Here is a 54754-nt window from a genome sequence, read left to right as displayed (position 1 = left end):
ACGAGCGAATAGATCATCGCCGCGATGCTCGCGATCATGAACGCGGTCGTCCCCGCGATCAGTTTGACCATGTCGATCCCGGGCGTCAGGAAATTGACGAGGAAGAAGATCGCGATCGGGCCGATGTCGATCGCCAGGCGCTGCCCGGCGCCGAGCGGCTTCTTGGGGGAGGTAGGGGTCATTTGCGGACCCCTTCCACGCCCGCGATGATCCGCGCAACCTCGTTCGCGTCGAACGGGCGCAGATCGCCCATGCCTTCGCCGACGCCGATCGCGTGGATCGGCAGGCCGTATTGCTCGGCCGCGGCGACGAGCACGCCGCCGCGTGCGGTGCCATCGAGCTTGGTCATCACGAGCCCGGTGACGCCGGCATCCTTCTTGAACACCTCGATCTGGCTGAGCGCGTTCTGGCCGGTGGTCGCATCGAGCACGAGCAGGACGTCGTGGGGGGAATCGACGTTGAGCCGGCCGAGCACGCGGCGGATCTTCGACAGTTCGTCCATCAGCTCGCGCTTGTTCTGGAGGCGCCCGGCGGTGTCGACGATCAGCACGTCGATGCCCGTAGCGGTCGCCTGCTTGACCGCCTCATAGACGATCCCGGCCGCGTCGCCGCCTTCCTTGCCGCTGATGATCGGCACGCCGGCGCGCTCGGCCCAGGTGGCGAGCTGGCCGATCGCGGCGGCGCGGAAGGTGTCGCCGGCGGCGAGCATCACGCCGTAATCCTGTTCCTTGAGCAGATGCGCGAGCTTGGCAATCGTCGTGGTCTTGCCCGAGCCGTTGACGCCGATCACGAGGATGACGTGCGGGCGCGGGAAGCCGGTGATCTCGAGCGGCTTGGCGACGGTATCGAGCACCTTCTCGATTTCCTCGGCGACGACGAGGCGGATGCCGAGATCCTCCATGTCGCGCTCGAACACGCCGGTCGACAGGCGGTGGCGGATGCGCGCGGCGGTCTGCGGGCCGAGGTCGGAGGCGATCAGCGCTTCCTCGATCTCGTCGAGCGTCGCGCGGTCGAGCGGGCCGGTGCCGAGCCCGGCAAGATTGCCGAGCAGCCGGTCGGAGGTGCGCTTGAACCCGCCGAGGAGTTTGTCGTGCCAAGTGGGGGTCATGCGATGATCTCTTGCAACTGCAACGGATTTTCCTTCCCCGGCGAAGGCCGGGGCCCAGGAGAAATGGCGGATGTTGGTGAGGGCTGGACTTCCCCACGGCCGTTCCACGACTGGGCCTCGGCCTGCGCCGGGGAAGCGGGGAGGGGAATGGCGCGAAGCGTGCCGCCGTTGGTGTCGATGATGCGAACGGTCTGCACAACCCCGACTGTCCGCGTGTCGAAGCGCACCTCGGCGAAACCGGGCGTATGGCCGCGATCGCCCGGTCGCTCGACCAGCACGTCCTGCGTCGTGCCGATCAGCCCGCGCAGCCACACCGCCTTGCGCCGCGCGCCCGCTTCGCGGAGCAGCGCCGCGCGCGCCTTGCGGACGGGCACGGGCACCGCCGGCATCCGTGCGGCAGGCGTGCCGTCGCGCTCGGAATAGGGAAAGATGTGCGCGTGGACCACGTCGCACTCGTCGATCAGTGCGAGCGTGTCGGCGAACATCGCGTCGTCCTCGGTCGGGAAACCGGCGATCAAGTCGGCGCCGATCGTGATGTCGCCCCGCGCCGCCTTGAGGCGTTCGACCAGCGCGACGCTTTGGGCGCGCGCATGACGGCGCTTCATCCGCTTGAGAATCATGTCGTTGCCCGCCTGGAGCGAGAGGTGGACGTGCGGCATCAGGCGCGGCTCCTGCGTCAGCAGCGCGAACAGCCGATCGTCGATCTCAATCCCGTCAAGCGACGATAGCCGCAGCCGTTCGAGCGCGGGAACGTGGCGGAGGATCCGCTCGACCAGCTGCCCGAGGCTCGGCGCGCCGGGCAGATCGGGCCCGTAGCTGGTGAGATCGACACCGGTCAGCACGATCTCGCGGTGGCCCGCACCGACCAGCGCCGCGATCCGATCGATCACCGCGCCCGCCGGGACCGAGCGGCTGTTGCCGCGGCCGTAGGGAATCACGCAGAAGGTGCAGCGATGGTCGCAGCCGTTCTGCACCTCGACGAAGGCGCGGGCGTGCGCGGCGAAAGCGGGGGCCAGGTGCGGGGCGGTTTCGCGGACGCGGAGGATATCGCCGACGATCACCGGATCGGGGGCTGCCCACGCTTGCGCCGTCAGTTTCTCGGCGTTGCCGAGCACGCGGTCGACCTCGGGCATCGCAGCGAAGCTCGCCGGGTCGATCTGCGCGGCGCATCCCGTCACGACCAGTTGCGCCGATGGCCGCTCGGCACGCGCGCGGCGGATCGCCTTGCGCGTCTCGGCGACCGCGCCGTTGGTGACGGCGCAGCTGTTGACGACGACCAGATCCCGCCCGCCAACAAGCGCGCGGATCGCTTCGCTTTCGGCGATGTTGAGGCGACAGCCGAGGGAGATGATCTGCGGTTCGGGCATTGCGTCGCGATCTAGGGGGCGTGGGGCGGTAAGTCCATGGATCGCGCGTCGCGGCGGCGGAAGGGCGGGCGCGGGAGTGGGTCGGCCTAAGGCTGGCGTCGACCTCTCCACCGGCCGCCCCACCCCCAGCCCCTCCTTTTCAGGGAGGGCAGTAAGAGGTCAGCCCGCGCGGCGTTCGTCGGGCTCGCCCGCCTCGCTCGCCGCGTTCTGCAACAAGCGCCGCTCGGCGAGCAGTCGCCGCGTGTTGGCGATGCTCGTCGGGCGTCCGTAGAGATAGCCCTGGCCCTTCCCGCAGCCGAGGCCGCGCAGTCGCTCCTCGACCGCGAGATCCTCGATCCCCTCGGCGGTGATCGGCAAATTGAGGCTGTCGCCGAGCCGCGTGATCGCGGTGACGATCGCGGCGCTTTCGGTGTTCTCGGTCATCGACATGATGAAGCTCTTGTCGATCTTGATCCGATCGAACGGCAGCGCGCGCAAATGCGCGAGCGACGAATAGCCCGTCCCGAAATCGTCGAGCGCGAGCCGGATTCCCTGGTTCTTGAGGCTGCCGACGATCGATTGCGCGAGCGGGAGATTGTCGAACAACGCGGTCTCGGTGATCTCGATCTCGAGCCGACTGGCGGGGAAGCCCGTCTCGGTCAGCACCTTGATGATCTTCTGCGCGAGCCACGCATCGCGCAGCTGGCTCGGCGAGATGTTGACCGACAGCGACAGCGCCACGTCCCAGTCCTTCGCGGCGAGGAACGCCTGGCGCATCAGCGACAGCGAGAGATCGGCGATCATCCCGGTTTCCTCGGCGATCGGGATGAAGGTGTCGGGCACGATCAGCCCGCGCGTTGCATGTTCCCAGCGCGCCAGCACTTCGAACCCGCTCAGCCGGCCGGTTGTGAGATCGATCTGCTGCTCGAAATAGGGGACGATCTCCTGGCGCGGGATCGCGTTGCGCAAGCCCACTTCGAGCTCGTTGCGCGCTTGCAACTCGCGCTCCATCGACAGGTCGAACCAGGCGAAGCGGTTGCGGCCCGAATTCTTGGCGGCGTACATCGCGATGTCGGCCGAGCGCATCAGCGCGTCGATGCTCGCGCAATCGAAGTCCGAGCGGGAAATGCCGACCGAGACCGAAATATGCAGCTGCAATCCCTCGATCCGGAACGGCTGGGCGAGTTGGCTGACGAGCTTTTCGGCGATCCGCTCGACGGTCGCCGGGTGGGCCGCATCGAACAGGAAGGCGCACGCGAATTCGTCGCCGCCGAAGCGCGCGGTGAGCGCGACGCTCGGCATCGCCTCGGCGATCTGCAGCGCGACCTGCTGGAGCAGCGCGTCGCCGGTCGCATGGCCGTGCATGTCGTTGACCATCTTGAAATGGTCGAGATCGAGCATCAGCAGCGCCATCGCCTTGTTGCGCGCCTGCGCCCGCACGAACATCGCGGCGCCTTCCTCGGCCAGGCTGCGGCGGTTGAGGAAGCCCGTGAGCGGATCCTTGGCGGCGAGCATCTGCGCGCGCTCCTCCGCGGCGGTGCGGATCGTCACTTCATGCGCGAGCTCGCGGTGGCGGCGCCAGCCGAACAGGATCAGCGCGACGTTGAGCAGCAGCGCGATCACCAGCGTCTGGTCGGGCCCTTCGCCGCCGTAGAAATAGCGGCGGACGGTGGTCGACAGCACCGAGCTGCCAGTCCCGACGAACAGCAGGATCGAGGCGACCGTGATCGCGCCGTTGAGGATCTCGCGGCGTTTGGGCGGGGCAGAGCTGCCCGCGTCGCTTGGTTCGCCACGTATCTCGACCGTCATAGAAAGCTGTCCACCCCACACTGAACCTGTCTCTTCTCATGACAGCCGTGTAGATCGCGTTAAGCCCGACGGTTGCGCGGCGCATCGAAACAGCGTAGGGCACGCCGATCGTTCCTGCACTGGAGCGTAAGGGCTGCCCCATGGGGCTACGCCGGCCGACGAGGTTTCGTCCGCCGGCGTTCTTTGCGTTACGGTGCGGACGCGATGTTTTGGAAGGGTTTTTTCGGATGTTCGAGAGCCTGAGCGACCGTCTTGGCGGTGTGTTCGATCGGTTGCGGGGGCGCGGTGCGCTCACCGAGGCAGACGTGCGCGGCGCGATGCGCGAAGTGCGAGTCGCGTTGCTCGAGGCCGACGTCGCGCTGCCGGTGGCACGCGATTTCGTCGACAAGGTTACCGAAGCTGCGGTCGGCCAGAACGTCCTGCGCTCGGTCACGCCGGGGCAGCAAGTCGTCAAAATCGTCAGCGATGCGCTGACCGAGATGCTCGGCGCCGAGGCCGCCGAGCTCGAACTCGGCGTAACGCCGCCGGCGATCATCATGATGGTCGGCCTGCAGGGCTCGGGCAAGACGACCAGCACCGCGAAAATCGCGCTGCGGCTCGCCAAGCGGCAGGGCAAGAAGGTCTTGATGGCGTCGCTCGACGTCAATCGCCCGAACGCGCAGGAACAGCTCGCGGTGCTCGGCACGCAGGCCGAAGTCGCGACGCTGCCGATCGTCGCCGGCCAGCAGCCGGTCGATATCGCACGGCGCGCGGTCCAGGCGGCGAAGCTGCAGGGCTATGATGTCCTGATGCTCGACACCGCGGGTCGTCTCCACGTCGACCAGGCGCTGATGGACGAAATGCGCGCCGTCGCCGACGTCGCCAAGCCGAACGAAATCCTGCTCGTCGTCGACTCGCTGACCGGCCAGGACGCCGTCAACGTCGCGCAGAACTTCTCGGAGCAGGTGCCGCTCACCGGCATCGTGCTGACCCGCATGGACGGTGATGCGCGCGGTGGTGCGGCCTTGTCGATGCGCGCCGTCACCGGCAAGCCGATCAAGTTCGCCGGCATGGGCGAAAAGCTCGACGCGCTCGAGGCGTTCGATCCCAAGCGCGTTGCCGGCCGCATCCTCGGCATGGGCGACGTGGTCGGCCTCGTCGAGCGCGCGGCCGAAGCGATCCAGGTCGAAGACGCCGAGAAGATGGCTGCCAAGATGGCCAAGGGGCAGTTCGATCTCGACGACCTGCGCGCCCAGCTCAAGCAGATGCAGCGGATGGGCGGCATCGGCGCGCTGGCGGGCATGATCCCGGGCATGGGCAAGGCCAAGGGCATGGTCGATCAGGTGGGCGGCGAGAAGGTGCTCGTTCGGATGGACGCGATCATCACCTCGATGACCGCCAAGGAGCGGCGCAAGCCCGAGCTGCTCAACGCCAAGCGCAAGATCCGCGTCGCCAAGGGCTCGGGGACGACCGTGCAGGACGTCAACAAGCTCGTGAAGATGCATCAGGAAATGGCCAACGCCATGAAGAAGATCAAGAAGATGGGCGGCCTTGCCGGCATGGCCAAGATGTTCGGCGGTGGCGGCGGCATGGGTGGCCTCGGCGGTGCGCTCGGCGGAATGGGCGGGATCGACCCGGCCAAGATGCTGAGCGGCGGCGGGGGCGGTCTTCCCGGCCTCGGCGGCGGCCAGACCAAGCTTCCCCCCGGCTTCGAGAATTTGCTCAAGAAGAAATAAGTTCAACCCGATCAACAGATTAAAGCAAGAAGGTACTCTATCATGGCAGTCAGCATTCGTCTTTCGCGCGGCGGTTCCAAGAAGCGGCCGTATTACCGCATCGTCGTCGCCGATGCGCGCGCACCGCGCGATGGCCAGTTCATCGAGAAGATCGGCACCTACAACCCGCTGCTCGCCAAGGATGACGAGAAGCGCATCGTGCTCGACACCGAGCGTGCGACCTACTGGCTCGGCGTCGGCGCGCAGCCGACCGACCGCGTCGCCCGCTTCCTCGACGTGAAGGGTGTGCGCGAGCGCGCTGCCCGCAACAACCCGAACAAGGGCAAGCCCGGCGAGAAGGCCACCGAGCGCGTCGAAGAGCGCCAGAAGAAGCTCGACGATGCCGAGGCCGCCAAGGTCGCAGCAGCCGCCGCCGAGGAAGAAGCCAAGGTTGCAGCCGCTGCCGCTGCGGAAGAGGCCAAGGCCACTGCCGCTGCCGAGGCTGCTGAAGCCGCTGCCGCTGCCAGCCAGGCCGAGACCGAAGCTGTCGTCGCTACCGAAGTAGAAGCTGCGACCGAAACCCCGACCCCGGAAGCCGAAGCCGTTGCTGAAGCGACCTCGGAAGAAACCCCGGCGAACGGCTGATGCAACAGGACAACCCCGTCACGCTCGCCGTCATCATCGGCGCGCATGGCGTGACGGGGGAGGTCCGTCTCAAGGTCTTCACCGAGGACCTTGCCGCGTATACCGACTTCAACGGCGGCACGCTGTCGTTGAAGTCGGTGCGCCACGGCAGCAACGGCATGATCGCGCGGATCGCCGAAGTGACCGACCGCAACAAGGCCGAGGCCTTGCGCGGGACCGAGTTGACCGTACCGCGCTCGGCGCTGCCGCCGCTCGAGGACGGCGAATATTATCACACCGATTTGCTGGGCTTGCCTGCGGTTTCGACCACGGGCGAGGCGCTTGGCCATGTCGTCGCGATCGACGATTTCGGCGCGGGCGACGTGATCGAAATCGAACGGCCGTCCGAGGACGGCAAGCCGGGCAAACGCTTCATGATCCCGATGAACGCCGATGCCGTTCCCGAGTGGAATGCGGGAAAGCTTGTCGTCGAGGCCGGCTTTATCGTCTGAGCGGCTGTCGCTCATCGAGCAGGTTGCGGATCGTCGTCGCGGCGACGCCGGCTTCGCCCATGGCGTGGCTGATCTGGTCGAGCCCCTTCACGACATCGCCCGCCGCGAACAGGCCGGGGATCGAGGTGCGCTGGTGGTCGTCGACCTCTAGACAGCCCTCGTCGGTTGCGTTGGCGCCCGCCGCGACCGCCAGGTGCGAGCGGATCGTCGAGCCGAGCGCGGGATAGATGCTGTCGAAGCTGAGCGCGCCGTCGGGCGTGGTGACGACGATCTGGTCGCCCTCGACCTGGATCGGCGTGCAAGGCCCGTCGCGGTGGACGATGCCCGCTTCATCAAGCTTGGCGCGGCAGCTGTCGTCGAGCTCGTGCGCGCCGCCGGGGGCGATCAGCGTGACGTCGCGGGTATAGCCGCGCAGGAACAGCGCCTCCTTCATGCCGTGCGTGCCCGTGCCGACGATGCCGACGCGCTTGTCGGTGACCTCATAGCCATCGCAGATCGGGCAATAGCGGATCAGGCCGCGTTCGAGCGCTGCGTCGTGCACGGCGTCGTCCATCTTGGGGCGGAGGTTGACCACACCGGTTGCCAGCAGCACCGAGCGCGTAGGGAAGCTGCGGCCTTCGATCTCGACGGTGAAATCGTCGCCGCGGCGGACGATCGCGGTGACTTCTGCCTCCTCGCGCAGCGCGCCGAATTCGGCCGCCTGTTCGCGCATCAAGCGGAGCAGTTCGGTGCCCTTGATCCCGCCGGGATAGCCGGCATGGTTGTGCGTCCGCGGGATCAGCGCGGCGCGGCTGCTGCCGCAATCGAAGAGCCTGATCTTCAGATGAAATCGCGCGAGATAGATCGCGGCGGTAAGGCCGGCGGGACCGGCGCCGATGATGATGCAATCGTCCATGGCTGCGATACGCGCGAGAGAGCAGGGCGTTCCTTGACGGGTTTGCGGAATGTATATACGCCTTGTATATACGGAGTTTGAGATGGGCGACGAATACACTGCTAAAACCTTCAAGTCCGGCAACTCGGTCGCGCTGCGATTGCCGAAGGCGTTGGGCGTGAAGGAGGGCATGGAGATGAAAGTGCGTGAGGATCGCGGCAGCTTCATCGTCGAGCCGGTCAACATCCCCAAGCGTAAGTTCAATATCGATAAGGTCTGGGGTATCGGCCAACATCTCGACCTGAAGCCCATCGCGAGCGAAGATCGCGTTTTTGAGCATCGCACCTTGCTGTCGGACGATCCTGATTGGCTTGCGCCGGTCGAACCTGAAGCGTGAAGTATCTTCTCGACAGCAATATCATCATCGCAGCGATTTCGGCATCGAGTTCTCGGTTGCGGGAGCGGATGGCGATGTGCGACGAGGATGATATTGTTACGTCGGCGATTGCCTATGCCGAGGTCGCGCATGGCGCGATGAATGGCAAGCCGCCGCCGCTCGACATTATCGACGCGTTTCTGGAGAGCATCCCGGTACTGCCGTTCGATCAGGCATCGGCTCGGATTTATGCAGCGCTTCCCTTCGTTCGGGCAAGCTACGACAGGCTGATCGCGGCGCACGCTCTTGCTTGCAAGCTGACCATTGTCACCGGGAATGTCCGTGACTTTAAGGGTATTCCCGATCTTTGTGTCGAGGATTGGACGCTGGCATGACCTTCGCCGCGACTATCCTCACGCTCTACCCCGAGATGTTCCCCGGACCGCTTGGCCTGTCGCTCGCCGGCCGCGCGCTCGGTGAGGGCAAATGGAGCCTCGACGCGCGCAACATCCGCGATTTCGCGACCGACAAGCACAGCACGGTCGATGGCACGCCGGCGGGCGGCGGGGCAGGAATGGTGCTGCGCCCCGATATCCTCGCCGCAGCGATCGACAGCGTCCCCGCCGGACGCCCTCTGCTCGCGATGACGCCACGTGGGAGCCCGCTCACGCAGGCGCGCGTGCGCAGACTCGCCGAAGGTCCCGGCGTCACCATCCTCTGCGGCCGCTTCGAGGGCTTCGACGAACGCATCTTCGCCGCGCGCGAGATCGAGGAAGTGTCGATCGGCGACTATATCCTGTCGGGCGGCGAGATGGCCGCGCTCGTCCTGCTCGATGCTTGCATTCGGTTGCTCCCCGGCGTAATGGGCGCGGCTCACAGTGGCGTGGACGAGAGCTTCGAAACGGGGCTCCTCGAATACCCGCAGTACACCCGACCTTATGAATGGGAAGGGCGCACGATCCCCGAAGTGTTGCGATCGGGGGATCATGCGAGGATTTCGGCATGGCGTGAAGCCATGGCCGAGACCGAAACACGGCTAAGGCGGCCGGATCTATGGGAGCGCCATGAGGGTGCTCGGGTCCAGTCGCCCTCTGGCGCGCGACGAACGAAGAAGGACGCATGAGATGAATCTCATCCAGACGATCGAAGCCGAGAACATCGCCAAGTTTCTCGAGAACAAGAAGATCCCCGAATTCCGCCCCGGCGATACGCTGAAGGTCGGCGTGAAGGTGGTCGAAGGCGAGCGCACCCGCGTCCAGAACTACGAAGGCGTGTGCATCGCGCGTTCGAACAAGGGCATGGGTTCGAACTTCACCGTACGGAAGATTTCGTTCGGTGAAGGCGTCGAGCGCGTTTTCCCGCTGTATTCGCCGAACATCGACAGCATTGAAGTCGTCCGCAAGGGCGCGGTGCGTCGTGCCAAGCTGTATTACCTGCGTGGCCGCACCGGCAAGTCGGCGCGTATCGCCGAGCGTCGCGACACGCGTCCGGCCAAGACGGTCGCTGCCGCCGAGTAATCGGATCGCCAGCGCCGCAAGGCACAGGAAAGGGCGCGGGGATTTCGATCCCCGCGCCCTTTTTGTTTGGGCTTAGGCCTCGGCGCGGACCAGCGGCGCGTGGCGGTCGACCAGGATCGCGCTTGCCGCGTTCAGGCCGATCAGCTCGACGATCATCCCGTGGCGCCGCATCTTGGTGACCAGATCCTCGAGCGTGCCGACCGCGGTCACGTCCCACAGATGCGCATGCGTCAGGTCGATGCGCACGGTCCGCGCCGTATCGCGCAGGTCGAACTGATCGGCGAAGATCTCGGCGCTGGCGAAGAACACCTGCCCCGACACGGTGTAGCTGCGCGTATCGGTCGCTAGATCGAAGGTGGTCTCGACGCGGAGCAGCTTGGTCACCTTGAAGGCGAAGAATACGCCGCTGAGCAGAACGCCTACGCCGACGCCGGCGGAGAGATCGTGCGTCGCCACCGTCACCACGACGGTCGCGAGCATGACGACGCCCGAGACCTTGGGATGCCGCGCCAGATCGGCGAGCGAGCTCCAGGAGAAGGTGCTGATCGACACCATGATCATGATCGCGACCAGCGCCGCGACGGGCACCTGCGCGACCCAGGGCCGCAGCGGCACCATGATGACGAGCAGGAACACCCCCGCCGCGAGTGTCGACAGCCGCCCGCGGCCGCCATAGCGGACGTTGCCGACGGTCTGGCCGATCATCCCGCAGCCCGCGATCCCGCCGAACAGTCCCGCCGCGACATTTGCGAGCCCGAGCCCGCTGCACTCGCGCGCCTTGGAGCTGGCGGTGTCGGTGAGATCATCGACGACGCTCGCCGTCATCATCGATTCGAGCAGGCCGACCGTGGCCATCGCGAAGGCGTAGGGCGCGACGATCCGCAGCGTCGCCCAGTCGAGCGGCACGTTCGGCAAGGCGAACGCGGGCAAGGATGTGGGGAGCCGACCGAGATCGGCGACGGTGTGGATCGGCATCGGGAAGGCGATGCTGATCGCGGTCAGCACGACGATGCAGATCAGCGGCGAGGGGATTGCGGTCGTGATGCGCGGGAGGAGGTAGATGATCGCCAGGCCACCCGCGATCATCGCATAGGTGTGCCAGGTGACGCCGAGCATCTGCGGCACCTGCGCCGAGAAGATCAGGATCGCGAGCGCGTTGACGAAGCCCGTCCGCACCGAGCGCGAGACGAAGCGCAGCAGCACATCGAGCTTGAGCAGCCCGAACGCGATCTGGAGCAGGCCGGCGAGCACCGTCGCGTAGAGCAGGAATTGCAGGCCGTGGCCGTGCACCAGCGCCGCCGCGACGAGAGCGACCGATCCGGCGGCGCCCGAGATCATCGCTGGGCGCCCGCCGACAAAGGCGAGGACGATGCCGATCACGAACGAGGCGAACAGGCCGACTTCGGGGTCGATCCCGGCGACGAACGAAAAGGCGATGACTTCGGGGATCAAGGCAAAGGTGCCGACCAGGCCGGCGAGCAGATCGCGGCGGGCGCCACCGATGCCGCTGAACCATTCGGCGCGATACCGGGAAAGGGGAGTGCTGTTCATAAAAAAGTGTCCGCAGAAATCGCAGCTGCGCCGTCTCTCTGGAGCGGCGTCGAAATTTGGAGTGCGATGTGCGTTGTCCGGCGGATCGGCGGCCGGAATAGCCACCCGGATTTGCACCGGGTCCATGCGAGTGCGCTCTAGGTACTGCGGTTTGTGCTGCGGCGCAACACGGTGGGCCGCTAAAGGACGCGGAGGCCCAATTCTCCCAGCAACTGCCCGGCTTGCTCGCGTGAGATCGTCGCGCCGCGGAACTGGCGCGCGTCGACCAGGGCGATCCCGCCGAGATCGCAGCCGCGCAGATCGGCGCCGTCGAAGCGGCATCCCGCGACCCCTGCGTCGCGCAGGCTGCACGCCTCGAACACCGCCGCGCGGAAGTCGCTCTTGCGCAGATCGGCCTGGCCGAAGTCGAGCTTGCGCAGCATCTGTTTGCGGAAGGAGAAATTGGGCAGCTTGGCGTTGATCAGCAGCACTTCGTCGAGGCGCAGATCGAACGCCTTGGCGTCGGACAGGTCGGCGCCGGTGAGCTTGCAGCGTTCGAAGCTGGCGGCGGTCAGCGTGGCACCCCGCAGGCTCACGTTGTTGAGATCGCTCGCCTCGAAGCGCGCGTCGGCGAGATCGGCGCGAGTGAACTGCGCGAAGGCGGCGCGGCACGAGATCCACGCCGTCACCTCGAGCCGCGCGCCCGACAGATCGGCGCGGCGCAGGCTGCACCGCTCGAAGCGCCAGTGCGACAGATCGAGCCCCGACAGGTCGGCGTCGTCGAGGTCGCAGTCGAGGAGATGCTGCGGGCCGTTCGCGATGAGGCGTTCGAGATCGGCGCGCTGCAGCGGTTCTTCGCGCGACACGGTGGGGAGGGGGGCGGTCATCGCTCCTCCTAGCCCGATGCGCCGCGCAGCGCGACCTAGCGGAACGCGATCAGCTTGACGCTCTCGGGCAGCGGCGGGGTGGGAGCATCGGGATGGCCGAGACGCGCAGCGATCGCTTCGATGATCGGGGCGATTACCGCGCCGTCGGGATGGTGCCCGGCACCGCGGATCACCGCGCTGAAGCCGTCGCGCTTTGCGAGGAACGCGGCCTTGTGGAGTTCCTGGCCCATCGCGACGGGGACGGTGTCGTCCGCGAGGCCGTGGATCAGGAAATAGGGTTCGTCGAGCTTGGGCACCGCGGCGAGATTGTCGTAGCGATCGGCGATGAAGCTGCGGGCGAGCTTGGGTGCCATCGCGCGCAGGCCGGTGAAGGTGCCGATCGTCACCAGCGCGTCGAGCTTTTGCCGCATGGCGAGGCCGAACGCGACACCGCCGCCGAGGCTGTGGCCGACGACGATCACGCGGTCGCTGCCGGCAAGGCGCTTGGCCTCGGCGTAGAACGCGTCGGCATCGCGCCCGAGGCCGGCTTCGTCGGCTCGGCCGGGATTGCCCGAATAGCCGCGATATTCGGCGGCGACCACGCCATAGCCCGCGGTGATCAATGGTGCGAACCAGTCGAGCGAGCCCATCGCGCTCGACGCATTGCCGTGGAAGACGAGCAGCGTCGGCTGGCCCGGCCGCGGTGCGATTTCGGCGCCGGTGATGGCAAGGCCGTCGCTCGTCGTCAGCGTTACCCGCTGCGCGCTCGCAGGGAGCGGCGCGGCGGCGATCGGGGCGGTCGGCGCGGGGTAGATCCGGTCATGGATCAACTGGCTCGACACGGGGCTTGCCGCCGCGACGAGGAGCGCGGCGCCGAGCGCGACCAGACGGATACGTCTCTGTTGCATCGAATACCCTCGCAGCGCTGCTTTCCTTCCGAAAGCGGGATCGTGTAATGCTTGCATAACACACGCCATCGCGCTATACTTTTCGCGATTTGAGGCCATGGGGGGAAACATGTCCGACGTCGCGATCACCACTGCCGCCGAACCCGATGGCGCGCCGCGCATCGCGGTGCTCGATATCCTGCGGGGCGTCGCGATCCTCGGCATCCTGTTCATGAACATCAACGACATGGGGCAGTCGCTCTATGCCTCGTTCGACGACATCCGCCATCTCGGCTGGTCGGCGAGCGATCAGGTGGCGTGGTGGCTGCGCGAGGTGTTCGCCAACGGCACGGCGCGCTGCATGCTCGAGATGCTGTTCGGCGCGGGGATGGTGATCCTGACCGACCGTGTCGCCGAACGGGCGGGCGAAAGGGTCGTGCTGCGGCGTTATTATGTCCGCAACCTGATCTTGTTCGCCTTCGGGCTCGTCCATGTCTTCATCCTGCTCTGGCCTGGTGACATCCTGCACACCTATGGGCTGGCGGCGTTGGTGGCGTTCCTGTTCCGGCGGTTGCGGCCGCGGCTGCTGATCATAATCGGGCTGACGCTCGCGCTGTTCCAACTCGTCGGCGGCGGCTATTTCGGCTATTATCAGACGCTGCAGACGCGTGCGCAGGTCGCTGCGATCGAGGCCAAGGTCGCGGCGGGTGCCAAGCCGACCGCCGACGAGCGCAAGCTGCTCAAGAACAAGGCCGAGAAGACCAAGAAGCGCGCCGAGACCAAGGCCAAATCGCGCAGCGACATTGCGGCGGAAGACGCCGCGCGGACCGGCACCTTCGCGACCTGGGCAGCGGCGCAATGGCACAGCTTTCTCGACATAGAATCGCAATTTCTCGAAGTGCTGTTCGTCTGGGAGGCGGCGAGCGTGATGCTGCTCGGCGCGGCGCTCTACAAGCTCGGCATCCTGCAGGGGCGGCGGTCGCGGCGCTTTTATGTCGGGATGGCAGTCATCGCCTATGGTGTCGGGATCCCGCTCCGCATGATCGGCGCGCACGAGCAGATGCAGTTCGGCAACGGCCCCTACACCTTCTGGGCGAGCTACGAGATTGCGCGTCAGGCAATGACGCTCGGGCATGTCGCGCTGATCAACCTGCTCGTCTCGACCGTGTTCGGCGCGCGGCTGTTGCGGCCCTTCGTTGCGGCGGGGCGGACCGCGCTGTCGATCTACATCGCGCAGACGCTGATCTGCCTGTGGGTGCTGTATCCGCCGTTCGTCCTCGGCCTGTACGGCAAGATGAGTTGGGGGCCGCTGATGGTGACCGCGCTCGTGATCGACGCGGTGCTGCTGGTCGGCGCGAACCTGTGGGTGCGGCAGTACGACATCGCGCCGGTCGAATGGGCGTGGCGGTCGCTGGTCGAGCAGCGCGTGCTGCCATGGCGCACGCGTCCGCGCGCGCCGCAGGCCGAGGGCGCGCCGGCACTCGCCTAACGTCCCTTTACCTGGCGCGCGGGGCCCGCGATAAGCGCGCTCCACCGCCCGTCTGGGGCGCGACAGGGACTGGAGATGCGGGATGCGGGCGAGTTGGGCTTTTGCGGGCGTGATGCTCGCCTGTGCGGCGGTGCCGGCCATGGCTGCTGATCCCGTCGCCACACCGCTGACGCTGAAGGCTGTGTTCGGCAGCCCCGATCTCTCGGGCGTCCAGCCGCGCGGCGTCAAGCTCTCGCCCGATGGCACGCTGCTCACCTCGCTGCGCCCGCGCGCCGAGGAGAAGGAGCGCTTCGACCTGTGGGCGCGCGACACGCGCACCGGCGTCGAGCGGATGCTGGTCGATTCGAAGAAGGTCGGCTCGGGGGCCGAGCTGTCCGAAGCCGAGAAGATGCAGCGCGAGCGCGCGCGCATCGCGGGCTCGAAGGGGATCGTGACCTATGATTGGGCGCCCGATGGCAAGACGATATTGGTGCCGATCGACGGCGACCTGTATCTCGCCGGGCTCGACGGCACCACGCGGCGGCTGACCAACGCGCCGGGCGACGGCGCGCTCAACCCGGTGATCAGCCCGAAGGGGGGCTTCGTCAGCTTCGTGCGGGGGCAGAACCTCTTCGTCCAGCCGCTCGGCGGCGGCGATGCGCGCGCGGTCAGCAGCGATGGCGGTGGCACGGTGCATTGGGGCGAGGCGGAGTTCGTCGCTCAGGAAGAAATGGACCGGCGCACGGGCTATTGGTGGTCGCCTGCCGACAGCCACATCGCGGTCGAGCGTTTCGACGAGGCGCCCGTCGGGATCGTCACGCGCGCCGCGATCGGGGCGAACGGGACCAAGGTTTATGACCAGCGCTATCCTGCCGCTGGTACGCCGAACGTCGCGGTCGCGCTGTACGTGATGAAGGCGGACGGGTCGGGGAAGGTGAAGGTCGATCTCGGCACTAACCCCGACATCTATCTCGCACGCGTGGACTGGACGCCCGACGGCAGCGCGCTGCTCGTCCAGCGCGAGAGCCGCGACCAGAAGACGCTCGACATGCTCAAGGTCGATCCTGCGACGGGCAAGGCCACGGTGCTGTTCACCGAGAAATCGGGCACGCGCAGCTGGCTCAATTTGTCCGACGCCTATCGTCCTATGAAGGACGGGAGCTTGATCTGGCGGTCGGAGCGGACCGGCTTCGGCCATCTCTATCGCTTCGACAAGGGCACGTGGACCGCGCTGACCAAGGGCGACTGGGTCGTCCAGGCGCTGCTCGGCGTCGACGAGGCCAAGGGGCGGCTGTTCTTTACCGGTAATAAGGATGGCGTGCTCGAGCAGCACCTCTATTCGGTCGACATCGCGCGCCCGAACGTAATCACGCGCCTCACCGAAGCCGGCTGGTGGAACAACGGCACGATGGACGACGCCGCGACGCGGATGATCGTCTCGCGCTCGAGCCCGACGCAGCCGACGCAGGTCTATCTCGCCGACGTCGACGGCAAGCGGCTGTCGTGGATCAACGAGAATGCGATCAAGCCAGGGCATCCATACTACCCGTATCTCGCCAGCCACCAGCAGACCAAGTTCGGCACGATCAAGGCCGACGACGGTACCGAGCTCTATTACGAGATGATCACCCCGCCGCTCGAGCCGGGGAAGAAATATCCGGTCTTCTTCCAGCATTATGGCGGCCCCGGCACCGGGCAGCAGGTCACGCGCGGCTGGGGCGGCGCGTTGCCGCAGTACCTGGTGCAGCACGGCTATATCTATTTCCAGATCGACAATCGCGGCTCGTACAATCGCGGCAAGGCGTTCGAGGATCACATCTACCGCGCGATGGGGACGGTCGAGGTCGCCGACCAGCTTGCGGGCGCGAAGTTCATCAAGAGCCAGCCGTTCGTCGATCCGGCCAAGGTTGCGATCTATGGCTGGTCGTATGGCGGCTACATGACGCTCAAGATGCTCGAGGCGAACCAGGGCGTCTATGCCGCCGGCGTGTCGGGCGCGCCGGTGACGCAATGGGAGCAGTACGACACCCATTATACCGAGCGCTACATGGGCTCGCCGGTGGCGGACAAGCAGGCTTATCTTGCGTCGGACGCGCTCGGCAAGGCGCCTGACATAAAGGATCCGCTGCTGCTGATCCACGGTATGGCGGACGACAATGTGGTGTTCACCAACTCGACGGCGTTTGCGGCACGGATGCAGGCGACCGCGACCCCGTTCGAGATGATGTTCTACCCGGGTTATACGCACCGCGTCGGTGGGCCGGGGATCAGCGAGCATCTGTGGGGGACGATCCTGACGTTCCTCGATCGCAACGTGAAGGACAAGAAATAGGCCAAACCCTCATCCGTCATCCCCGCGCAGGCGGGGATCCATTGACACTGACGCACTCGATTTCGCGCGACCAGCCAATATGGATTCCCGCCTTCGCGGGAATGACGAAGGAGGGGGCTACCCTATGAGTCTTCCACTAGTCCCAGCCGCCCAGCTCCCATAAGGCCCGCCGCATGCGGTTCCTCACCACCTTCCACCTCTGGCCGTTCCTCGACACCGTCGTCAGCTACGTCGCGGCCTTCATCCTCGGCACGCTGATCGGTGCAGAACGCCAGTATCGCCAGCGGACCGCAGGCCTGCGCACCAATGCGCTGGTCGCGCTCGGATCGGCGGCGTTCGTCGATCTCGGGCAGCGGCTCGGCGGCGACGTCGAGTCGATCCGGATCATCGCCTATGTCGTGTCGGGGATCGGTTTCCTCGGCGCGGGCGTGATCATGAAAGAGGGGATGAACGTCCGCGGGCTCAACACCGCCGCAACCCTCTGGTGCTCGGCCGCGGTCGGCGCGATCGCGGGGAGCGACATGATCGCCGAGGCGGTACTGCTGACCGGCTTCGTCATCCTCGCCAACACGATGCTGCGCCCGCTGGTCGATGCCATCAACCGCATCCCGCTCGAGGGGCGCAGCGTCGAGGCGACGTATAGCGTGACGATCACCACCGACGCCGAGGACGCCGGCCCGATGGGCGACCTGCTGACCGAGCATCTCGAGACCGCGCAGCTGCCCGTCGCCGAACTCGACATCATCTCGCGTGGCGAGGACCGGGTGGAGATTGTGGCCAAGCTCGTCAGTACCAATATAGCGGTCAGCGAGCTCGATGCGCTGACCGATCATCTCGCAACGGTCCATGGAATAACCCATGCGACCTGGCAGGCGCGCACGCACGATTAGCAAAGCGATTGGACGCGCCGGCGTAATGTCGCTACGGGCGCGTTCCGAATTGGAGGAAGTTATGGGTTATCGGATCGTGGTCGCGGGCGCGACGGGCAATGTCGGGCGCGAAATGCTCAATATTCTGGCGGAGCGCGAGTTCCCGCTCGACGATATTGCCGTCGTCGCATCGTCGCGCAGCCAGGGCGACGAGGTCGATTTCGGCGAGACGGGGCGCAAGCTCAAGGTCCAGAATATCGACCATTTCGATCCGACCGGCTGGGACATGGCGCTGTTCGCGATCGGCTCGGAAGGGACCAAGATACACGCGCCGCGCTTTGCCGCGGCGGGTTGCACGGTGATCGACAATTCGTCGCTCTACCGCATGGATCCCGACGTGCCGCTGATCGTGCCGGAAGTGAACCCTGACGCGATCGCGGGCTATACCAAGCGCAACATCATCGCCAACCCGAACTGCTCGACCGCGCAGATGGTCGTCGCGCTCAAGCCCTTGCATGATTTCGCCAAGATCAAGCGTGTCGTCGTCTCGACCTATCAGTCGGTGTCGGGCGCGGGCAAGGCGGGGATGGACGAGCTGTTCGAGCAATCGCGCAACATCTTCGTCGGCGATTCGGCCGAAGCCAAGAAGTTCACCAAGCAGATCGCGTTCAACGTGATCCCGCACATCGACAGCTTCCTCGACGACGGATCGACCAAGGAAGAGTGGAAGATGGTGGTCGAGACCAAGAAGATCCTCGACCCAAAGATCAAGGTCACCGCGACCTGCGTGCGCGTGCCGGTGTTCGTCGGGCATTCGGAATCGATCAACATCGAGTTCGAGAACGAGATCTCGGCGGCACAGGCGCAGAAAATCCTGCGCGAGGCGCCCGGGGTGATGCTGGTCGATAAGCGCGAGGACGGTGGCTATGTCACGCCGGTGGAATGCGTCGGCGAATATGCGACGTTCATCAGCCGCGTGCGCGAGGATTCGACTGTCGAGAATGGCTTGTCTTTGTGGTGCGTTAGCGACAATCTGCGCAAGGGTGCCGCGTTGAACGCGGTGCAGATCGCGGAGTTGCTCGGGCGGCGGTATCTCAACAAGGGGGACTGATGATCGGACTCGGTTTGCTGGCGGTCGCGGCGGTGCACATGTGCCCCGTCGCGAATGCGCGCTACGTCCTGCGCAGCAATCCGGGTGTCACGCTCCATTTCGAAAATGCGCCGATCAACGACGACTGGCCGCAAGGCGTGGTGGTGGCTGTCCACGGCGTAAAGACCGGGCGCACCAGTTACTGGCTGCCTTGGTATGGCGGCACCGACGGTGGGCGCCACATCCGCGGGACCGCATTGATCGATCGGTCCAAAGATTTGGAGGCGCAGCGACGGGTGGAGCGCAGGGGAGACCTGGACTTCTTCCTCCTCGATTCCCGCTATCGCTTCTTGTCCAGCTTGCCCAAGCGCGGCAGCGCCGCGCCAGCGCATCTGCTGATCCCCAATTTGGATCTCTGGCATTTCTTCGACGCTGCCGGACAGCGTGACGACTCGCCGCGGGCCTTTTTCGACCTTGTGGGATGTCATCGGTCGACAGCACATGATCGGGGGAAGGACGCCATCCTGCCGTCTGTCGCATGATGCTCGGCTGCTGTGACGGTTCGGCGCGGGCACGCTCAGTAGACGCAGCCCGCGTGTCCGATCTGTATCACCGTCGGCAGCTTCGACGACCCGTCGCGCTACCGCCCGATGCAGCATTTCTCGCCGGAGACTTGGCACGCGGCATGGCTCGACACTAAGGACCTTCCGACGACGACGCGCGTGGCGGATAATCCCTCCACGGCCGATCGATGGATGAAAGCGCTTGGCAAACTCCCCGACTGAACCGCAGTTCTTCGAGAGCTTCGATGACACCCGCCTGGCATGGCGCGAAATGGGCGAGGGGCGCCCTGTCGTGCTGATCCACGGCTTCTTCTCGAACGCGACGATCAACTGGATCAAATATGGCCACGCCGCGAAGATCGCCGAGGCCGGTTTCCGCGTGATCATGCCCGATCTGCGCGCGCACGGCGACAGCGCCAAGCCGCATGATGCCGCCAGCTATCCGCCCGACGTGCTGATGCGCGACGGCTTCGCGCTGATCGAGCACCTCGGGCTCTCCGATTACGATCTCGCGGGCTATTCGCTCGGTGGGCGTACGACGATGCGGATGCTTGCCAATGGCGCGACGCCACGCCGTGCGGTGCTGTCGGGGATGGGGCTCGAGGGCATCCTTCACACCTCGGGGCGCGGGCATTATTTCCACAACGTGCTGACCAATCTCGGCAGCTTCGCGCGCGGGAGCAGCGAGTGGCTGACCGAGGCGTTCCTCAAGACCACGGGCGGCGATCCGGTGGCGTTGCTGCGGATCCTCGACACGTTCGTCGATACGCCCGCCGCAGCGATCGCGGCGATCGAGACGTCGACCCTCGTGGTCACCGGCGTCGATGACGACGACAACGGCTCGGGCGAGGCGCTCGCCGAAGCGATGCGGCATGCGACCTTCCGGTCGGTGCCGGGCAACCATATGAGCGCGGTGCTCAAGCCCGAGCTCGGCGCAGCAATCGCAGAGTTTCTCGCGGCTTGACCGGGCGCGGGATGCGGCACAGATTGCCGCATCACGCAAAACGGGGCTTTCCATGATCCGCACAGGTATTTCTTCGCTCGCGCTCGTTCTGGCGCTGGCGACCACGCCGACGCTCGCCGCGGCCGCGCCGGCGCCCGCTGCCGCGACGGCCGCACCGACCACCGCCGAGGCCGACGCCTTCGTCGCGCGTGCGGAAAAGGAGCTCGCGGATTTCTCGACCCCCGCGCAGCAGGCGGCGTGGATTAACGCGACCTACATCACCGATGACACCGATGCGATCGCCGCCAAGTTCGGCGCCGAGGGCACCGAGATGCAGGTCCGCCTCGCGCTTGAGGCCGCGAAATATGCGAGCCTGCCCGGCCTGTCGTTCGACACCAAGCGTAAGCTCGACTTGCTTCGCAACGGCCTGACGCTGCCCGCGCCGACCACGCCGGGTGCTGCAGCCGAGCTGTCGACGATCGTGACCAAGCTCGGCTCCGATTACGGCAAGGGCAAGGGCACGCTCGACGGGAAGCCGATCAACGGCAGCGACATCGAGGCGGCGATGGGCGAGGTGCGCGATCCCGCCAAGTCGAAGGAGATGTGGGTCAGCTGGCACGACGCCGTCGGCGCGCCGATGCGCAAGGATTTCGCGCGCGAAGTCGTCATTGCCAACCAGGGTGCGAAGGGGCTCGGTTATGCCGATGTCGGCGCGCTGTGGCGCTCGGGGTACGACATGACACCGGCGCAGTTCGAAGCGACCGCCGACACGCTGTGGAAGCAGGTCGAGCCGCTCTACAAAGCGCTCCACACCTATGTCCGCTGGAAGCTCAACGCGAAATATGGCGATGCGGTGCAGCCCAAAACCGGCGCGATCCGCGCCGACCTGCTCGGCAACATGTGGGCGCAGGAATGGGGCAATATCTATGATGTCGTCGCCCCGGCAGGCGCAGGCGATGTCGGCTACGACGTCGGCGATCTGCTGAAGGCCAAGCGCTACGATCCGATCAAGATGTTCAAGACCGGCGAGGGCTTCTATTCCTCGCTCGGCTTCAAGCCGCTGCCCGATACCTTCTGGGCGCGCTCGCAGATCGTCAAGCCGGCCGACCGCGAGGTCGTGTGTCATGCCTCGGCGTGGGACGTCGACAGCGTCAACGATTTGCGGATCAAGATGTGCACCAAGGTCAATGGCGACGACTTCGTCACGATCCATCACGAGATGGGCCATAATTACTATCAGCGCGCGTATAACGCGCAGCCCTTCCTCTACCGCAATGGCGCGAACGACGGCTTTCACGAGGCGATCGGCGATTTCGTCGCGCTGTCGATCACGCCCGATTATCTGGTCAAGATCGGCCTGCTCGATCCCGCCAAGGTGCCGAGCCCCGACAAGGATATCGGCCTGCTGCTCAAGCAGGCGATGGACAAGGTCGCGTTCCTGCCGTTCGGCCTGCTGATCGACAAATGGCGTTGGGGCGTATTCTCGGGCGCGACGCCGGAGGCGCAGTATGAGAAGAGCTGGAACGAGCTGCGGCTGAAGTATCAAGGGATCGTCCCGCCGGTGCCGCGCGACGAGACGCGCTTCGATCCGGGCGCGAAATACCATGTCGCGGCGAGCGTGCCCTATGCGCGCTACTTCCTCGCGCGGCTCTACCAGTTCCAATTCTATCAGGCGGCGTGCAAGCAGTCGGGCTGGACCGGGCCGCTGCATCGCTGTTCGTTCTACGGCAACAAGGAAGTCGGCGCGAAGTTGGATGCGATGCTCGCGATGGGCCAGTCGAAGCCGTGGCCCGAGGCGCTGCAGGCGTTCACCGGCAGCCGTGAGCTGTCGGGGCAGGCGATGGTCGAGTATTTCGCACCGCTCAAGGCGTGGTTGGACAAGCAGAACCAGGGGAAGCCAAGCGGATGGTAAGATATTGGGTCGCATCAGCAGCCTTGGCTGTCGCCGCGCCCGTGGTGGCGCAGACGACGCTACTCCCGGGCGAGACACTCCTGCAGATCCAGGCCGTCGGTGAGGCTTCGGCGCAGCCTGACCAAGCGACGATGTCGATCGGCGTCATCAGCACCGGCGCCACCGCGCGCACTGCGACCGACGCCAACGCGACGCAGATGGCGGCGGTCGTCGCCGCGCTGCGGTCGTCCGGGGTCGAGCCGCGCTTGATCCGCACCCAGCAGATCAACGTGCAGCCGCGCTTCGCGCGCAGTGGACCGAGCGATTATGAGGGACAGGCGCAGATCACGGGTTATGTCGCGCGCAACAGCGTCGGCGTCACACTCAACCGGCTCGCCATCGCACCGGATGTGATCGCGGCGGCTTTCGCGGCCGGCGCCAATTCGGTCAACGGTCCGAACCTGGCGCTGCGCGATGAAACGGCTGCGGTCGCGGAAGCGCGGCGTGATGCCATCGCAAAGGCGCGGGTTGAAGCCGAGGCTTATGCAGACGGGTTAGGTCTCAAGGTCGGCCGGGTGATCCGTGTCAGCGAGCGCGGCAACGTCGGATCGTCCGAGCTTTACGGCACGGGCATGCTGTACCGCGTCTCGAGCCCGGCGCCGCCGCTCGCCAGTGGCGAAATCCGCCAGCGGGCGACGGTGTGGATCGATTATGCGCTGACACCCCGATAGGGCAGGGAGCACTCAGTTCGGGATCGTCCCTTCATCGGCGATCCCGGCTTCGAACGACGCGCTTGAATCGGTGCCATCGGCCTGATGCGCGTGCTCGCCGGGGTTGAGCTTTTCGTCGCGCGGCGTGCTCGAGCGTAGCGCGAAGAGCGCGGCGGTGGCGGCGGCGCCGATCGCGGCGATTCCGCCGACGACGGTGGCCTTGCCCCAGCGGCTCCCTGACTTGGCGCGCGGCGTGGTTGCGGCGGCGGCAGGCGTCTTGGCAGGCGCCTTGCGCGCGGTCGCTGGCTTGCTGGCCGTCGCGCGCGTCGAGGTCGTCGGACGCGGCTTGGCGGGCTTGCGCGGGGCAGGGGCCTTGGCCGGGGTCGCCTTTACCGAGGCTTCAGCCGGCGTCTTGCTGGTGGCCGCTGCCTTGCGCGGGGTTGTGGGCTTAGCCTTGGCCGGCGGGGTAGGCTTGGTCGGCGTCGCGGATGCGTCCGCCGCCGGGCGCTTGGACTCGGTATCGGTCGGCTTTTTGGGCGGCGTTGCCATGGGGTCGTCCTTGTTCGTTGAGCTTGCGTAACGCACGAAGCCGCCGGGGTGTCCCCCAACGGGGCGTGGCTTAGCGGAAGGGGGGTTCGTTGAACGCGCGCAGCTTGCGGCTGTGGAGCTTCTGCCCCTCGCGGCGCAATTCCTCGCACGCCTCGATGCCGATCCGCATATGCTCGCTGATCGCGCGTTCGTAGAAGCGGTTGGCTTGCCCCGGCAGCTTCAATTCGCCGTGGAGCGGTTTGTCCGAGACGCACAGCAGCGTCCCGTACGGCACGCGGAAGCGATAGCCCTGGGCGGCGATCGTCGCCGATTCCATGTCGATCCCGACCGCGCGGCTGAGCGAGAAGCGCAGGGCGCTGCGCGAATATTGCAGCTCCCAATTGCGGTCGTCGGTGGTGACGATCGTGCCGGTGCGCAGCCGCCGCTTGAGTTCGTCGCCCGACTGGCCCGAGATCGTCTCGGCGGCGCGGGCGAGCGCGAGCTGGACTTCGGCGATCGCGGGGACGGGAATCACGGGCGGCAGCACGTCGTCGAGCACGTGATCGTCGCGCAGATAGGCGTGCGCGAGCACATAATCGCCGATCCGCTGGCTCGGGCGAAGGCCGCCGCAATGGCCGATCATCAGCCACGCCTCGGGCCGCAGCACCGCCAGATGATCGCAGATCGTCTTGGCGTTCGCCGGGCCGACGCCGATATTGACAAGGGTAATGCCGGTGCCGTCCGCCGCCATCAGATGATAGGCCGGCATCTGGTGCCGCCGCCATGCGCTGGTATCGGCGAGCGCCGCCTCGACATCGTCGCCCGCGCGCAGCAGCACGCCGCCCGCACCCGACACGCCGCTGTAGCGCGATGGTGTGCCGTCGGATCCAGGCGCGAGCTGGCTGAACGCCCAGCGGACGAACTCGTCGACATAGCGGTGATAGTTGGTGAACAGCACATAGCGCTGGACATGCTCGGGCGGCGTCCCTGTGTAATGCCGCAGCCGCGCGAGCGAGAAGTCGGTCCGCAGGCCATCGAACAGCGCGAGCGGGCGTACGCCGTCGCTGACGGCATAAAGGCCGTCGGCGATCTCGTCGCCGATATGCGCGAGCTCGGTTGCCGGGAAATAGCGAGCGAGCTCGACCGCGGAGACCTGGTCGAGGCTGAGCGCATGGCCGGGATCGATCACATACGGGAAAGGGATTTCCTGCCGCCCGGGGACCGCCTCGACCGTGACGTCGTAATCCTCGATCAGCAGCGTCAACTGTTCGGTGAGATAGTCGGCAAAGATCGCGGGCTTGGTGACGCTGATCGCGTAATCGCCTTCGGTCACCAGCCGGCCGAACGAGCGCATCGGCGTCGGCCGGTCGCTCCCGCCGCGATAGTGAAGGTGGATTTCGGGATAGGCGAAGCTGCCATCGTGGCGGCTTTCGGGGGCGGGTTGTTCGCCCGTCGCGAGATAGGCGGTCAGCGCCTGCTGAAGCCGCGCCACCGAGGCGCGATAGAGCCGATCGAGTTCGGCGACGATGTCGGATGCTTGCGTCATCCCAAAGGGCTAAACCGGGACCGTTACGCTGGCAAGTCGGCGCCACCCCGACGTTGGCCGGGATGGCACGCGATCTTCAGGCTGTCAGGCCTTCGCGTCGGTCTTCGTCGGCTCGTCATCCTTGGCGCGCAGCTTGCTCGCCCCGAACGCCGCACCGGCGATCGCCGCTGCTGCACCTGCCGCGATTCCGGCAGCGGCAAGCGGGTTGGCCTTGGCCGCGTCGACCGTCGCGGTAAACGCCTCGGTCACGGCGTCCTTGGCCTGCTCGAACAGACCTTCGGCCTGCTCGATGATCGTTTCGGTCGTGCTGGCCGCGGACTTGGTGAAATCAGTCTTGTGGTCGCTCATGGCACTGCCCTTTCCAATGAACTCATCCCTAGCAACTCATTGAGACGGGCCAGGTTCCGTGAGCGCGATCGGCGCGGCGTCGCGATCGCTCGCTTCGCCGCGACGAGGGTCAGATTTCGCTCAGCAGATGCTCGGCCGACGAGACTTCGAACGCGCCGGGGGCTTCGACGTTCAGCTGCTCGACGACGCCGTCATTGACCAGCATCGAATAGCGCTGGCTACGCTCGCCCATGCCGAACTTCGAACCGTCGAAGGTCAGGCCGACGGCCTTGGCGAAATCGGCATTGCCGTCGGCGAGCATCACGATGTCGCCAGCGTTGCTCGCCTTGCCCCATGCGCCCATAACGAAGGCATCGTTGACCGAGGTGAACGCGATCTCGTCGACGCCCTTGGCCTTGAGTTCGGCAGCCTTGTCGACGAAGCCGGGCAGGTGACGCGCCGAGCAGGTCGGGGTGAAGGCGCCGGGTACCGCGACCAGCGCGACCTTGCGGCCCTTGAAGAACTCGTCCGAGCTGATTTGATCGGGGCCATCGGCCGTGGCCTTGGTGAGGGTGATGCTCGGGATACGGTCGCCGACGCTGATCGTCATGGAAATCTCTCCTGTTGCGCCGCCCGGTGAAGAAAGTGCGAGCGGCGCGCCGTACGTCGTGCAGGCGGACGTGAATTTCAAGCGTGGCGAGCCGCGCGGCACGGGCCTATGTTCGTTGCATGGATCAAGCGACTTTCCTTACCGGCCAGTTTCTGCTGGCGATGCCCGGTATCGGCGACCCGCGCTTCGATCATGCCGTGATCGCGATGTGCGCGCATGACGCGGAGGGCGCGCTCGGCATCGGGGTCGGCACGGCGATCGAGGGGCTGGGGCTGCACGCCGTGCTCGAGCAGCTCGAGATCGATCCGGGCGTCGCGCCCGACGCCCCGGTGCATTTCGGCGGCCCGGTCGAGCCGCGGCGCGGCTTCGTGCTTCACACGCTCGATTGGGCAGGACAGGATACGATCGAAGTGGCCGGCGCGGCGGGTGCGCTGTGGGGGCTGTCGGGGACGATCGACGTGCTCAAGGCGATTGCCGAGGGCCGCGGCCCGTCGCGCTGGCTTGTCGCGCTCGGTTATGCCGGGTGGTCCGAGGGGCAGCTCGATGGCGAGATGACGCGGCATGGCTGGTTCAACGTCGCGGCAACGCCGGATCTCCTGTACGACGTCGCGGCCGACGCCCGCTGGGAGGCGGGTTTTGCGATTGCCGGGATCGATCCGCGCCTGCTGGTCAGCGAGGCCGGGCGGGCGTGAGACGGTTTTCCGGATTTCCGGGCAAGACATAAAGATATCTTTATATTTGATCCGGAGGCGTTTTGCGGGTAGGGGCGCGGCATCACACAACCGGAGATAGCCCCGTGGCCACCGTTCTCGACCGCCCTGCGAACGACTATGTCGTCGCCGACATCACGCTTGCCGATTTCGGTCGCAAGGAAATCAACATCGCCGAGACCGAGATGCCCGGCCTGATGGCGCTGCGCGAGGAATTCTCCGCATCGCAGCCTTTGAAGGGCGCGCGCATCACTGGTTCGCTGCACATGACGATCCAGACCGCAGTGCTGATCGAGACGCTGACCGCGCTCGGCGCCGACGTCCGCTGGGCGACGTGCAACATCTTCTCGACGCAGGACCATGCCGCTGCCGCGATCGCCGCGACGGGCGTCCCCGTGTTCGCGATCAAGGGCGAGAGCCTCGCCGACTATTGGAACTATGTCGGCGACATCTTCAACTGGGGTGCTGACACCGACGGCCAGACCGCCAACATCATCCTCGACGATGGCGGCGACGCGACGATGTTCGCGCTGTGGGGCGCCAAGCTCGAAGCCGGCCACACGATGGGCGAGCCCGAGAATGACGAGGAAGTCGAATTCCAGCGCGCATTGAAGGCGTTCGTGGCGAAGTATCCCGGTTACCTGACCGAGACCGTCAAGAACCTGAAGGGCGTTTCGGAAGAGACCACGACGGGCGTCCACCGCCTGTACGAGATCGCCAAGAAGGGCGAGCTGCCGTTCCCGGCGATCAACGTCAACGACTCGGTGACGAAGTCGAAGTTCGACAACCTCTACGGCTGCAAGGAATCGCTGGTCGACGCGATCCGTCGCGCGACCGACGTGATGCTCGCCGGCAAGGTCGCTTGCGTCGCCGGTTTCGGTGACGTCGGCAAGGGTTCGGCGCAGTCGCTTCGCAACGGCGGCGCGCGCGTGATGGTCACCGAAGTCGATCCGATCTGCGCGCTGCAGGCCGCGATGGAGGGCTTCGAAGTCGTGACGATGGAAGAGGCCGTGACTCGCGCCGACATCTTCTGCACCGCGACCGGCAATGCCGACGTCATCACCGCCGAGCACATGGCGGCGATGAAGCCGATGTCGATCGTCTGCAACATCGGCCACTTCGACTCGGAGATCCAGATCGCCGCGCTGTCGAACTATGAGTGGGACGAAGTGAAGCCGGGCACCGACCTAGTGAAGTTCCCCGACGGCAAGCAGATCATCATTCTCGCCAAGGGCCGCCTGGTGAACCTCGGCTGCGCCACGGGCCACCCGTCGTTCGTGATGTCGGCATCGTTCACCAACCAGACGCTCGCGCAGATCGAGCTGTGGACCAAGGGCGAGAACTACAAGAACGAAGTGTACGTCCTGCCGAAGCACCTCGACGAGAAGGTTGCAGCGCTCCACCTCGAAAAGCTCGGCGTGAAGCTCTCGCAGCTGACCCCGAAGCAGGCTGGCTATATCGGCGTTCCGGTCGAGGGCCCGTTCAAGCCCGACCACTACCGCTACTAAGGACGCGGCGCCCACGGGCGCCGCTCCAACAAAAAAGCCGCATCCGCTCAAGAGCGGGTGCGGCTTTTTCGTGTTCGCGATCCGGTCCCGGTCGCGCTGGGCGCGACCGGGCGGAGAATTACTTGGGCGTGACGATGCTCGGCCCGAGGTTGGCGATAACGTCATGCGCGTCGAATGCGCGAATGTTGTCCTTGGGCTTCGGACCCTTGCCGATCACGATCTCGGCATTGGCTTCGTATTTGTCGATCGTGTTGACGTCGATCCCGCGGTCGAAGAAGGGATCGCCGAAATACGGATCCCAGCTGCGCCAGCCGAAGCCGCGGCCACGATAGCGCCAGCTCGGGCCCCAATAGCCGCCACCGAACCCGCCACCATAACCGAAGCCGCCGCCATACCCGCCGATTCCGGGCGTGGTATAGGTGCGCGTCTTCTTGTCGACTTCGCGATCGGCGAAGACGAAATAATCGCCACCGTTCTGCACCGTCAGTTCGGCTGCGCGATACAGCAGATACTTTTCGACCGTGTCGCGCGCGGTGTAGCTGTTGCCCGAGAAGCTGACCATGAAGCGGTTCGCCTCGATCTGGCGATCGCTATAGCCCGAGCGTTCGAAGCCGCGTCCGACCGCGGGGCCATAGGTGGATTCGGTAGCGCAAGCGGACGTCAGCAGGGTGACGGCGCCGAGCGCGACCACCAGGGATTTTCTAAGCGTTGGGGAAGCTATCGGCATTTCGATCTCCAGAGGCGGTCCAGTGCGGCGAACCGTGCCGTGCGGGCCATGAAGCGCAGAACGATCGAGGTGGCGCAAGGCTCCGCCAATCTTCTGGTCGCGTCACCGATAGCGCGGGCCACATGAACCGCAACTGACGCGGCGATGACGAATGCGGAAATCCGTTCGTCGATGCGACGAACCGTTTTGTCGCAGCCGGGAACGGTATCTGGCGGTTCTCTCGCGCTGGCGCCGTCACGGTATCGAGAGCGATTGCAGGCGGGGGCGTCTTGCGGTCGGCTCGGGAGGATGGCCATGCGGATTGCGCTCGGGATTTCGTTGGGACTGATCGCCGCGACCATGCCGGTCGCCGCATCCGCCGCGCCGGCGGACGCGCTCGATTCGCCGCTGTCCACGGTCGTCGAACGGATGTTGCCGGTCGAGGCGAAACTCACCCCCGATTTCCGCGTGCGCACCGATCTGCTGACCACTTCAACAAGCATCAGCCCGCTTGGCGATCCTACAGGCCCGATGCAGCATCGCTTCGCGAGCTCGATGATCGATTATTATCCGCTCGGCGGCAGCGGCCTGCGGCTCTCCGCCGGCATGCGCTTCTTCCAGGTCGCCAATTTCCTCAAGGACGCCGAGAAGGCGACTGCTGGCCTGCTGTACAACCCGCGTCTGCCTGGCAGCGGCAATGCGGTGCGGACTGGCTTCAACCGCCACACGCCCGCCGCGACGGTCGGTTATACGGGCACCTTCAAGAACGCGCTGTTCGGGGTCGAGGTCGGCAGCCTGATCGGCAACGCCAATGCCAATTTGCCGCGCGCCATGGACCGGCTGAGCAACCGCGCGCGCGGCGGGATGAACCCGATCGCCAATGTGGTGTTCGGGCTGCGGTTCTGAAGTGGGCGATACGCCACCGTATGTGGGACTGAGGATGAAGACGATCTTGAATCTCGCGCTGGGCGTCTGCGGCGCGATGCTGGCACTTCCGAGCGTTGCGCAGGCCGGCGGCATCATGGGCACCGATGCCGCGCATTGCAGCTCGGGCAAGGGGCCGGCGATCCAAGTCAACGTGCTCGATCTCAAGGACCGCCGCGGGCAGCTCAAGCTCGAGCTCTATCCCGCGAACGACGCCGACTTCATGCGCTCCGACACCGAGCTCCTTGCCGAGGGCAAGGTGTTCCGCCGCGTGACCGTCGACGCGCCGGTCGCTGGGCAAGTCGCGATGTGCATCCGCGTACCGCATCCGGGGCGCTATGCGCTGCTGTTCCTCCATTCGCGCCGCGCGCAGGACAAGTTCGACTTCTGGCAGGATGGCGTCGGGCTGCGCAGCAACACCCGCATCGGCCGCGCGCGCCCGCCGCTCGCCAACGCGACGGTCGAGGTGGGCAACGGGGTTTCGGTACTCGATATCGAGACGCAATATCTGCGTGGACTCCGCGGATTCAGCCCATTGCGATAAAAGCGCATTACGGGCCTTGCGCGTTCGCGAAACCCGCTGCTATAGGCACGCCACTGCAGTGTTCCCCGATAGCTCAGCGGTAGAGTAGGTGACTGTTAATCACTTGGTCGTTGGTTCGAATCCAACTCGGGGAGCCATTTTCCAGCGCAGTGCGTGACCCGCAGCCTAACGCTTAGGCGCGGTCACCATCTCCCAGAAATCAATGTTTCGCTCCGCACTCGCCGCGATGCGTCGCGCGGGTCAGGCCGCGAATTGTTCCATCGTAATCCGATCGTCGAGCGCGTGCTCGGGATCGAACAGCAGTGTCAGCTCGCGCGTGCGGTCGATCATGATCTCGACTCGCGCGACATCGCGAATCTCGCGCTGATCGGCCACCGCGCTGACGGGACGTTTGGCGGGTTCGAGCACGCGCAGCGTGATCCGCGCCTTGTCGGGCAGGATCGCGCCGCGCCAGCGCCGCGGGCGGAACGGGCTGATCGGCGTCAGCGCCAGCATGTTCGAGCCGAGCGGCAGGATCGGTCCTTGCGCCGAGAGATTGTACGCGGTCGATCCGGCCGGTGTGGCGACCAAGATGCCGTCGCACGCAAGCTCGGGCAACACGATGCGGTCGTTGACGGTGACTTCGAGCTTGGCAGTCTGGCGCGTTTCGCGCAGCAGCGAAACTTCGTTGATCGCGGGGAGCGCGAAGCTTTCGCCGCCCACCGTCGTCGCGGTCATTGCCAGCGGCACCACCTTGAACGCCTTGATTCGCTCGAGCCGCGCATCGAGCCCGTGCGGGCGCCACTCGTTCATCAGGAACCCCACCGTGCCGAGGTTCATCCCGAATACCGGCACGACCGGCTTGCGCCTCTCGAGCATCGCGTGGAGCGTCTGGAGCATGAACCCGTCACCGCCGAGTGCGACGATCAGTTCGGCGTCCTCGACGGGAACCCAATCGTGTGCGTCGGACAGCATCGCGGCGGCGTCCTGCGCGGCCTGGGTCGGCGAGGCGACCAGCGCGCGGCGCGCGCCGGCCATGTTGGCGGAAACTGTCATGGCGCGTTCCCGCTGGTGGTGTGCGGCGCTGCCACGACCGCCGGCGCGAAGCCACGCACAGCGCGGGCCTTGCTGTCGGGACGGTCGGCAAGAACAGGCGCGCTGGTCATCTCGCTTGGAGCTAGGGCTTCGGATCGAGCGTCACAAGGGCGATTGCGGCGGTAACACCCTCTTCTTTAACCCAAGACGGCGCATTAGGGTCGTTGCATGACCGGTACGCCCAACGCCCCGCTTTTCATCCTGTCGTTCCGACAGCGCGACGAACTGGCGTCCTTGGCGGCGGGCGCTGGCTGGCAAGTCGTCGCCGCGCGCCGGGCGGGCGGGGCCGAGCGACGCTTCCTGTCGAGCGGCGCCGCGGTGGCAGTGATCGATGCGCGCGGCGCGCCGGCCGATGGGGTGGCAGCGGCACGCACGATGAGCGGCGCGGTCGAGGCGAATGGTGGCGCGCTGCTCGCTTTGGTTTCGCGCGGCGAGGCGGCGACGATCGCCGCGCTTTACGGCGCGGGGGCCACGCATTTCCTGGCGAGCCCGTTCAGCGAGGCTGAATTCCTCCAGGCGGTCCGCTTTGCCGCGCGCCATGCCGAGCGGATGGCGCGCGAATGGGCGGCAGGGCCGGTCTTCGCGCCGCTCGGCTGGCGCTACGATCTGATCAGCCGGACGCTCATTCTCACGCCGGGGCTCGCAGCTTTGCTCGCGATCGACGACGAGCCGAGCGTGCGCGCGATGCTGCGACGGCTCGACCGCGGTGATCGCATCGCTGCCGTGGCGGCGCTGCGCCGGGTCTCGGCCAACCGTCCGGCCACCGCCTTTGCGCATGATTCGGACCTGACGACGGTCGGGCGCGTGGTGCAGCATCTCCAGCTCGACGCCGATGGCGGGCGGATCGACGCCGTGGTCGAACCGCTCGGCAGCGCGCCCGAGCCGGCCGCCGAGCTGCGCGAATCGCTTGCCGGCGCGCGCGATGCGGGGAGCGCGCGGCGCTGGCTGACGCGGCGGCTCGCCGACGAGACCGGCGCGCCGCTCCACGCGATGCTGATCGCGCTCAATCGCTTCGACATGGTCAATACAGCCTATGGCCGCGCGACGGGCGACGCCTTGCTGAGCAGCGCGCAGAAGCGGATCGACGATGTCGTGCGCGACATGCTCGGGCGCGACGCGTTGATCGTGCGGCTCAGCGGATCGACCTTCCTGGTTGCGGCCCGCAGCATCCGGTTGCGGATCGATCTCGTGGTCGAGCGAATCGCGCACGCTCTGGCGCGCCCGTTCGTGACGGGCGATTCGATCGCCGTGCTCGGTTGCCGGATTGGGCTGGCCGAGGCCCTGCCGGACGATAGCGCGGCAAGCCTGTTGCGCCGCGTCAGCGAGGCGCTGGCCGACGCGCGCGAGTCCGATACCGCGACGATGCGCGTCGCCGACGCCGAGCAAGGCGATGCGCCGATCGACCAGCTTGCGGTCGAGCTCAACCATGCGCTCGAACGCGGCGAGATTGGCGTGCTGTACCAGCCGCAGGTGTCGGTCTCGACCGGGGCGATCGTTGGTGTCGAGGCGCTGGCGCGCTGGGAGCATGGCGTGCTCGGCACGATCGGCGCCGAGACGCTGTTCGCCGCGGCGGCGCGGGCCGATCTCGAGATTGGCCTGTCGGACCATATCCAGCGCGTCGTGCTCGCGCAGGCGGCGGCGTGGCCTGCGGCCCTGGCGGGCTTGCGCCTGTCGCTCAACCTGACCGCGGCCGACATCGCGCGGCCGGGTTTCGCCGACCTGTTTCTCGACCGCGTCGATGCCAGCGGCTTCCCGCGAACGCGGCTGACGCTTGAAATTACCGAGAGCGGGCTGATCGAGGATCTCGGCCTCGCCTCGGCGTTGCTGTCGGTGATGCGCGGGGCGGGGTGCCGGATCGCGATCGACGATTTCGGGACGGGCTATTCGAGCCTCGCCTATCTCAAGGCATTGCCGCTCGATTATCTCAAGATCGACAAGAAGCTCGCGCAGGACATTACCGGGTCGGCGCGCGACCGGATCGTGGTGCGCGGCGTGATCGACATGGCGCGCTCGCTCGGGCTGACGGTGATCGCCGAGGGGGTCGAGACGCAGCCGCAACTCGAGGCGCTGGCGGCCGAGGGGTGCCAGATCTATCAAGGGTTCCTGTGCGCCGAACCTATCTCGGTCGAGGCGCTCGAGGCGCTGGTCGCGCGCTAGCTGGAGGTACCGGAATGAAGCGCCTTGCCTTGGGAATGTTCCTCGCCGCAGCGCCGCTTGCGGCCAACGCGACTCCGCCAGCGCCCGTGGCGCAGCGTGCGCCGCAAGCCGGCGTCGAGGCGGCGATGGCCGATAGCGCGGCGGGCTGGAATGCGGGCGATCTCGCGCGCTTCATGGCGGTGTATTCGGATGCACCCGAGACCAGCTTCGTGACGAAGACCGGCGTGCTGCGCGGCAAGGCAGTGATGGCCGAGCGCTATCGTACCAAATACGACTTCGCCGACGTCGGCAAGCGCGGCGTGCTGAGCTTCGTCACGCTCGACTTCCGGCTGCTCGATCGCGGCCATGCGCTCTATATCGGCCGCTACACGCTGCGCGCCGCCGATGGCAAAGACCAGTCGGGGATGACGTCGCTGGTGTTCCGCAAGGAGCGGGCGGGGTGGCGGATCATCGCCGACCATAGTTCGTGACCCCATTGTTCCCCGGCGAAGGCCGGGGCCTAGCAGCGCGCCGAAGCTAAGCGGGCGCAACGCCCGATGCTCTTCCGCTTCGCTACTGGGCCCCGGCCTTCGCCGGGGAACCGACTGGGCAGGGCGCGTTACCCCGCCGCCTTCGCCAACCCCTTCGACAATTGCAGCGCGCCGTGTAGCCGCGCCTTGGGATCACCCCAGGTGCGCGTCACCACTAGCTTGCTGTCGGGCCGCAGGCGGGCAACGCCGTCGAGCTTGGCGACCCATGCCAGCAGCCCTTCGACGTTCGGCGGCTTGTCGTCGAAGAAGGTGACGAGCGCGCCCTTGGGGCCGACGTCCATCTTGGCGACGCACGCCTTCTTGGCGTTCATCTTGATCTCGATGATGCGGATGAGGTTCTCGGTCGGTGCGGGGAGCTTGCCGAAGCGGTCGATCAGCTCGGCGGCGAAGGCCTCGACCTGGTTCTGGTCCTCGAGATCGTTGAGGCGTCGGTACAGCCCCATCCGCAAATCGAGATCGGGGACATATTCCTCGGGGATGAGGATCGGCGCGTCGACCGTGATCTGCGGCGAGAAATCCTTCGGGCGCAAGCGCTGGCCGCCGGCCTTGGCGTCCATGATCGCTTCTTCCAGCATCGACTGGTAGAGTTCGAAGCCGACTTCCTTGATGTGCCCCGATTGCTCGTCGCCGAGCAGATTGCCCGCGCCGCGCTGGTCGAGATCGTGGCTGGCGAGCTGGAAGCCCGCCCCCAGCGTATCGAGATCGCTCAGCACCTTGAGCCGCTTCTCGGCGGTCTGGCTGAGCGTGCGGTTCTCGGGCGTGGTGAGATAGGCATAAGCGCGCGTCTTGGCGCGCCCGACGCGGCCGCGCAGCTGATAGAGCTGCGCGAGGCCGAAGCGGTCGGCGCGGTGGATGATCATCGTGTTGGCGCTCGGGATATCGAGCCCGCTTTCGACGATCGTGGTCGAGATCAGCACTTCGAACTTCTTGTCGTAGAAGGCCGACATCCGCTCCTCGACCTCGCTCGGCGCCATCTGGCCGTGCGCGACGACGTAGCGCACCTCGGGCACGTGATCGCGCATGAACGCCTCGATCTCGGGCAGGTCCGCTATCCGCGGGGTGACGAAGAAGCTCTGGCCACCGCGATAATGCTCGCGCAGCAGCGCTTCGCGCAGCACGACCGGGTCCCACGGCATGATGTAGGTGCGCACCGCGAGGCGATCGACCGGCGGGGTCTGGATCACCGACAGCTCGCGGATGCCCGACATCGCCATTTGTAGCGTGCGCGGGATCGGCGTGGCGGTCAGCGTGAGGACGTGGACGTCGGTCTTGAGGCCCTTCAGCCGTTCCTTGTGCGTCACGCCGAAGCGCTGCTCCTCATCGACCACGACGAGCCCGAGCCGCTTGAACTCGATCCCCTTGGCGAGGATCGCGTGCGTGCCGATCACGACGTCGATCGTGCCGTCGGCGAGGCCCGCCTTGGTCGCCTTGGCCTCGGCACCGGGGACGAGCCGCGACAGCCGCCCTACGTTGAGCGGGAAGCCCTCGAAGCGCGCGGTGAAATTGTTGAAATGCTGGCGCGCGAGGAGGGTGGTCGGGCAGACCACCGCGACTTGCAGCCCGGCCATCGCTGCGGCGAACGCACCGCGCAACGCGACCTCGGTCTTGCCGAAGCCGACGTCGCCGACGACGAGCCGGTCCATCGGCGTGCCCTTGAGCAAATCGCCCATCACGTCCTCGATCGCGCGGTCCTGGTCGTCGGTTTCCTCGTACGGGAAGCGATCGACGAAGGCGGCATAGCCGCTGTCGCGATCGATCGTCTCGGCGGGGCGCAGCGCGCGCTCGGCCGCGGTGGCGATGAGTTCGCCCGCGATTTCGCGGATCCGCTCCTTCATCTTCGACTTGCGGCGCTGCCAGGCTTCGCCGCCGAGCCGGTCGAGGCTCGCGCCTTCGCTGTCCGAGCCGTAGCGGCTGAGGACTTCGAGGTTCTCGACGGGGACGAAGAGCTTGTCGCCGCCGGCATAGGTGAGGGCGACGCAGTCGTGCGGGGCCTGGCCGACGGGGATCGAGGTCAGGCCCTCGTAGCGGCCGATGCCGTGGTCGGCATGGACGACGAGATCGCCCGGCGTGAGCATCGCCAGTTCGGCGAGGAAGGCGTCGGCCGATTTCTTGCGCTTGGCGCGACGGACGAGGCGGTCGCCGAGCATGTCCTGCTCGGTGAGCAGCGCGACCTGCGGGCTGGAGAAGCCGTGATCGAGCGGGAGGATGATGAGCGCGACCGTCGCGCCATGTCCTCCCCGCCCGCTTGCGGGAGGGGTTGGGGGTGGGCTCGCGCTGTCTGCGCCAGCTGACTTTGAGGGCGCGCGCCCACCCCCAGCCCCTCCCGCAGGCGGGAGGGGGGCAGAAGGAGCAGAAGCGCCGAGCGCCTCTTGCCACGTGTCCACCAGCTTGAGGTTCGTCGCGCCGTGATCGCGCAGCAACCCCGCCAGCCGCTCGCGCGCGCCCGCCGAATAGCTCGCCAGCACCGCTTTCCGCCCATCGCGCTCGAGCGTGCGCAAATGATGCACCACCGCCTCGTACACGTTCGCGCCATTCGCGCGCTCGGCCCCGAAATCGCGCGGGCCGTCGACGCCGAAGTCGAGCACGCTCGCGCTCTCGGGCTCGTGGAACGCGGTGATGCGGTGCGCCGGCGCCTCGTCGAGCCGCGCCGCGAAATCCTTGGCGGTGAGATACAGCGCATCGACCGGCAGCGGACGATAGCTGCCGGGGTCGCTGACCTGCGCCTTCACCCGGTTGGCGTGGTAATCGGTGATCGCCTCGAACCGCTGCTCGGCCGCCGCGACCGAGCCTGCATCGCGCAGGATCACCGCATCGTCGCCGAGATGGTCGAACAGCGTCGTGAGCTTGTCCTCGAACAAGGGAAGCCAATGCTCCATCCCCGCGAGCCGCCGCCCTTCCGAAATCGCCTGATAGAGCGGATCGCCCGTCGCGGTCGCGCCGAAGCGCTCGCGATAGCGCGCGCGGAAGCGCTTGATGCTGTCCTCGTCGATCAGCGTTTCCGAGGCGGGCAGCAGGATGAAGCCGTCGACGCGCCCCGTCGTGCGTTGGTCGGCGGGGTCGAAGGTGCGGACGCTCTCGATCTCGTCGCCGAAGAAATCGAGCCGCAGCGCGTGCTCCTCGCCGCTCGGGAACAGGTCGACCAGGCCGCCACGGACCGCGAATTCGCCCGAGTCCGCCACGGTTTCGACGCGGACATAGCCGTTCGCCTGCAGCTGCGCGGCGAGCTTGTCGCGACCGATCCGCTCCTTGGGCGCGAGCTTGGCGACGAGCTGGCGGATGCGGAACGGCGTCAGCGTGCGCTGCGCCACCGCGTTGACCGTTGTGAGCAGGAGCTGCGGGCCCTTGATCGGCTGCTGCAGCCGGTGGAGCGTCGCCATGCGCTCGGCCATCACCCGCAGCGTAGGGGAAGCGCGATCGTACGGGAGGCAGTCCCACGCCGGGAAGGTCAGGATCTCGAGCTCGGGCGCGAAGGTCTGCGCGGTCGCGGCGATCGCGCGCATCGCAGCTTCGTCGGGCGCGACGAACACCGCGCGCGACTTGGCGGCGCGGGCGAGGTCGGCGAGCAGCCACGGCTCGAACCCGGTCGGCACGCCGGCGAGCGTCAGTGGGGTCTTGGCGGTGAGGATCGTGTTGAGGTTTGGCATCGGTACTTTCGAGGTCCGTCACCCCGGCACACGGCCGGGGAACGAGAGACTATTCCGCGATCGGCACGTAGTTGAGCGCCTGCAGCGCCTCGAGGATCGATCCGCGATAGCGCTCGGGGCAGGTATCGGTCCCGATCGCCCACGCCATGATGTCGACGTCCTGCTCCTCGAGCAGCTCCTCGACCAGCGTGAGCTCGGCACCGTCCCAGCCCACCGAGCGCGCATCGAAGAAGCCGCCGATCAGCAGATCGGCTTCCTTGGTGCCGCGGTGCCAGGCGCGGAAGCGCAGGCGTTTCAGGCGGGTCTCGCGGTCCATGCTCGCTCCATACAGAAATGCCCGACACCGACCGACAGCGGAACGCTGGCGGCGGAAGCCGGGTGGGGGTAGAGGACCCAGATAGTCATGCGACCCGATATCCTCAATCCATTGTTCGCCGAAGTCACGGCGCTGAAGGGCATCGGCCCGGCACTCGCCAAACCGCTCGACCGGCTCGGGCTGTCGCGCGTCGTCGATGTCGCCTTCCATCTGCCGACCGGCTGGGTCGATCGTCTCGCGCGTGAAGAGCTCGACATGGCCGATGCCGGGCGGGTGATCGCGATCACGCTGACCGCGCAATCGTACCGCTCGAGCGCGGGGCGCGGGCCGACGCGGGTCCATGCGACGGATGCGGTCGGCAACGTCGTCAGCCTCGTCTATTTCGGCGGGAATTCGGGCTGGGCGAAGAAGTTGCTGCCGGTCGGCGAGCCACGCCGCGTGTCGGGCCGGCTCGAAATGTACGGGCAGGATCTGCAAATGGTCCACCCCGACTATGTTCTCCCGCTCGAGGAAGCCGGCGACACGCCCGAGCGCGAGGCGATCTATCCGCTGTCGGAGGGGATGACCTCGAAGCGCCTCGGCCAGCTCGCCGCGCAGGCGATCGAGCGCGCGCCAGACCTGACCGAATGGATCGAGCCTGGGTTACTCGCCAAGCAGCAATGGCCCGCCTGGCGCGAGGCGCTCGCGCGGATCCACGCCGATCCCTCCGACGCGATGGCGCGCGAGCGGCTGGCGTATGACGAGATCTTTGCCAACCAGCTGGCACTGATGCTTGTGCGCCAATCGTCGCGGGCAAGGCGGGGACGGGCGCTCGCAGGGACCGGTAAGCTGCGCGATGCGCTGCGGCTGCCTTATGAGCTCACCGGCGCGCAGGCGCGTACCGTGCGCGAGATCGAGGGCGATCTCGCCCAGCCGCAACCGATGCTGCGCTTGCTGCAGGGCGATGTCGGCTCGGGCAAGACGCTTGTCGCGACGCTCGCGATGCTCGTCGCGGTCGAGGCGGGCGCGCAGGCCGCGTTGCTCGCGCCGACCGAGATCCTCGCGCGCCAGCATTACGAATCGCTGCGCCGCACGCTCGCCGGGCTGCCGGTCGAGGTCGCGGTGCTCACCGGGCGCGACAAGGGCAAGGTGCGCGAGGCGACGCTGATGGGGCTCGCCGCGGGGACGATCGACATCCTGATCGGCACACACGCGATCTTTCAGGAGGCGGTCGCCTACAAGGATCTCGGGCTGGTCGTGGTCGACGAACAGCACCGCTTCGGCGTCGCGCAGCGGATGATGCTCCAGGCCAAGGCCAAGGCTGCACCGCATTTGCTGGCGATGACCGCAACGCCGATCCCGCGCACGCTGACGCTCGCCAATTATGGCGAGATGGATGTCAGCCAGCTCGACGAGATGCCCCCGGGCAGGCAGCCGATCGAGACGCGCGTCATTTCCGAGGACCGCCTCGCCGATGTCGTCGATGCACTCGGCCGACATTTGTCGGATGAGGGCCAGGCATACTGGGTCTGCCCGTTGGTCGAGGAAAGCGAGAAGAGCGACATGGCCGCCGCCGAGGCGCGCGCCGAGACGTTGCGTGCACGCTTCGGCGACCGCGTCGGGCTGGTCCACGGCAAGATGAAGCCCGCCGAGAAGGACGCGGTGATGAGCGCGTTCTCGGCCGGGCAGCTCGGCGTGCTCGTCGCGACGACGGTGATCGAGGTCGGGGTCGACGTACCTAATGCGACGCTGATCGTGATCGAATATGCCGATCGCTTCGGGCTCGCGCAGCTCCACCAGCTGCGCGGTCGTGTCGGGCGCGGCTCGGGCAAGTCGAACTGCCTGCTGATCCGCGGCGGCTCGCTCAGCGAAACGTCGCGCGCGCGGCTCGCCTTGATGCGCGAGACGACCGATGGCTTCCGCATCGCCGAGGAAGATCTGCGCTTACGCGGGGCAGGGGAGCTGCTCGGCACCAAGCAATCGGGCGAGGCGGGCTTTCGTTTGGCCACGCCCGACATGCTGATGACGCTGCTCCCGGTCGCGACCGACGATGCGCGGCTGCTGATCGACCGCGACGGCGGGCTCGAGGGTGCACGCGGGCAGGCGGCGCGCACCGCGCTTTATCTGTTCGAGCGCGATGCGGGGGTTGCGCTGCTGCGGTCCGGCTGAGCGCTACTTCGCCTTCAACAGCACCGCGAGCAGTTCGTAATATTCGGGCAGCGGGATCGCCACGTCGAGTTCGCACCCGATCCGCCCGCCCAGCGCCCAGCGAATCTCGGCGACCACCACCCCGACCACCGGAAGCGTGACACGGAGCCGATCGCCGACGCCGTAGCTCAGGTCGCACCGCGCCATCAGCCCAGCGGCCGAGAGATTCACGATCAGCAAGGAGAGTTGCCGCGCGTCGGGCCCGAACGCCCGTGCGCGGTAATGTACTTCGTCGCGGACGAGCGTCCGGCTCTCCGTTGTCGCCAAGTCCAACGCCTTACCCATTACAAGCCCCCTCTTGGGTGGCCTCGACGCTAGGGCCGCGGGTGTGAAGCAGTACGGAACGAACCCGCTTAACAGCGGATTACCCGAACTGTGGCGCAATCAGCCGCGGACGAGCAAGCCGTGGTTCTTTTTGCCTGCCGCGATCCGCACCGGCGCATCGCCGACGCTGACGATCATCGCTTCGTCGCTGACCTTGTCTGCACCGACGCGCGCGCCACCGCCCTTGATCAGCCGTTTGGCCTCACCCTTCGATGCGGCGAAGCCCAGGCCGATCAACGCGTCGACGATGCCGATATCGCCGCTCACGGTGAAGGTCGGGAGCGAGCCGCCTGCCGCGCCTTCCTCGAAGGTCCGGCGCGCGGTCTCGGCCGACTCGATTGCCGCGGCTTCACCACGGCACATCGTGGTCGCGGCGTTGGCGAGGACGATCTTGGCGGCATTGATCTCCGCCCCCTCGAGCGCCTCGAGCCGCGCGATCTCGTCGAGCGGCAGATCGGTGAACAGCCGCAGGAAGCGCCCGACGTCGCGGTCGTCGGTATTACGCCAGAATTGCCAGTAATCGTAATGCGGCAGCTGGTCCTCGTGGAGCCAGACCGCGCCCGACATGGTCTTGCCCATCTTCCCGCCATCGGCGGTCGTGATGAGCGGGGTGGTGATGCCGAACACCTCGGTCCCGTCCATCCGGCGCGAGAGCTCGATGCCGTTGACGATGTTGCCCCACTGGTCCGACCCACCCATCTGGAGGCGGCACCCGGCGCGGCGCGACAGTTCGAGGAAGTCGTAGGCTTGGAGGATCATGTAGTTGAATTCGAGGAACGACAGCGATTGCTCGCGGTCGAGCCGCAGCTTGACCGAGTCGAACCCGAGCATCCGGTTGACCGAGAAGTGCTGGCCGACATCGCGCAGGAAGGGGATGTATTCGAGCTTGTCGAGCCATTCGGCATTGTCGAGCATGATCGCGTCGCTCGGCCCGTCCCCAAAGGTCAGGAAGCGTTCGAAGATGCGGCGGATCGAGGCGACATTGTGTGCGATCCCGTCATGGTCGAGCAGCTTGCGCGCTTCGTCCTTGAAGCTCGGGTCGCCGATCTTGCCGGTGCCGCCGCCCATCAGCACGATCGGCTTGTGCCCGGCCTGCTGGAGTCGGCGCAGCAGCATGATCTGCACCAGGCTGCCGACATGGAGCGAGGGCGCGGTCGGATCGAAGCCGATATAGCCCGGCACGACCTGCTTCGCCGCAAGCGCATCGAGCGCCGCCGCATCGGTGGTCTGGTGGATATAGCCGCGGGTCGACAGCAGGCGGAAGAGATCGGAAGTGTGCTCGGTCATTCCGCGCGCATAGCCGATTTTTGCGTTCGTTAAATCCCCGGCAATTGCCGTTGCGGATCGACCGGGGTGCGGCCCTTGCGCATTTCGAAATGGACCTCGGGCCGGCTCGCCGCGCCCGAATCGCCCGACAGCGCGATCGTCTGGCCGCGCTTGACCGCCTGGCCGCGCCGGACGAGCAGCTGGCTGGCATTGGCATAGACCGTCGTCCAGCTCGATCCATGCTTGACGATCACCAGGCCGCCGAGCGTCGGAACCCCGCTGCCGGCATAGGCAACGACACCGTCGGCCGAGGCGAGGATCGGCGTGCCGAGCGGCACGGCGATGTTGACGCCGTTGAACTTCTCGCCCGAAGCGCCCGGGCCGAAGCGCGTGATGATCTTGCCGTGGACCGGCCAGGCGAAGCCGCTCGTCAACTGCGCCGGTTCGGCGAGCGCTTGCGTCGGCGCGAGCACCCGGCGCGGTGAGGCGGTCGGCTGGGCGGGGCGCTGGTTGGCGGCGAGCGCGGGCTCGCTGCCGGTGAGGATATCATCGATGTCGAGCGTGAAGGCGGCGGCGCGCTCGGCCGCCGAACTGCCGCCAGCGGTACCCGGGATCAAAACGCGCATCCCGACGCGCAGCGTGTAGGGCGCGGTCAAATCGTTGGCGGCGATGATCCGCGACCAATCGACCGCATAGGCGCGCGCGATCGCGATGCCCGTCTGGCCCGCGCGCACGAGATGATAGCGCCCGCCCGGGATTGTCAGCCGCTGGCCGGCGCGCACCACGAAGGGCGCAGGCAGCTGGTTCGCGCGCGCGATCGCTTCGGATCCGCCGCCGGTACGATCGGCAATCGCGCGCAGCGTGTCGCCAGGTCGGACGAGATAGGTGGTCGTATCGATCGTCGCGGCATCGGCGGTGACGGGGCGGGCTTGCCACGCCGGCAAGGGCGCGGGGAGGGCGGAGACGCGCTCGTCGATGCGGCGCGGTTCGTAGCGCTCGGGCTGTGTATCGTCGCGCGGGCCGGTCCGGTCGTCGCGCCACGCCGTATCCTGGCGATCGCGCGGCGGTCGGTACCCGCGGTCGGGTCGGTCGGGATTGGGAATACACGCGCCGAGCGTCGTCAACAGCAGCATTGCCGCCCAGCCGTATTCCCTGCCCCGCACCATCCCCGTCCCCCTGATCGCCCCGACCGTTACGTATAAAGCTGGTTAAGCATAGCGAGCGACGCGTGATGTGTCAGGTCGAGATGCAAGGGCGTCACCGCGATGAACCCGTCGGCCACGGCTTCGAGATCGGTGGAATGCGCCGGCGTGTCGATCGGCGGACCGAGCGCGAACCAGTGATAGTCATAGCCGCGCGGATCGCGATTGGTGACGATCTGCAAGCGGCCATAGTCGCGCAGGCCCTGTTGCGCGATCCGGATGCCCTTCACCGCATCGGCCGCGCCTGCCGGGAAATTGACGTTGACGAGCGTGCGCGGCTCGAGGGGTGCATCGATCAGCGGGCGCAGCACGCGCTCGCCCCATGCCGCGGCGGCATCGAACGGGACGGTGTCGCCCATGCCCTGCTTGTCATAGACCTGGCTCAGCGCGATCGAGCGAACGCCCGCGAGCGCGCCCTCCATCGCCGCCGAGACGGTGCCCGAATAGGTCACGTCCTCGGCGAGATTGGCGCCGCGATTGACCCCCGACAGGATCAGGTCTGGCTTGTGATCGGCCATGATCCTGGCGAGCGCCATCATCACCGCATCGGTCGGCGTGCCCGCGACGGCGAAGCGCTTCTCGCCGTGCTGGCGAACGCGGATCGGCCGGGTGAGCGTCAGCGAATGGCCCGCGCCCGATTGCTCGTCGGCGGGGGCGACGACCCACACATCGTCCGAGAATTTCGCGGCGATCGCTTCCAAGATTTTGAGGCCGGGGGCGTGATAGCCGTCATCGTTGGTGAGCAAGATGCGCATCGGATCTCTTTCAAATTCGAACCAACTCCCGTTTGTCCTGAGCTTGTCGAAGGGCTGCTCGCCACACATTCCGAAGTGTGTGTGGCGAGCAGTGCTTCGACAGGCTCAGCACGAAAGGTTTGGGTCAGTGCTTGGGCTCCAACCGCGTCACGCCGCCCATATACGGTAGCAGCGCCTCCGGCACCGTGACGCTGCCGTCCGGATTCTGGTAATTCTCGAGCACCGCGACGAGCGTCCGCCCGACCGCGAGCCCCGAACCGTTGAGCGTGTGGACGAACTCGGTCTTCTTCTCTCCCGCCACACGGTAGCGCGTGTTCATTCGCCGCGCCTGGAACGCGCCGGTGTTCGAGCACGAGCTGATCTCGCGATACGCGTTCTGGCCCGGCAGCCACACTTCGAGGTCGTAGGTCTTGCGCGCGCCGAAGCCCATGTCGCCGGTGCACAGCAGCAGCTTGCGATAGGGCAGGTTGAGGCGTTCGAGGATCGTCTCGGCGGCGCGGACCATGCGCTGGTGCTCGGCCTCGCTGTCGTCGGGGCGCACGACGCTGACGAGCTCGCATTTCTCGAACTGGTGCTGGCGGATGAAGCCGCGCGTGTCGCGTCCGGCCGCGCCCGCTTCGGAACGGAAGCACAGCGTGAGCGCGGTCAGCCGCAGCGGGAGCGCGCTTTCATCGAGCAATTCGCCCATCACGCTCGCAGTCAGGCTGACTTCGCTCGTCGGGATGAGCCAGCGATCGTCGGTCGTGCGAAAGCTGTCTTCGGCGAACTTCGGCAGCTTGTCGGTGCCGTACATCGCCTCGTCCTTGACGAGCACGGGCGGGTTGCATTCCTCATAGCCATGCTCGCGCGTCTGGACGTCGAGCATGAACTGGCCGAGCGCGCGGTGCAGACGCGCCATGTCGCCGCGCAGGAAGGTGAAACGCGCACCCGAGAGGCGCGCGCCGGTCTCGAAATCCATGCCGAGCGCAGGGGCGAGATCGGCATGTTCGCGCGGCGTGAAGTCGAAACCGCGCGGGGTGCCCCAGCGGGCGACTTCGACATTCTCTTCTTCGCCCGCGCCGTGCGGGACATCGTCGGCGGGCAGATTGGGGATGATCTCGAGCGCGGCCTTGAGCTGTGCCGCGACATCCTTTTCCTCGGCCTCGATCGCGGGCATCCGCTCCTTCAACGCGGCGACCTCGGCCATCAGGCTGGCGGCGGTGGCGTCGTCCTTCTTGGCCTTGGCCGCACCGATCGCCTTCGAGGCTTCGTTGCGGCGCGCCTGGCCGGTCTGCGCGTCGGTGATCAGCGCGCGGTGGCGCTCGTCGAGCGCGACTAGCCCGGCGGCGAGCGGCGACAGCCCGCGACGCGCGAGCGCGGCGTCGAAGGCGGCAGGGTTTTCGCGGATCGATCGGATATCATGCATGGTCGCAGGCTATGCCCAGCCTGCCGCAAGCGCGCAACCCGCGCGGCACGCGGCGCGTTGCCAGAGATACCACCAACCATAAGAGGCCGACGCCCATGCAGATTCCCCACAATGCCGTCGTGCTCGTCGCGGATGGCCGCAAGTCGCTGTTCCTGCGCAACGAGGGCGACGCGACGCATCTCAACCTCGTCGTCGAGCGCGCGGTCGAGCAGATCAATCCGAGCGACGGCGAGCAGAAGGCCGATCATGCCGGACGCTCGTCGTCGAGCGTCGGTGGCGGCCACAATTCGATGGCCGAGGTCGATTTCCACCAGCAGGAGGAAGACCGCTTCGCCGCCGACACCGCCGCGCTGCTCAAGAAGCGCGCGCTGGCGAACGATTACGACCAACTGTTCGTCATCGCGCCGCCGCGCACGCTCGGTGAGTTGCGCAAACATTATCACAGCGAGGTCAGCGCGCGGTTGAGCGGCGAGCTCGACAAGGATCTGACCGGCCATCCGATCGACCAGATCGAAAAGGCGCTGCAAGCCGCCTGAAACAAAACGGGCTCCCGCGATCGTCGCGGGAGCCCGTTTGTATTCGCGCGATCAGCCGGTCAGGCGGCGATGGCGTTCCGCTTGGTGAAGCGCTTGCGCGCAACGAGCGCCGCTGCCGCTGCGCCGAACAGCAGGACCATCGGCGGCGCTGGCACTGGTGCGGGCGGGCCGTCGGGATTGCCGGGGGTGCAGTTCGCGCCGCAGCTCGAGCTGCCATAGCTGCTGCTGGCCCAATTGCTGCTCGAATTCCAACCGTGGCTGCTCGATCCATAGCTGCTCGAGCTGGCCGACGAGGTGCTCGTGCTCGATCCGTTCGACGAACTTGCCGACGAAACATTGCCGCTCGAGGCCGAGGAGACGTTGCCGCTCGACGAGGTCGACGACGAGGAGGCCGACGAAACGTTTCCGCTCGAAGAGGTCGATGACGAGACATCGCCGCTGCTGCCGCCCGATGCCGAGGAGACGTTGCCGCTCGACGACGATCCGCCCGTCGACGACGTGCTCGACACGGTCGCGCCGCCGGTGCTGGTCGAGGATCCGCCGCTGCCGCCCGACGACGATGTGCTGGAGACTGCACCACTCGACGTGGAGGAGCCGCCGGTCGAGGTCGAGGAGCCGCCGGTCGAGGTAGAGGAACCGCCGGTCGAGGTCGACGAGCCTCCAGTCGAGGTCGACCCGCCGCTGGTGGACGAACTGGTCGAAGATCCGCCCGACGATACGTTGACGACGGTGCCGCTGCTGCCGGTCGACGTCGACGAGATCGTGATGTTGCCGCCGCCTCCGCCGCCACCGCCGCCACCGAAGAAGCCTCCAGCGAAGAAGCCGCCGCCGCCGCCGAAGCCGCCGCCGATCACGGCTGGGCCGAAGCCGCCCGGCGACCCGTTAAAACCGTTGAACGCGGGCGGCAACGGGATCGGTGCGCCCTGCGTCGTCACCACGACCACCTGCGGTGGCGGGGTGGTACGCGTCGTCGTCACGACTCGACGGACCCGGCGCACCGAGGCCACCGCCGTCTTGCGTACGATTCGCTTGGTCTTGTGAACATAGGCCGTGCGGGCCCGAGACGAATCCGCGACATGCACCGCGCCGCCGCCGACGATCGCGCCGCCGCACGCACAGGCACACAGTTTCGCCAAGGCCATCCGCACCGACATATCGCCACTCTCTCTTTACCGTTAAATCAATACTCTATGGCGTTCCACGGTAAGTTTCGCCACGTCGCTTTATCGGGTAAACGGCAACAAATCGTTACGTTCAAGCGCGTTCCCCACCTCACAACCCTTAATCCACGATTTTGTCACATTCGCAAAGGTTGATTGTGAGTTAACGTTTCGTCTTGGGACACAGGCGCGTTCGCCGCTCGCACGGCGCCGATGCGTGTTCGGGTGGGTGCGGGAAAAGCACATCACGCGAAGCAACGGAAGAAGATCGCATCGGATTGCTTGTGGAGCTTCAAGGGCATGGCTATAGGCCCGCACGACGTGAGTTGACCCGGGGGCGGACCCACGATGCGTTCGGCATCGTGCGGCTGTGGGAGAAAATGGGATGGCGACGGTCTTGAATCGACACGATGACTCCGCGAAGTTCGCAGTGCCGCCCGTCGGCGGTGATGACGGCTACCGGCCAAGCGCCGACGAAGAGTTCATGAACCCGCGGCAGCAGGCGTATTTTCGAGCCAAGCTGCAGGGGTGGAAGGACTCGATTCTGCGCGAGGCAGCAGGAACGCTGTCGCAGCTCCAAGTCGATACGCTGCGCGAAGCCGATCTCACCGATCGCGCGTCGAGCGAGACCGACTGGTCGATCGAACTGCGCACGCGTGATCGGCAGCGCAAGCTCATCTCCAAGATCGAAGCGGCGATGCGGCGAATCGACGAAGGCGAATATGGCTATTGCGAAGTGACCGGCGAACCGATCTCGCTCGCCCGGCTCGAGGCACGGCCGATCGCGACGATGACGGTCGAGGCGCAGGAACGCCACGAACGCCAAGAAAAGATCTCGCGCGAAGAGTGATCTTCCGCATCTGTTAAGTGGTTCGATACATTTCCCCGGCTATCACGATCATAACGGAGGCCGTAAGTTTCAGGCGATGGATCAATATTCCCACGATCCCCTCAGCGCTCCCGACGAGGATGGCGCCCACAACCGGCAGGAGTCGCGCGACAGCCTGTTCCTGATGGCGGATTTCCGCGTCGTCGGTGGTAGCGAGGTTCGCCCGCTCCGGGTGCGCAATCTGTCGGCCGGTGGCTTGATGGCCGAACTCCAGGGTGGGCTCGAACAGGGCCTGCGCGTCGAATTCGATGTGCGGGGAATCGGCTGGGTGCCCGGGCAGGTCGCTTGGTCGGCGGCCGGGCGCATTGGCGTGGCGTTCGACCAGCAGATTGATCCGCTGCTGGCGCGCAAGCCCGTCGGGCAGGGGGCGCAAACACCAACCTTTGTAAAGCCGATCTTCGGTCGCCCGCTTCGCTGAGGCGATCGATCGGCGGGTAAGCGGACCCGGACGCGCTGCGCCCGGGCCCTGTGGCGTCAGATTTGCGCCAATTCCTGTTTGATCCTGAGCTTCTGCTTCTTCAGCGCGGCCAGCGTGACGGCGTCGGGCAAGGGACGCTGCGCTTCGGTGGCGATCTGTCGATCGAGGACTGCATGCTTGGCCGTCAGGGCCGAATGATGCGCGGTCTGCATGGATGCGTACCTCCTTCATGAGCTGCTTGGGGGAGCGAATAGAACCATGCTTGAGGTTAATTGTCTTCCCTCATTTTGCGGGATCGCGACGCGCGCACCGAATTGCGCGACCGGTCGATTTTATCCGTGTCGCAGCGCCGCGATTTGCTAAGACGGGGCAATCGAGCGGGGACCGAATGGACGACAGCCTTATCGCAAAGCGCCTCGAGGTGTTACGCGTCGAACATCGAGATCTGGATTCGGCCATAGGCGCGCTGATCGACAGCGGCTCGGCGGACCAGCTCCAGCTTGCGCGGTTCAAGAAGCGCAAGCTGCGGCTGCGCGACGAGATCGCGCTGCTCGAAGACCAGTTGATTCCCGACATCATCGCCTAGGTCCCCAGCGTCTGGCGCGCCGCTCCGCTTTGGGACATGCCGCCGCAAATCTGCGATGGACGCGCTACCTTTGCGCCTTCGATTATGGCTAAGGTCAGCGATGCGAGTAAATTGGCACGACTTACGGATGCAGCGGCGCGTGATCGACACGTTGTATATTGATGCGATGGTGCTGGCCGACGAAGCCCGCAGCTATTTCGATGAGGGCGGGCGCGCCGATCGCGAAGCGCTCGATCCGATGGCGCGCGTCGCCTTCTCGTGCGAATCGCTCAAGGTCACGACTCGCTTGATGCACATCATCGCCTGGCTGCTGACGCAGCGCGCGGTCGAGGCGGGGGAAATGCTGCCGCGTGACGCGCTCGATCCGTCGCGCCGGCTCGGCACCGCGCCGGTGACCGATTCGGTGGCGCTCGTACAGATGCCCGAATCGGCGCGCACGCTGATCGCGGCGAGCGTGGAATTGCATGGCCGCGTCGCGCGGCTCGACGATGCCAGCGCGGGCGTAGACCTCGAGATCGAAAGCCCGGTGCGATCGCTGCACCAGCGGCTGGCGATGGCATTCTAGCCCGCCGAGCGAGACGGCGAGGAGCGGGGGGCCGGATCCGTCCGGCCCCGGTCGTTCAGAGCTTCAGCCGCTCGCGCGCCGCGCGGTACTGCGCTTCGAACCGGTCGACCATCGCCGCGACCGACTCGACGCGCTCGATTACGCCGATCCCCTGGCCCGATCCCCAGATTTCCTTCCACGCCTTGGGCTTGGCGCCGTTGCCGGTGCCGAAGTCCATCGTCTTGAGATCGCCCTCGGGCAGCGCATCGGGGTCCATGCCCGCCGCGACGATCGAGGCGCGCAGGTAATTGCCGTGCACGCCGGTGAACAGGTTCGAATAGACGATGTCGGCGGCCTTGCCCTCGACGATCCCCTGTTTGTACGCGGCTTCCGCATTCGCCTCGAGCGAAGCGATGAAGGGTGAGCCCATATAGCCGAAATCGGCGCCCATCGCTTGCGCCGCGAGGATGGCGTCGCCCGTCGCGATCGAGCCTGACAAGGCGAGCGGCCCGTCGAACCACTGGCGGATTTCCTGGATGATCGCGAAGGGCGACAGCCGCCCAGCGTGCCCGCCCGCGCCGGCGGCAACCGCGATCAGCCCGTCGGCGCCCTTTTCGATCGCCTTGCGCGCGAAGCGGTCGTCGATCACGTCGTGCAGCGTGATCCCGCCCCAGCTGTGCACCGCGGTGTTGAGATCCTCACGTGCGCCGAGCGAAGTGATGACGATCGGCACTTGCCACTTCGCGCAGGTCGCGAGATCGGCCTCGAGCCGCTCGTTCGAGCGATGGACGATCTGGTTGACCGCGAACGGCGCCGCCGGGCGCTCGGGATGGTCGCGGTTATGCGCCGCCAGTTCCTCGGTGATGCGGTGGAGCCATTCGTCGAGCATCGCTTGCGGTCGCGCGTTGAGCGCGGGGAAGGATCCGACGATCCCCGCCTTGCACTGCGCGATCACCAGTTCGGGACCCGAGATGATAAACAGCGGCGAGCCGATCAGGGGAAGCCGCAGCGACGAGAGGAGGGGCGGTGTGCTCATGTCCGTTTCATAGCGCAACCGAAAGGACTGTCCAGCGGCCTCGATTTGCCTCGCGTGCAGAAAGCCTTATGGCGCGCAAATCCCCGTTTGTTTCCGGAGTAACGAAGTGAAGCTCACCCTTGCCGCCGCGCTGTTGCTCGGAACCGCGACTCCTGCTTTCGCCGTCGGGCAATTGCCCAGCGGGATCGCGCCGGTTGCCTATGACATCACGATTCGCCCCGACGCCAAGGCGATGACCTTTTCGGGCGAGGAAACGATCAGCATCGCGGTCGCCAAGCCGGCTCGCACGGTCGTGCTCAACGCCGCCGACCTCAAGATTTCGCGCGCGATGGTCGACGGGGCGGCGGTGCCCTTCACGATCGACACGACCAAGCAGCAGCTGACGTTGACGCTGCCGACGATGCTCGCCGCGGGGCAGCACCGTGTGCAGTTCGCGTGGACGGGGACGATCAACACCTCGGCCGCGGGCCTGTTCGCGATCGATTACAGCAACCAGGACGGCTCGTCGTCACGGCTGCTGGTCACGCAGTTCGAGGCGCCCGATGCGCGCCGCTTCGCGCCGATGTGGGACGAGCCCGGCTACAAGGCGACCTTCAAGCTCAGCACCGTCGCGCCCGGCGACCAGACCGCTTTCTCGAACATGCCCGTCGCCAGCGTGACCAAGCAAGGCGACGGCACCAAGCTGTACCACTTTGCCGAGACGCCGAAGATGTCGAGCTATCTGCTCTTCCTCGGCATGGGCGATGTCGAGCGCAAGACGGTAATGGCGGGCAAGACCGAGATCGGTGTCATCACGCGCCGCGGCGTCGTCGACCAGGGCGATTACGCGCTCGAATCGGCCAAGCGTTTGCTGACCTATTACAACGACTATTTCGGCCAGCCCTATCCGCTGCCCAAGCTCGACATGATCGCCGGCCCGGGCTCGAGCCAGTTCTTCGGCGCGATGGAAAATTGGGGCGCGGTCTTCTATTTCGAGCCCGAATTGCTCTACGACAAGAAGCGCGCGACGCAGAGCGGCAAGCAGCGCATCTACACCGTCGTCGCGCACGAGATGGCGCACCAATGGTTCGGCGATCTCGTCACGATGAACTGGTGGGACGATCTCTGGCTTAATGAGGGTTTTGCCTCATGGATGGAGAACAAGTCGAGCATCGACCTCAACCCCGACTGGTTCGCCGGCGCGACCGCGGTGGCGCAGGATCGCGAAGGCGCGCTGCAGGTCGATGCGACCGGCGCGACGCATCCGATCATCCGCCATGTCGAGACGGTCGACCAGATCGGCGAGGCGTTCGACGGGATCACCTATGCCAAGGGGCAGGCGGTCATCGGCATGATGGAGTCGACGCTCGGCCCAGACGTGTTCCGCGACGGCATTCGCCGCTACATGGCGAAGTACAAATACGGGAACACCACGACCGATCAGCTGTGGGCCGAGCTTTCGGCCGCCGCAGGGCGGTCGGTCGCCGACGTCGCGCATGATTTCACGCTCCAGCCCGGCGTCCCGCTCGTCACGATGACGGGCGCGCGCTGTGTCGCTGGCAAGACGCAGGTGACGCTGACGCAAGGCCGTTTCGGCTATGACGCGACCGCCAAGCAGTCGCTCGACTGGCATGTGCCGTTGACGCTCGGTGTGGTCGGACAGCCGGTGACGCGCGCCGTGGTGCGCGGGGCGAAGCCGACGACGGTCAGCGTGGGCGGCTGCGGCACCGTCGTGCTCAACCGCGACAAGGGGTCGTATGCGCGCGTGCTCTACAGCCAGGCTGGGCATGACGCGATCGTGCGCGACTTCGGCACGCTCGCACTGACCGATCAGCTCGGCACGCTTGGCGACGATTTCGCGCTCGCCAAGGGCGGCAACCAGAAGCTCGATCGCTATTTCGCCGATGTCGCGGCGGTCGCGCCCGATGCGAACCCCTTGCTGTGGCAGACGATTGCCGGGCAGCTCGCCGACCTCGAGGGCCGCTTGCCCAAGGGCGCGGCGAAGGACGCGATGCGCGTGCGAGTCCGCGCGACGCTTGCTCCGGCGATGCAGCGTGTCGGCTTCACCGCGACCAAGGACGAATCGCCGCTCGTTGCAACGCTGCGCGAAACGCTGATCGCGGTGCTCGGCCATCGCGGCGACCCTGCGATTGCGGACAAGGCGCGCGGCTATGTCGCCGCATTGGCGACCAACCCCGATGCGATCCCGGCGGCGATCCGTCAGCCGATCCTCGGCACGTACGCGACCAATGCGACGCCGGCCGAATGGGACGCGCTGCTCAAGCTGACGCTCGCCGAGAAGAATCCGGTGGTGAAGAACGGCTATGTCCGCTTGCTCGGCGCGGCCGAGGACGATGCGCTCGCGCAGCGCGCGCTCGATCTTTTGACCACCGACCGCTTCACTGCGCCGCAAAAGGCCGGTTTGCTCAAGGCGGTGGCGGGCGGCCATCCCGACATGGCGTTCGACTTCGCGCTTGCGCATCTGCCGCTCGTCAACACGCTGGTCGAGACGAGCACACGCGCCGGCTTCGTCGCGAGCCTGGGCGCGGGGTCGGACGATCCGGCGATGCCGGGCAAGATTACCGCGTTCGCCGCGGCCAATCTGCCGCCAGCGGCGCGTGGCGGTGCCAAGGCGATCGTCGCTTCGATGGCAGCACGGCAGATGGTGAATGCCCGCATCCGCGGCGACATCGCGGCGTGGGCGACCGGCGGACAGTAAGCGGCATGCGGCTTCCCCGGCGTAGAGCGCCGGGGAAGGGGGGTATTCAGTCGATCCGCGTGAGCCCGGCGGCATATTTGCGACCATTCGCGACATAATGCTCGGCCGAGACGCGCAACATCGCCTGCGCGGCGTCGTCGAGCGTACGGACGGCGCGGGCAGGTGAGCCGACAATCAGGCTGCCAGGCGGGAACACCTTGCCCTCGGTCACCAGCGCGCCAGCGCCGACGATCGATCCTTCGCCGATCTCGGCGTGGTTGAGCACGATCGCGCCCATCCCGATCAGCACGCGGTCGCCGATCGTGCAGCCATGCAGCACGGCGTGGTGGCCGATCGTGCAGTCTTCGCCGATGGTAAGCGGGGCGCCCGGGTCCGAATGGCACATCGCGCCTTCCTGGATGTTGCTGCGCGCCCCGACGATCATCGGCGTATTGTCGCCGCGCACGACCGCGCCGAACCAGATGCTGACATCGTCGCCGAGCCGTACGTCGCCGATCAGCTCGGCGCTCGGCGCGATCCAGGTCGCTTCGCCCAGTGTCGGGCGGAGTCCGTCGATTTCATAAAGCGGCATGGCGATCCTCATGGGTTGTGCAGGCATCGTGCACATCGATTGGCGCGGTCGGCAAGCCGCACGCCGTTTTATGCAGCCGGTTCCGCGGCTTGATCCGGCTCAAGCACATATAAAGACACGCATTTCTGCGGACCTCGGCGCGTGCACGTGGCGTTGATACGCTATTGCAACCCAGAGGAAGACAACATGGCCATCAAGTTTGCCGGAACGATCAACGCCCTCAATCGCGGTATCGCCTCGACCAAGCCCGACAAGGGTGGCGACATGATCGAGGATTGGGAAGCCGCACTCGCGGATATCGACACGCCGGGCGCAAAGGGCATTCTTCGCGACCTCGCGTCCTTACGCAAACAGCTCGAGCGCGCAGCGCCTGATGCCGACCGAGTGCACGCATTGCTCCATCGTCTCGGCGAGGCGACGACGCGGATCGCCGAGAAGGCCGAGACCAATCAGGAAAAGCTGAAGACGCTGGGCGAGGCACTGACCGAGGCGGGTGAAGATCAGCCCGACGAGGCAGAGGATGTTGCCGCCGCGGCGTCTCCTAAGCGTGGTCGCGCTAAGGCCTGATCATAGGGGGCAGGGGGGACCTGCCCCGACTTGCTCGAGCGGTCGGAAGGCGTGGAATGCTCCGCAGGCCGCGCATCTGACATCGCCGTAGCTGTGCAGAGCCCGCGGAGATCCCAGGATTTCCGCGGGCTCAGCGCGTGTTTGAAAGAAAATTGCAAAAAACCGTTTGACCGAATCAAACACCCCGACTAGAGACCACTCCACCGCAGCGACGGACCGGACGGTTCGCTTCTGCAGTCACCAAATTGTCGGCGCCGAGGGGCTCTTTGAAAAGAGGGCGTTTCCTTAGCGTCGGTATTTTGCGCTCTTTGACATTGTCGGTTTAGATGAAGGGACATGTGGGCGGCGGCTCCGGGTCCAACGTTTTCAAGGCGTTGGTAATTCGGTTAAAGCTAAGTCGTTCTCATATGTCCTTCACGTATCCATACGTAATGGACGGTCCATGCGGTTTTCGAACTGCGCGGGTCGTCTGAAAGA

The 54754-nt window shown here is 66.4% G+C and carries 54 protein-coding genes, 1 tRNA gene, 1 pseudogene and 1 other annotated feature (1 of these 57 cut by a window edge); of the genes and pseudogenes, 31 read left to right on the top strand and 25 right to left on the bottom strand.

Going from position 1 to position 54754, the window contains the following annotated elements:
* The 4 genes from ABIB28_RS17545 to ABIB28_RS17530 form a co-directional block, all read right to left on the bottom strand.
* Positions 1–182, bottom strand: the 5' end (the start) of a protein-coding gene (locus ABIB28_RS17545) for an inner membrane-spanning protein YciB (protein ID WP_354289348.1). Its footprint begins 436 nt before the window's first position; the window shows 182 of its 618 coding nt (coding positions 1–182); the start codon lies at positions 180–182; its stop codon lies off the left edge, out of view.
* A complete protein-coding gene (ftsY, locus tag ABIB28_RS17540; RefSeq protein WP_133187457.1) occupies positions 179–1108 on the bottom strand; it encodes a signal recognition particle-docking protein FtsY in 930 nt (309 codons plus the stop codon). Before ftsY ends, ABIB28_RS17545 begins: the two co-directional genes overlap by 4 nt.
* On the bottom strand, positions 1105–2475 hold the full coding sequence (gene mtaB, locus ABIB28_RS17535) for a tRNA (N(6)-L-threonylcarbamoyladenosine(37)-C(2))-methylthiotransferase MtaB (RefSeq protein ID WP_354289347.1): 1371 nt from the start codon (positions 2473–2475) through the stop codon (positions 1105–1107). The genes ftsY and mtaB overlap by 4 nt, the downstream gene beginning before the upstream one ends.
* A gap of 159 nt (positions 2476–2634) precedes the next feature.
* Positions 2635–4263, bottom strand: coding sequence for a putative bifunctional diguanylate cyclase/phosphodiesterase (locus ABIB28_RS17530; RefSeq protein WP_354289346.1), 1629 nt, complete (start codon positions 4261–4263; stop codon positions 2635–2637).
* Positions 4264–4490: 227 nt separating this feature from the next.
* Between ABIB28_RS17530 and ffh the strand changes: the two genes are divergently transcribed.
* From ffh to rimM, 3 genes and pseudogenes are all read left to right on the top strand, one after another.
* Entirely contained in the window at positions 4491–5978 is a 1488-nt protein-coding gene (gene ffh / locus ABIB28_RS17525; protein WP_354289345.1) for a signal recognition particle protein, read from the top strand.
* A gap of 42 nt (positions 5979–6020) precedes the next feature.
* Positions 6021–6461, top strand: a pseudogene (gene rpsP, locus ABIB28_RS17520) (30S ribosomal protein S16); the annotation flags it as partial.
* Positions 6462–6601: 140 nt separating this feature from the next.
* A complete protein-coding gene (rimM, locus tag ABIB28_RS17515) occupies positions 6602–7093 on the top strand; it encodes a ribosome maturation factor RimM (RefSeq protein ID WP_354289343.1) in 492 nt (163 codons plus the stop codon).
* Here the strand turns inward: rimM and ABIB28_RS17510 are convergent.
* Positions 7083–7988: an NAD(P)/FAD-dependent oxidoreductase gene (locus ABIB28_RS17510; RefSeq protein ID WP_354289342.1), complete on the bottom strand. Its 906-nt coding sequence runs from the start codon at positions 7986–7988 to the stop codon at positions 7083–7085. The two genes, rimM and ABIB28_RS17510, sit on opposite strands and share 11 nt — an antisense overlap.
* Before the next feature lie 82 nt (positions 7989–8070).
* On the opposite strand from ABIB28_RS17510, the gene ABIB28_RS17505 reads away from it, so the two are divergent.
* From ABIB28_RS17505 to rplS, 4 genes are read left to right on the top strand one after another with little or no spacing between them, the layout of a single operon-like run.
* Complete coding sequence (locus ABIB28_RS17505; protein ID WP_206365635.1) at positions 8071–8364, top strand: AbrB/MazE/SpoVT family DNA-binding domain-containing protein; 294 nt, start codon at positions 8071–8073, stop codon at positions 8362–8364.
* Positions 8361–8738, top strand: a complete 378-nt coding sequence (locus tag ABIB28_RS17500) for a type II toxin-antitoxin system VapC family toxin (protein WP_354289341.1) — start codon at positions 8361–8363, stop codon at positions 8736–8738. The genes ABIB28_RS17505 and ABIB28_RS17500 overlap by 4 nt, the downstream gene beginning before the upstream one ends.
* Positions 8735–9466, top strand: a complete 732-nt coding sequence (gene trmD, locus ABIB28_RS17495) for a tRNA (guanosine(37)-N1)-methyltransferase TrmD (RefSeq protein ID WP_354289340.1) — start codon at positions 8735–8737, stop codon at positions 9464–9466. The genes ABIB28_RS17500 and trmD overlap by 4 nt, the downstream gene beginning before the upstream one ends.
* Position 9467: 1 nt before the next feature.
* Entirely contained in the window at positions 9468–9860 is a 393-nt protein-coding gene (gene rplS / locus ABIB28_RS17490; protein WP_010186138.1) for a 50S ribosomal protein L19, read from the top strand.
* A 72-nt stretch (positions 9861–9932) separates the two neighbouring features.
* On the opposite strand, the gene ABIB28_RS17485 is transcribed toward rplS, so the two are convergent.
* From ABIB28_RS17485 to ABIB28_RS17475, 3 genes are all read right to left on the bottom strand, one after another.
* The gene (locus tag ABIB28_RS17485) at positions 9933–11411 is read right to left on the bottom strand and encodes a SulP family inorganic anion transporter (protein ID WP_354289339.1); all 1479 of its coding nucleotides are present in this window, start codon (positions 11409–11411) and stop codon (positions 9933–9935) included.
* A 71-nt stretch (positions 11412–11482) separates the two neighbouring features.
* Positions 11483–11538 (bottom strand) — a sequence feature (sul1 is cis-regulatory element that is thought to sense ions involved in sulfur or methionine metabolism; They are found in Alphaproteobacteria).
* 52 nt (positions 11539–11590) lie between these two features.
* Positions 11591–12277: a pentapeptide repeat-containing protein gene (locus ABIB28_RS17480; RefSeq protein ID WP_354289338.1), complete on the bottom strand. Its 687-nt coding sequence runs from the start codon at positions 12275–12277 to the stop codon at positions 11591–11593.
* A gap of 35 nt (positions 12278–12312) precedes the next feature.
* Positions 12313–13164: an alpha/beta hydrolase gene (locus ABIB28_RS17475; RefSeq protein WP_354289336.1), complete on the bottom strand. Its 852-nt coding sequence runs from the start codon at positions 13162–13164 to the stop codon at positions 12313–12315.
* A 109-nt stretch (positions 13165–13273) separates the two neighbouring features.
* Here ABIB28_RS17475 and ABIB28_RS17470 point away from each other — a divergent pair, with 109 nt between their 5' ends.
* The 8 genes from ABIB28_RS17470 (at position 13274) to ABIB28_RS17435 (ending at position 23030) form a co-directional block, all read left to right on the top strand.
* Positions 13274–14632 (top strand): DUF418 domain-containing protein, encoded by a 1359-nt coding sequence (locus tag ABIB28_RS17470; RefSeq protein WP_354289335.1) that lies wholly within the window; start codon positions 13274–13276, stop codon positions 14630–14632.
* 82 nt (positions 14633–14714) lie between these two features.
* Positions 14715–16943, top strand: a complete 2229-nt coding sequence (locus ABIB28_RS17465) for a S9 family peptidase (protein ID WP_354289334.1) — start codon at positions 14715–14717, stop codon at positions 16941–16943.
* Between the two features lie 173 nt (positions 16944–17116).
* The gene (locus ABIB28_RS17460) at positions 17117–17833 is read left to right on the top strand and encodes an MgtC/SapB family protein (RefSeq protein ID WP_189676916.1); all 717 of its coding nucleotides are present in this window, start codon (positions 17117–17119) and stop codon (positions 17831–17833) included.
* Between the two features lie 61 nt (positions 17834–17894).
* Entirely contained in the window at positions 17895–18923 is a 1029-nt protein-coding gene (locus tag ABIB28_RS17455; protein ID WP_189676917.1) for an aspartate-semialdehyde dehydrogenase, read from the top strand.
* Positions 18923–19444, top strand: a complete 522-nt coding sequence (locus ABIB28_RS17450) for a hypothetical protein (RefSeq protein ID WP_354289332.1) — start codon at positions 18923–18925, stop codon at positions 19442–19444. The genes ABIB28_RS17455 and ABIB28_RS17450 overlap by 1 nt, the downstream gene beginning before the upstream one ends.
* A gap of 223 nt (positions 19445–19667) precedes the next feature.
* The gene (locus ABIB28_RS17445; protein WP_354289330.1) at positions 19668–20429 is read left to right on the top strand and encodes an alpha/beta fold hydrolase; all 762 of its coding nucleotides are present in this window, start codon (positions 19668–19670) and stop codon (positions 20427–20429) included.
* A 52-nt stretch (positions 20430–20481) separates the two neighbouring features.
* Complete coding sequence (locus tag ABIB28_RS17440; RefSeq protein ID WP_354289328.1) at positions 20482–22320, top strand: M2 family metallopeptidase; 1839 nt, start codon at positions 20482–20484, stop codon at positions 22318–22320.
* Between the two features lie 23 nt (positions 22321–22343).
* Positions 22344–23030, top strand: a complete 687-nt coding sequence (locus tag ABIB28_RS17435) for an SIMPL domain-containing protein (protein ID WP_354289327.1) — start codon at positions 22344–22346, stop codon at positions 23028–23030.
* Between the two features lie 12 nt (positions 23031–23042).
* On the opposite strand, the gene ABIB28_RS17430 is transcribed toward ABIB28_RS17435, so the two are convergent.
* From ABIB28_RS17430 to ABIB28_RS17415, 4 genes are all read right to left on the bottom strand, one after another.
* Positions 23043–23558, bottom strand: coding sequence for a hypothetical protein (locus ABIB28_RS17430; protein WP_354289325.1), 516 nt, complete (start codon positions 23556–23558; stop codon positions 23043–23045).
* A gap of 70 nt (positions 23559–23628) precedes the next feature.
* The gene (locus ABIB28_RS17425; RefSeq protein WP_354289324.1) at positions 23629–25083 is read right to left on the bottom strand and encodes an AMP nucleosidase; all 1455 of its coding nucleotides are present in this window, start codon (positions 25081–25083) and stop codon (positions 23629–23631) included.
* Between the two features lie 84 nt (positions 25084–25167).
* Complete coding sequence (locus ABIB28_RS17420) at positions 25168–25431, bottom strand: hypothetical protein (protein WP_354289322.1); 264 nt, start codon at positions 25429–25431, stop codon at positions 25168–25170.
* Positions 25432–25540: 109 nt separating this feature from the next.
* Positions 25541–26020 (bottom strand): peroxiredoxin, encoded by a 480-nt coding sequence (locus tag ABIB28_RS17415; RefSeq protein ID WP_354289321.1) that lies wholly within the window; start codon positions 26018–26020, stop codon positions 25541–25543.
* Between the two features lie 119 nt (positions 26021–26139).
* Between ABIB28_RS17415 and ABIB28_RS17410 the strand changes: the two genes are divergently transcribed.
* Positions 26140–26712 carry a YqgE/AlgH family protein gene (locus ABIB28_RS17410; RefSeq protein WP_133187509.1) on the top strand — a complete coding sequence of 191 codons (573 nt, stop codon included), beginning with the start codon at positions 26140–26142 and terminating at the stop codon, positions 26710–26712.
* A gap of 104 nt (positions 26713–26816) precedes the next feature.
* Positions 26817–28238, top strand: a complete 1422-nt coding sequence (gene ahcY / locus ABIB28_RS17405; protein WP_189676925.1) for an adenosylhomocysteinase — start codon at positions 26817–26819, stop codon at positions 28236–28238.
* Between the two features lie 118 nt (positions 28239–28356).
* Here ahcY and ABIB28_RS17400 read toward each other — a convergent pair whose 3' ends face one another.
* Positions 28357–28965 carry a CC0125/CC1285 family lipoprotein gene (locus tag ABIB28_RS17400; protein ID WP_133187513.1) on the bottom strand — a complete coding sequence of 203 codons (609 nt, stop codon included), beginning with the start codon at positions 28963–28965 and terminating at the stop codon, positions 28357–28359.
* A gap of 288 nt (positions 28966–29253) precedes the next feature.
* Here ABIB28_RS17400 and ABIB28_RS17395 point away from each other — a divergent pair, with 288 nt between their 5' ends.
* From ABIB28_RS17395 to ABIB28_RS17385, 3 genes are all read left to right on the top strand, one after another.
* Positions 29254–29850, top strand: coding sequence for a hypothetical protein (locus tag ABIB28_RS17395; protein WP_354289320.1), 597 nt, complete (start codon positions 29254–29256; stop codon positions 29848–29850).
* Between the two features lie 34 nt (positions 29851–29884).
* Positions 29885–30412: a DUF2141 domain-containing protein gene (locus ABIB28_RS17390; RefSeq protein ID WP_165954452.1), complete on the top strand. Its 528-nt coding sequence runs from the start codon at positions 29885–29887 to the stop codon at positions 30410–30412.
* 62 nt (positions 30413–30474) lie between these two features.
* Positions 30475–30549 (top strand) — tRNA-Asn (locus ABIB28_RS17385).
* A gap of 103 nt (positions 30550–30652) precedes the next feature.
* Here ABIB28_RS17385 and ABIB28_RS17380 read toward each other — a convergent pair.
* Positions 30653–31447, bottom strand: coding sequence for an NAD kinase (locus ABIB28_RS17380; protein WP_240699022.1), 795 nt, complete (start codon positions 31445–31447; stop codon positions 30653–30655).
* 207 nt (positions 31448–31654) lie between these two features.
* Between ABIB28_RS17380 and ABIB28_RS17375 the strand changes: the two genes are divergently transcribed.
* Together ABIB28_RS17375 and ABIB28_RS17370 are read left to right on the top strand one after the other, a co-directional pair.
* Positions 31655–33643: a putative bifunctional diguanylate cyclase/phosphodiesterase gene (locus ABIB28_RS17375; protein WP_354289319.1), complete on the top strand. Its 1989-nt coding sequence runs from the start codon at positions 31655–31657 to the stop codon at positions 33641–33643.
* Between the two features lie 14 nt (positions 33644–33657).
* A complete protein-coding gene (locus ABIB28_RS17370) occupies positions 33658–34113 on the top strand; it encodes a YybH family protein (protein ID WP_354289318.1) in 456 nt (151 codons plus the stop codon).
* A gap of 128 nt (positions 34114–34241) precedes the next feature.
* Here ABIB28_RS17370 and mfd read toward each other — a convergent pair whose 3' ends face one another.
* Together mfd and ABIB28_RS17360 are read right to left on the bottom strand one after the other, a co-directional pair.
* Entirely contained in the window at positions 34242–37817 is a 3576-nt protein-coding gene (gene mfd / locus ABIB28_RS17365; protein ID WP_354289317.1) for a transcription-repair coupling factor, read from the bottom strand.
* 49 nt (positions 37818–37866) lie between these two features.
* Positions 37867–38133, bottom strand: a complete 267-nt coding sequence (locus ABIB28_RS17360) for an FAD assembly factor SdhE (RefSeq protein ID WP_354289316.1) — start codon at positions 38131–38133, stop codon at positions 37867–37869.
* 87 nt (positions 38134–38220) lie between these two features.
* On the opposite strand from ABIB28_RS17360, the gene recG reads away from it, so the two are divergent.
* Positions 38221–40281, top strand: coding sequence for an ATP-dependent DNA helicase RecG (recG, locus tag ABIB28_RS17355; protein ID WP_354289314.1), 2061 nt, complete (start codon positions 38221–38223; stop codon positions 40279–40281).
* A gap of 3 nt (positions 40282–40284) precedes the next feature.
* Here the strand turns inward: recG and ABIB28_RS17350 are convergent, their stop codons facing one another.
* The 5 genes from ABIB28_RS17350 to serS form a co-directional block, all read right to left on the bottom strand.
* A complete protein-coding gene (locus tag ABIB28_RS17350) occupies positions 40285–40605 on the bottom strand; it encodes a PilZ domain-containing protein (protein ID WP_354289312.1) in 321 nt (106 codons plus the stop codon).
* Between the two features lie 99 nt (positions 40606–40704).
* Positions 40705–41931 carry a tyrosine--tRNA ligase gene (tyrS, locus tag ABIB28_RS17345; RefSeq protein ID WP_354289310.1) on the bottom strand — a complete coding sequence of 409 codons (1227 nt, stop codon included), beginning with the start codon at positions 41929–41931 and terminating at the stop codon, positions 40705–40707.
* Between the two features lie 29 nt (positions 41932–41960).
* Complete coding sequence (locus tag ABIB28_RS17340) at positions 41961–43076, bottom strand: peptidoglycan DD-metalloendopeptidase family protein (RefSeq protein ID WP_354289308.1); 1116 nt, start codon at positions 43074–43076, stop codon at positions 41961–41963.
* A 26-nt stretch (positions 43077–43102) separates the two neighbouring features.
* Positions 43103–43867, bottom strand: a complete 765-nt coding sequence (surE, locus tag ABIB28_RS17335; RefSeq protein WP_354289307.1) for a 5'/3'-nucleotidase SurE — start codon at positions 43865–43867, stop codon at positions 43103–43105.
* Between the two features lie 124 nt (positions 43868–43991).
* A complete protein-coding gene (serS, locus tag ABIB28_RS17330; protein WP_354289306.1) occupies positions 43992–45272 on the bottom strand; it encodes a serine--tRNA ligase in 1281 nt (426 codons plus the stop codon).
* A 95-nt stretch (positions 45273–45367) separates the two neighbouring features.
* Between serS and ABIB28_RS17325 the strand changes: the two genes are divergently transcribed.
* Positions 45368–45808 carry a host attachment family protein gene (locus tag ABIB28_RS17325; RefSeq protein WP_354289305.1) on the top strand — a complete coding sequence of 147 codons (441 nt, stop codon included), beginning with the start codon at positions 45368–45370 and terminating at the stop codon, positions 45806–45808.
* A 59-nt stretch (positions 45809–45867) separates the two neighbouring features.
* Here the strand turns inward: ABIB28_RS17325 and ABIB28_RS17320 are convergent, their stop codons facing one another.
* Entirely contained in the window at positions 45868–45963 is a 96-nt protein-coding gene (locus ABIB28_RS17320) for a PEP-CTERM sorting domain-containing protein (protein WP_133187541.1), read from the bottom strand.
* A 139-nt stretch (positions 45964–46102) separates the two neighbouring features.
* On the opposite strand from ABIB28_RS17320, the gene ABIB28_RS17315 reads away from it, so the two are divergent.
* From ABIB28_RS17315 to ABIB28_RS17305, 3 genes are all read left to right on the top strand, one after another.
* A complete protein-coding gene (locus tag ABIB28_RS17315) occupies positions 46103–46849 on the top strand; it encodes a hypothetical protein (RefSeq protein WP_354289304.1) in 747 nt (248 codons plus the stop codon).
* A gap of 504 nt (positions 46850–47353) precedes the next feature.
* Positions 47354–47818, top strand: coding sequence for an RNA polymerase-binding protein DksA (dksA, locus tag ABIB28_RS17310; protein WP_133187545.1), 465 nt, complete (start codon positions 47354–47356; stop codon positions 47816–47818).
* A 76-nt stretch (positions 47819–47894) separates the two neighbouring features.
* The gene (locus ABIB28_RS17305; protein ID WP_133187547.1) at positions 47895–48275 is read left to right on the top strand and encodes a PilZ domain-containing protein; all 381 of its coding nucleotides are present in this window, start codon (positions 47895–47897) and stop codon (positions 48273–48275) included.
* A gap of 56 nt (positions 48276–48331) precedes the next feature.
* Here ABIB28_RS17305 and ABIB28_RS17300 read toward each other — a convergent pair whose 3' ends face one another.
* A complete protein-coding gene (locus ABIB28_RS17300; protein ID WP_133187549.1) occupies positions 48332–48487 on the bottom strand; it encodes a YdcH family protein in 156 nt (51 codons plus the stop codon).
* A 176-nt stretch (positions 48488–48663) separates the two neighbouring features.
* Between ABIB28_RS17300 and ABIB28_RS17295 the strand changes: the two genes are divergently transcribed.
* Both ABIB28_RS17295 and ABIB28_RS17290 read left to right on the top strand, forming a co-directional pair.
* A complete protein-coding gene (locus ABIB28_RS17295; RefSeq protein ID WP_133187551.1) occupies positions 48664–48861 on the top strand; it encodes a YdcH family protein in 198 nt (65 codons plus the stop codon).
* Between the two features lie 127 nt (positions 48862–48988).
* Positions 48989–49426, top strand: a complete 438-nt coding sequence (locus tag ABIB28_RS17290) for a DUF1465 family protein (RefSeq protein WP_189676938.1) — start codon at positions 48989–48991, stop codon at positions 49424–49426.
* A gap of 55 nt (positions 49427–49481) precedes the next feature.
* On the opposite strand, the gene ABIB28_RS17285 is transcribed toward ABIB28_RS17290, so the two are convergent.
* Positions 49482–50441, bottom strand: a complete 960-nt coding sequence (locus tag ABIB28_RS17285; protein WP_133187553.1) for an NAD(P)H-dependent flavin oxidoreductase — start codon at positions 50439–50441, stop codon at positions 49482–49484.
* A gap of 106 nt (positions 50442–50547) precedes the next feature.
* Here ABIB28_RS17285 and ABIB28_RS17280 point away from each other — a divergent pair, with 106 nt between their 5' ends.
* Positions 50548–53139, top strand: coding sequence for a M1 family metallopeptidase (locus tag ABIB28_RS17280; protein ID WP_354289301.1), 2592 nt, complete (start codon positions 50548–50550; stop codon positions 53137–53139).
* Between the two features lie 46 nt (positions 53140–53185).
* Here the strand turns inward: ABIB28_RS17280 and ABIB28_RS17275 are convergent, their stop codons facing one another.
* Positions 53186–53710, bottom strand: a complete 525-nt coding sequence (locus ABIB28_RS17275; RefSeq protein WP_354289300.1) for a gamma carbonic anhydrase family protein — start codon at positions 53708–53710, stop codon at positions 53186–53188.
* Between the two features lie 186 nt (positions 53711–53896).
* Here ABIB28_RS17275 and ABIB28_RS17270 point away from each other — a divergent pair, with 186 nt between their 5' ends.
* A complete protein-coding gene (locus tag ABIB28_RS17270; RefSeq protein WP_189676940.1) occupies positions 53897–54277 on the top strand; it encodes a hypothetical protein in 381 nt (126 codons plus the stop codon).
* The last annotated feature ends 477 nt before the right edge of the window (positions 54278–54754 follow it).

The organism is Sphingomonas sp. UYEF23, assembly GCF_040546165.1.
Lineage (GTDB): Bacteria > Pseudomonadota > Alphaproteobacteria > Sphingomonadales > Sphingomonadaceae > Sphingomonas > Sphingomonas glacialis.
Note: the sequence above shows the minus strand (reverse complement) of the source record. Positions and strands in the feature narration are given on the sequence as shown.

Excerpts from the sequence above, each read along its gene's own strand:
- ABIB28_RS17450 (WP_354289332.1), top strand. The coding sequence starts at position 18,923 with ATGATCGGACTCGGTTTGCTGGCGGTCGCGGCGGTGCACATGTGCCCC.
- ABIB28_RS17480 (WP_354289338.1), bottom strand. The coding sequence starts at position 12,277 with ATGACCGCCCCCCTCCCCACCGTGTCGCGCGAAGAACCGCTGCAGCGC.
- ABIB28_RS17360 (WP_354289316.1), bottom strand. The coding sequence starts at position 38,133 with ATGGACCGCGAGACCCGCCTGAAACGCCTGCGCTTCCGCGCCTGGCAC.
- mtaB (WP_354289347.1), bottom strand. The coding sequence starts at position 2,475 with ATGCCCGAACCGCAGATCATCTCCCTCGGCTGTCGCCTCAACATCGCC.
- ABIB28_RS17440 (WP_354289328.1), top strand. The coding sequence starts at position 20,482 with ATGATCCGCACAGGTATTTCTTCGCTCGCGCTCGTTCTGGCGCTGGCG.
- mfd (WP_354289317.1), bottom strand. The coding sequence starts at position 37,817 with ATGCCAAACCTCAACACGATCCTCACCGCCAAGACCCCACTGACGCTC.
- dksA (WP_133187545.1), top strand. The coding sequence starts at position 47,354 with ATGGCGACGGTCTTGAATCGACACGATGACTCCGCGAAGTTCGCAGTG.
- ftsY (WP_133187457.1), bottom strand. The coding sequence starts at position 1,108 with ATGACCCCCACTTGGCACGACAAACTCCTCGGCGGGTTCAAGCGCACC.
- ABIB28_RS17400 (WP_133187513.1), bottom strand. The coding sequence starts at position 28,965 with ATGCCGATAGCTTCCCCAACGCTTAGAAAATCCCTGGTGGTCGCGCTC.
- ABIB28_RS17410 (WP_133187509.1), top strand. The coding sequence starts at position 26,140 with ATGGATCAAGCGACTTTCCTTACCGGCCAGTTTCTGCTGGCGATGCCC.
- ABIB28_RS17460 (WP_189676916.1), top strand. The coding sequence starts at position 17,117 with ATGCGGTTCCTCACCACCTTCCACCTCTGGCCGTTCCTCGACACCGTC.
- tyrS (WP_354289310.1), bottom strand. The coding sequence starts at position 41,931 with ATGACCGAGCACACTTCCGATCTCTTCCGCCTGCTGTCGACCCGCGGC.
- ABIB28_RS17305 (WP_133187547.1), top strand. The coding sequence starts at position 47,895 with ATGGATCAATATTCCCACGATCCCCTCAGCGCTCCCGACGAGGATGGC.
- ABIB28_RS17275 (WP_354289300.1), bottom strand. The coding sequence starts at position 53,710 with ATGCCGCTTTATGAAATCGACGGACTCCGCCCGACACTGGGCGAAGCG.
- ABIB28_RS17390 (WP_165954452.1), top strand. The coding sequence starts at position 29,885 with ATGAAGACGATCTTGAATCTCGCGCTGGGCGTCTGCGGCGCGATGCTG.
- ABIB28_RS17415 (WP_354289321.1), bottom strand. The coding sequence starts at position 26,020 with ATGACGATCAGCGTCGGCGACCGTATCCCGAGCATCACCCTCACCAAG.
- trmD (WP_354289340.1), top strand. The coding sequence starts at position 8,735 with ATGACCTTCGCCGCGACTATCCTCACGCTCTACCCCGAGATGTTCCCC.
- ABIB28_RS17340 (WP_354289308.1), bottom strand. The coding sequence starts at position 43,076 with ATGGTGCGGGGCAGGGAATACGGCTGGGCGGCAATGCTGCTGTTGACG.
- ffh (WP_354289345.1), top strand. The coding sequence starts at position 4,491 with ATGTTCGAGAGCCTGAGCGACCGTCTTGGCGGTGTGTTCGATCGGTTG.
- ABIB28_RS17505 (WP_206365635.1), top strand. The coding sequence starts at position 8,071 with ATGGGCGACGAATACACTGCTAAAACCTTCAAGTCCGGCAACTCGGTC.
- ABIB28_RS17455 (WP_189676917.1), top strand. The coding sequence starts at position 17,895 with ATGGGTTATCGGATCGTGGTCGCGGGCGCGACGGGCAATGTCGGGCGC.
- ABIB28_RS17285 (WP_133187553.1), bottom strand. The coding sequence starts at position 50,441 with ATGAGCACACCGCCCCTCCTCTCGTCGCTGCGGCTTCCCCTGATCGGC.
- ABIB28_RS17325 (WP_354289305.1), top strand. The coding sequence starts at position 45,368 with ATGCAGATTCCCCACAATGCCGTCGTGCTCGTCGCGGATGGCCGCAAG.
- ABIB28_RS17425 (WP_354289324.1), bottom strand. The coding sequence starts at position 25,083 with ATGACGCAAGCATCCGACATCGTCGCCGAACTCGATCGGCTCTATCGC.
- recG (WP_354289314.1), top strand. The coding sequence starts at position 38,221 with ATGCGACCCGATATCCTCAATCCATTGTTCGCCGAAGTCACGGCGCTG.
- serS (WP_354289306.1), bottom strand. The coding sequence starts at position 45,272 with ATGCATGATATCCGATCGATCCGCGAAAACCCTGCCGCCTTCGACGCC.
- ABIB28_RS17270 (WP_189676940.1), top strand. The coding sequence starts at position 53,897 with ATGGCCATCAAGTTTGCCGGAACGATCAACGCCCTCAATCGCGGTATC.
- ABIB28_RS17420 (WP_354289322.1), bottom strand. The coding sequence starts at position 25,431 with ATGAGCGACCACAAGACTGATTTCACCAAGTCCGCGGCCAGCACGACC.
- ABIB28_RS17475 (WP_354289336.1), bottom strand. The coding sequence starts at position 13,164 with ATGCAACAGAGACGTATCCGTCTGGTCGCGCTCGGCGCCGCGCTCCTC.
- rplS (WP_010186138.1), top strand. The coding sequence starts at position 9,468 with ATGAATCTCATCCAGACGATCGAAGCCGAGAACATCGCCAAGTTTCTC.
- ABIB28_RS17430 (WP_354289325.1), bottom strand. The coding sequence starts at position 23,558 with ATGGCAACGCCGCCCAAAAAGCCGACCGATACCGAGTCCAAGCGCCCG.
- ABIB28_RS17485 (WP_354289339.1), bottom strand. The coding sequence starts at position 11,411 with ATGAACAGCACTCCCCTTTCCCGGTATCGCGCCGAATGGTTCAGCGGC.
- ABIB28_RS17395 (WP_354289320.1), top strand. The coding sequence starts at position 29,254 with ATGGCCATGCGGATTGCGCTCGGGATTTCGTTGGGACTGATCGCCGCG.
- ABIB28_RS17470 (WP_354289335.1), top strand. The coding sequence starts at position 13,274 with ATGTCCGACGTCGCGATCACCACTGCCGCCGAACCCGATGGCGCGCCG.
- ABIB28_RS17300 (WP_133187549.1), bottom strand. The coding sequence starts at position 48,487 with ATGCAGACCGCGCATCATTCGGCCCTGACGGCCAAGCATGCAGTCCTC.
- ABIB28_RS17530 (WP_354289346.1), bottom strand. The coding sequence starts at position 4,263 with ATGACGGTCGAGATACGTGGCGAACCAAGCGACGCGGGCAGCTCTGCC.
- ABIB28_RS17380 (WP_240699022.1), bottom strand. The coding sequence starts at position 31,447 with ATGACAGTTTCCGCCAACATGGCCGGCGCGCGCCGCGCGCTGGTCGCC.
- ABIB28_RS17350 (WP_354289312.1), bottom strand. The coding sequence starts at position 40,605 with ATGGGTAAGGCGTTGGACTTGGCGACAACGGAGAGCCGGACGCTCGTC.
- ABIB28_RS17370 (WP_354289318.1), top strand. The coding sequence starts at position 33,658 with ATGAAGCGCCTTGCCTTGGGAATGTTCCTCGCCGCAGCGCCGCTTGCG.
- rimM (WP_354289343.1), top strand. The coding sequence starts at position 6,602 with ATGCAACAGGACAACCCCGTCACGCTCGCCGTCATCATCGGCGCGCAT.
- ABIB28_RS17290 (WP_189676938.1), top strand. The coding sequence starts at position 48,989 with ATGCAGCGGCGCGTGATCGACACGTTGTATATTGATGCGATGGTGCTG.
- ABIB28_RS17375 (WP_354289319.1), top strand. The coding sequence starts at position 31,655 with ATGACCGGTACGCCCAACGCCCCGCTTTTCATCCTGTCGTTCCGACAG.
- ABIB28_RS17295 (WP_133187551.1), top strand. The coding sequence starts at position 48,664 with ATGGACGACAGCCTTATCGCAAAGCGCCTCGAGGTGTTACGCGTCGAA.
- ABIB28_RS17510 (WP_354289342.1), bottom strand. The coding sequence starts at position 7,988 with ATGGACGATTGCATCATCATCGGCGCCGGTCCCGCCGGCCTTACCGCC.
- surE (WP_354289307.1), bottom strand. The coding sequence starts at position 43,867 with ATGCGCATCTTGCTCACCAACGATGACGGCTATCACGCCCCCGGCCTC.
- ABIB28_RS17465 (WP_354289334.1), top strand. The coding sequence starts at position 14,715 with ATGCGGGCGAGTTGGGCTTTTGCGGGCGTGATGCTCGCCTGTGCGGCG.